General features: G+C 69.7%; 57 protein-coding genes and 3 pseudogenes (2 of these 60 cut by a window edge). 37 read left to right on the top strand and 23 right to left on the bottom strand.

The features are described from left to right. The 5 genes from RV986_RS20185 to RV986_RS20165 all read left to right on the top strand — a co-directional run. Positions 1 to 1,456, top strand: the 3' portion of a protein-coding gene (locus tag RV986_RS20185; protein WP_475918757.1) for a hypothetical protein. 1,205 nt of this gene lie to the left of the window's left edge; the window shows 1,456 of its 2,661 coding nt (coding positions 1,206-2,661); its start codon lies off the left edge, out of view; it ends in the stop codon at positions 1,454 to 1,456. Positions 1,457 to 1,822: 366 nt separating this feature from the next. Then, entirely contained in the window at positions 1,823 to 3,826 is a 2,004-nt protein-coding gene (locus RV986_RS20180) for an Ig-like domain repeat protein (protein ID WP_475918756.1), read from the top strand. Positions 3,827 to 3,979: 153 nt separating this feature from the next. After that, positions 3,980 to 4,888, top strand: coding sequence for a sortase (locus RV986_RS20175; protein WP_475918755.1), 909 nt, complete (start codon positions 3,980 to 3,982; stop codon positions 4,886 to 4,888). A 143-nt stretch (positions 4,889 to 5,031) separates the two neighbouring features. Next, positions 5,032 to 5,850, top strand: a complete 819-nt coding sequence (pstB, locus tag RV986_RS20170; RefSeq protein ID WP_475924347.1) for a phosphate ABC transporter ATP-binding protein PstB — start codon at positions 5,032 to 5,034, stop codon at positions 5,848 to 5,850. Between the two features lie 14 nt (positions 5,851 to 5,864). After that, positions 5,865 to 6,695, top strand: a complete 831-nt coding sequence (locus RV986_RS20165) for a poly-gamma-glutamate hydrolase family protein (RefSeq protein WP_475918754.1) — start codon at positions 5,865 to 5,867, stop codon at positions 6,693 to 6,695. Here the strand turns inward: RV986_RS20165 and RV986_RS20160 are convergent. From RV986_RS20160 to RV986_RS20150, 3 genes are all read right to left on the bottom strand, one after another. After that, on the bottom strand, positions 6,628 to 6,882 hold the full coding sequence (locus tag RV986_RS20160; RefSeq protein WP_475918753.1) for a DUF397 domain-containing protein: 255 nt from the start codon (positions 6,880 to 6,882) through the stop codon (positions 6,628 to 6,630). The genes RV986_RS20165 and RV986_RS20160 overlap by 68 nt on opposite strands. Positions 6,883 to 6,896: 14 nt before the next feature. After that, positions 6,897 to 7,181: a Scr1 family TA system antitoxin-like transcriptional regulator gene (locus RV986_RS20155; RefSeq protein WP_475918752.1), complete on the bottom strand. Its 285-nt coding sequence runs from the start codon at positions 7,179 to 7,181 to the stop codon at positions 6,897 to 6,899. A 101-nt stretch (positions 7,182 to 7,282) separates the two neighbouring features. Continuing rightward, positions 7,283 to 7,861, bottom strand: a complete 579-nt coding sequence (locus RV986_RS20150) for a TetR/AcrR family transcriptional regulator (protein ID WP_475918751.1) — start codon at positions 7,859 to 7,861, stop codon at positions 7,283 to 7,285. A gap of 120 nt (positions 7,862 to 7,981) precedes the next feature. Here RV986_RS20150 and RV986_RS20145 point away from each other — a divergent pair, with 120 nt between their 5' ends. Both RV986_RS20145 and RV986_RS20140 read left to right on the top strand, forming a co-directional pair. Next, entirely contained in the window at positions 7,982 to 8,965 is a 984-nt protein-coding gene (locus tag RV986_RS20145; protein ID WP_475924346.1) for an aldo/keto reductase, read from the top strand. A 117-nt stretch (positions 8,966 to 9,082) separates the two neighbouring features. Next, positions 9,083 to 9,484: a VOC family protein gene (locus RV986_RS20140; protein WP_475918750.1), complete on the top strand. Its 402-nt coding sequence runs from the start codon at positions 9,083 to 9,085 to the stop codon at positions 9,482 to 9,484. Between the two features lie 117 nt (positions 9,485 to 9,601). Here RV986_RS20140 and RV986_RS20135 read toward each other — a convergent pair. Then, positions 9,602 to 10,302 (bottom strand): annotated as a pseudogene (locus RV986_RS20135) (DUF4158 domain-containing protein); the annotation flags it as partial. A 54-nt stretch (positions 10,303 to 10,356) separates the two neighbouring features. Here RV986_RS20135 and RV986_RS20130 point away from each other — a divergent pair. Further along, positions 10,357 to 10,797: pseudogene (locus RV986_RS20130) on the top strand (transposase); the annotation flags it as partial. Between the two features lie 36 nt (positions 10,798 to 10,833). Here RV986_RS20130 and RV986_RS20125 read toward each other — a convergent pair. From RV986_RS20125 to RV986_RS20115, 3 genes are all read right to left on the bottom strand, one after another. Next, complete coding sequence (locus RV986_RS20125) at positions 10,834 to 11,331, bottom strand: N-acetyltransferase family protein (protein WP_475918749.1); 498 nt, start codon at positions 11,329 to 11,331, stop codon at positions 10,834 to 10,836. Between the two features lie 211 nt (positions 11,332 to 11,542). Then, the gene (locus tag RV986_RS20120; protein WP_475918748.1) at positions 11,543 to 11,776 is read right to left on the bottom strand and encodes a hypothetical protein; all 234 of its coding nucleotides are present in this window, start codon (positions 11,774 to 11,776) and stop codon (positions 11,543 to 11,545) included. Between the two features lie 485 nt (positions 11,777 to 12,261). Beyond that, positions 12,262 to 12,450, bottom strand: coding sequence for a DUF397 domain-containing protein (locus RV986_RS20115; protein WP_475918747.1), 189 nt, complete (start codon positions 12,448 to 12,450; stop codon positions 12,262 to 12,264). 71 nt (positions 12,451 to 12,521) lie between these two features. On the opposite strand from RV986_RS20115, the gene RV986_RS20110 reads away from it, so the two are divergent. From RV986_RS20110 to RV986_RS20095, 4 genes and pseudogenes are all read left to right on the top strand, one after another. Next, on the top strand, positions 12,522 to 13,355 hold the full coding sequence (locus RV986_RS20110) for a helix-turn-helix domain-containing protein (protein WP_475918746.1): 834 nt from the start codon (positions 12,522 to 12,524) through the stop codon (positions 13,353 to 13,355). 39 nt (positions 13,356 to 13,394) lie between these two features. Continuing rightward, positions 13,395 to 13,496, top strand: a pseudogene (locus tag RV986_RS20105) (IS5/IS1182 family transposase); the annotation flags it as partial. Between the two features lie 15 nt (positions 13,497 to 13,511). Continuing rightward, positions 13,512 to 14,600, top strand: a complete 1,089-nt coding sequence (locus RV986_RS20100) for a recombinase family protein (protein ID WP_475924345.1) — start codon at positions 13,512 to 13,514, stop codon at positions 14,598 to 14,600. Between the two features lie 1,153 nt (positions 14,601 to 15,753). Then, entirely contained in the window at positions 15,754 to 17,004 is a 1,251-nt protein-coding gene (locus RV986_RS20095; protein ID WP_475918745.1) for a helix-turn-helix domain-containing protein, read from the top strand. A gap of 272 nt (positions 17,005 to 17,276) precedes the next feature. Here RV986_RS20095 and RV986_RS20090 read toward each other — a convergent pair whose 3' ends face one another. Next, complete coding sequence (locus RV986_RS20090; protein ID WP_475918744.1) at positions 17,277 to 17,417, bottom strand: hypothetical protein; 141 nt, start codon at positions 17,415 to 17,417, stop codon at positions 17,277 to 17,279. A gap of 20 nt (positions 17,418 to 17,437) precedes the next feature. Here RV986_RS20090 and RV986_RS20085 point away from each other — a divergent pair, with 20 nt between their 5' ends. The 7 genes from RV986_RS20085 (at position 17,438) to RV986_RS20055 (ending at position 23,860) form a co-directional block, all read left to right on the top strand. Next, positions 17,438 to 17,815, top strand: a complete 378-nt coding sequence (locus RV986_RS20085; RefSeq protein WP_475918743.1) for a hypothetical protein — start codon at positions 17,438 to 17,440, stop codon at positions 17,813 to 17,815. Then, a complete protein-coding gene (locus RV986_RS20080) occupies positions 17,812 to 18,075 on the top strand; it encodes a DUF7848 domain-containing protein (RefSeq protein ID WP_475918742.1) in 264 nt (87 codons plus the stop codon). Before RV986_RS20085 ends, RV986_RS20080 begins: the two co-directional genes overlap by 4 nt. A gap of 132 nt (positions 18,076 to 18,207) precedes the next feature. Further along, entirely contained in the window at positions 18,208 to 18,621 is a 414-nt protein-coding gene (locus RV986_RS20075; protein WP_475924344.1) for an ATP-binding protein, read from the top strand. Between the two features lie 25 nt (positions 18,622 to 18,646). Then, complete coding sequence (locus RV986_RS20070; RefSeq protein WP_475924343.1) at positions 18,647 to 19,300, top strand: Uma2 family endonuclease; 654 nt, start codon at positions 18,647 to 18,649, stop codon at positions 19,298 to 19,300. A gap of 450 nt (positions 19,301 to 19,750) precedes the next feature. Beyond that, complete coding sequence (locus tag RV986_RS20065) at positions 19,751 to 20,992, top strand: amidohydrolase (RefSeq protein WP_475918741.1); 1,242 nt, start codon at positions 19,751 to 19,753, stop codon at positions 20,990 to 20,992. 597 nt (positions 20,993 to 21,589) lie between these two features. Beyond that, on the top strand, positions 21,590 to 22,291 hold the full coding sequence (locus tag RV986_RS20060; RefSeq protein WP_475918740.1) for a DUF4232 domain-containing protein: 702 nt from the start codon (positions 21,590 to 21,592) through the stop codon (positions 22,289 to 22,291). Positions 22,292 to 22,816: 525 nt separating this feature from the next. Beyond that, complete coding sequence (locus tag RV986_RS20055) at positions 22,817 to 23,860, top strand: BMP family lipoprotein (protein ID WP_475918739.1); 1,044 nt, start codon at positions 22,817 to 22,819, stop codon at positions 23,858 to 23,860. Between the two features lie 155 nt (positions 23,861 to 24,015). Here the strand turns inward: RV986_RS20055 and RV986_RS20050 are convergent, their stop codons facing one another. After that, positions 24,016 to 24,171: a hypothetical protein gene (locus tag RV986_RS20050; protein WP_475918738.1), complete on the bottom strand. Its 156-nt coding sequence runs from the start codon at positions 24,169 to 24,171 to the stop codon at positions 24,016 to 24,018. A gap of 5 nt (positions 24,172 to 24,176) precedes the next feature. Beyond that, entirely contained in the window at positions 24,177 to 24,365 is a 189-nt protein-coding gene (locus RV986_RS20045; protein ID WP_475918737.1) for a hypothetical protein, read from the bottom strand. Between the two features lie 378 nt (positions 24,366 to 24,743). On the opposite strand from RV986_RS20045, the gene RV986_RS20040 reads away from it, so the two are divergent. From RV986_RS20040 to RV986_RS20005, 8 genes are all read left to right on the top strand, one after another. Continuing rightward, positions 24,744 to 25,793 (top strand): BMP family lipoprotein, encoded by a 1,050-nt coding sequence (locus RV986_RS20040; RefSeq protein WP_475918736.1) that lies wholly within the window; start codon positions 24,744 to 24,746, stop codon positions 25,791 to 25,793. A 258-nt stretch (positions 25,794 to 26,051) separates the two neighbouring features. Next, entirely contained in the window at positions 26,052 to 27,713 is a 1,662-nt protein-coding gene (locus RV986_RS20035; protein WP_475924342.1) for an ABC transporter ATP-binding protein, read from the top strand. After that, positions 27,710 to 28,837: an ABC transporter permease gene (locus RV986_RS20030; RefSeq protein WP_475918735.1), complete on the top strand. Its 1,128-nt coding sequence runs from the start codon at positions 27,710 to 27,712 to the stop codon at positions 28,835 to 28,837. Before RV986_RS20035 ends, RV986_RS20030 begins: the two co-directional genes overlap by 4 nt. Next, positions 28,834 to 30,096 carry an ABC transporter permease gene (locus RV986_RS20025; protein WP_475918734.1) on the top strand — a complete coding sequence of 421 codons (1,263 nt, stop codon included), beginning with the start codon at positions 28,834 to 28,836 and terminating at the stop codon, positions 30,094 to 30,096. The genes RV986_RS20030 and RV986_RS20025 overlap by 4 nt, the downstream gene beginning before the upstream one ends. Then, positions 30,093 to 30,497 (top strand): cytidine deaminase, encoded by a 405-nt coding sequence (locus RV986_RS20020; protein ID WP_475918733.1) that lies wholly within the window; start codon positions 30,093 to 30,095, stop codon positions 30,495 to 30,497. Before RV986_RS20025 ends, RV986_RS20020 begins: the two co-directional genes overlap by 4 nt. Positions 30,498 to 30,583: 86 nt before the next feature. Then, complete coding sequence (locus tag RV986_RS20015; protein WP_475918732.1) at positions 30,584 to 31,867, top strand: thymidine phosphorylase; 1,284 nt, start codon at positions 30,584 to 30,586, stop codon at positions 31,865 to 31,867. A gap of 95 nt (positions 31,868 to 31,962) precedes the next feature. Beyond that, positions 31,963 to 32,547, top strand: coding sequence for a Uma2 family endonuclease (locus tag RV986_RS20010; RefSeq protein WP_475918731.1), 585 nt, complete (start codon positions 31,963 to 31,965; stop codon positions 32,545 to 32,547). A gap of 98 nt (positions 32,548 to 32,645) precedes the next feature. After that, positions 32,646 to 32,990: an STAS domain-containing protein gene (locus RV986_RS20005; protein ID WP_475918730.1), complete on the top strand. Its 345-nt coding sequence runs from the start codon at positions 32,646 to 32,648 to the stop codon at positions 32,988 to 32,990. Here the strand turns inward: RV986_RS20005 and RV986_RS20000 are convergent. Then, entirely contained in the window at positions 32,892 to 33,887 is a 996-nt protein-coding gene (locus tag RV986_RS20000; protein WP_475918729.1) for a sigma-70 family RNA polymerase sigma factor, read from the bottom strand. The genes RV986_RS20005 and RV986_RS20000 overlap by 99 nt on opposite strands. A gap of 187 nt (positions 33,888 to 34,074) precedes the next feature. Further along, the gene (locus RV986_RS19995) at positions 34,075 to 35,376 is read right to left on the bottom strand and encodes an MFS transporter (protein ID WP_475918728.1); all 1,302 of its coding nucleotides are present in this window, start codon (positions 35,374 to 35,376) and stop codon (positions 34,075 to 34,077) included. Positions 35,377 to 35,438: 62 nt separating this feature from the next. Here RV986_RS19995 and RV986_RS19990 point away from each other — a divergent pair, with 62 nt between their 5' ends. Further along, on the top strand, positions 35,439 to 36,401 hold the full coding sequence (locus RV986_RS19990) for a LysR family transcriptional regulator (RefSeq protein WP_475918727.1): 963 nt from the start codon (positions 35,439 to 35,441) through the stop codon (positions 36,399 to 36,401). Between the two features lie 101 nt (positions 36,402 to 36,502). Here RV986_RS19990 and RV986_RS19985 read toward each other — a convergent pair whose 3' ends face one another. After that, positions 36,503 to 37,264: a prolyl oligopeptidase family serine peptidase gene (locus RV986_RS19985; protein ID WP_475918726.1), complete on the bottom strand. Its 762-nt coding sequence runs from the start codon at positions 37,262 to 37,264 to the stop codon at positions 36,503 to 36,505. 112 nt (positions 37,265 to 37,376) lie between these two features. Between RV986_RS19985 and RV986_RS19980 the strand changes: the two genes are divergently transcribed. Beyond that, positions 37,377 to 38,531, top strand: coding sequence for an adenosine deaminase (locus RV986_RS19980; protein ID WP_475918725.1), 1,155 nt, complete (start codon positions 37,377 to 37,379; stop codon positions 38,529 to 38,531). A gap of 141 nt (positions 38,532 to 38,672) precedes the next feature. Then, a complete protein-coding gene (locus RV986_RS19975) occupies positions 38,673 to 39,026 on the top strand; it encodes an ATP-binding protein (RefSeq protein WP_475918724.1) in 354 nt (117 codons plus the stop codon). Positions 39,027 to 39,113: 87 nt separating this feature from the next. On the opposite strand, the gene RV986_RS19970 is transcribed toward RV986_RS19975, so the two are convergent. The 5 genes from RV986_RS19970 to afsQ1 all read right to left on the bottom strand — a co-directional run bounded on the left by RV986_RS19970 (position 39,114) and on the right by afsQ1 (position 43,141). Further along, a complete protein-coding gene (locus tag RV986_RS19970) occupies positions 39,114 to 39,314 on the bottom strand; it encodes a PspC domain-containing protein (RefSeq protein ID WP_475918723.1) in 201 nt (66 codons plus the stop codon). 154 nt (positions 39,315 to 39,468) lie between these two features. After that, positions 39,469 to 40,020: a VanZ family protein gene (locus RV986_RS19965; RefSeq protein WP_475918722.1), complete on the bottom strand. Its 552-nt coding sequence runs from the start codon at positions 40,018 to 40,020 to the stop codon at positions 39,469 to 39,471. Between the two features lie 219 nt (positions 40,021 to 40,239). Next, the gene (locus tag RV986_RS19960) at positions 40,240 to 40,887 is read right to left on the bottom strand and encodes a hypothetical protein (protein WP_475918721.1); all 648 of its coding nucleotides are present in this window, start codon (positions 40,885 to 40,887) and stop codon (positions 40,240 to 40,242) included. Beyond that, the gene (locus tag RV986_RS19955) at positions 40,884 to 42,467 is read right to left on the bottom strand and encodes an ATP-binding protein (RefSeq protein ID WP_475918720.1); all 1,584 of its coding nucleotides are present in this window, start codon (positions 42,465 to 42,467) and stop codon (positions 40,884 to 40,886) included. The genes RV986_RS19960 and RV986_RS19955 overlap by 4 nt, the downstream gene beginning before the upstream one ends. Beyond that, a complete protein-coding gene (gene afsQ1 / locus RV986_RS19950; protein ID WP_475918719.1) occupies positions 42,464 to 43,141 on the bottom strand; it encodes a two-component system response regulator AfsQ1 in 678 nt (225 codons plus the stop codon). Before afsQ1 ends, RV986_RS19955 begins: the two co-directional genes overlap by 4 nt. A 309-nt stretch (positions 43,142 to 43,450) precedes the next feature. Between afsQ1 and RV986_RS19945 the strand changes: the two genes are divergently transcribed. Continuing rightward, a complete protein-coding gene (locus tag RV986_RS19945; RefSeq protein ID WP_475918718.1) occupies positions 43,451 to 44,242 on the top strand; it encodes a SigE family RNA polymerase sigma factor in 792 nt (263 codons plus the stop codon). Positions 44,243 to 44,540: 298 nt separating this feature from the next. Here the strand turns inward: RV986_RS19945 and RV986_RS19940 are convergent, their stop codons facing one another. After that, a complete protein-coding gene (locus RV986_RS19940) occupies positions 44,541 to 45,167 on the bottom strand; it encodes a uridine kinase family protein (protein WP_475918717.1) in 627 nt (208 codons plus the stop codon). A gap of 241 nt (positions 45,168 to 45,408) precedes the next feature. Between RV986_RS19940 and RV986_RS19935 the strand changes: the two genes are divergently transcribed. Further along, entirely contained in the window at positions 45,409 to 45,825 is a 417-nt protein-coding gene (locus RV986_RS19935) for a hypothetical protein (RefSeq protein ID WP_475918716.1), read from the top strand. Between the two features lie 72 nt (positions 45,826 to 45,897). On the opposite strand, the gene RV986_RS19930 is transcribed toward RV986_RS19935, so the two are convergent. From RV986_RS19930 to deoC, 3 genes are read right to left on the bottom strand one after another with little or no spacing between them, the layout of a single operon-like run. Then, positions 45,898 to 46,806 (bottom strand): aldehyde dehydrogenase family protein, encoded by a 909-nt coding sequence (locus RV986_RS19930; RefSeq protein WP_475918715.1) that lies wholly within the window; start codon positions 46,804 to 46,806, stop codon positions 45,898 to 45,900. Then, complete coding sequence (locus RV986_RS19925) at positions 46,799 to 48,277, bottom strand: aldehyde dehydrogenase family protein (RefSeq protein WP_475918714.1); 1,479 nt, start codon at positions 48,275 to 48,277, stop codon at positions 46,799 to 46,801. Before RV986_RS19925 ends, RV986_RS19930 begins: the two co-directional genes overlap by 8 nt. A 5-nt stretch (positions 48,278 to 48,282) precedes the next feature. Next, positions 48,283 to 49,242 carry a deoxyribose-phosphate aldolase gene (deoC, locus tag RV986_RS19920; RefSeq protein ID WP_475924341.1) on the bottom strand — a complete coding sequence of 320 codons (960 nt, stop codon included), beginning with the start codon at positions 49,240 to 49,242 and terminating at the stop codon, positions 48,283 to 48,285. A 666-nt stretch (positions 49,243 to 49,908) separates the two neighbouring features. Between deoC and RV986_RS19915 the strand changes: the two genes are divergently transcribed. Continuing rightward, positions 49,909 to 50,550, top strand: a complete 642-nt coding sequence (locus RV986_RS19915; RefSeq protein WP_475918713.1) for a PH domain-containing protein — start codon at positions 49,909 to 49,911, stop codon at positions 50,548 to 50,550. A 193-nt stretch (positions 50,551 to 50,743) separates the two neighbouring features. On the opposite strand, the gene RV986_RS19910 is transcribed toward RV986_RS19915, so the two are convergent. Then, positions 50,744 to 51,505 (bottom strand): DUF5707 domain-containing protein, encoded by a 762-nt coding sequence (locus tag RV986_RS19910; protein ID WP_475918712.1) that lies wholly within the window; start codon positions 51,503 to 51,505, stop codon positions 50,744 to 50,746. Between the two features lie 609 nt (positions 51,506 to 52,114). Between RV986_RS19910 and RV986_RS19905 the strand changes: the two genes are divergently transcribed. The 4 genes from RV986_RS19905 to pstS all read left to right on the top strand — a co-directional run. Continuing rightward, positions 52,115 to 52,387 carry a hypothetical protein gene (locus RV986_RS19905; protein ID WP_475918711.1) on the top strand — a complete coding sequence of 91 codons (273 nt, stop codon included), beginning with the start codon at positions 52,115 to 52,117 and terminating at the stop codon, positions 52,385 to 52,387. 260 nt (positions 52,388 to 52,647) lie between these two features. After that, positions 52,648 to 53,589 carry a phosphate ABC transporter permease subunit PstC gene (gene pstC, locus RV986_RS19900; RefSeq protein WP_475918710.1) on the top strand — a complete coding sequence of 314 codons (942 nt, stop codon included), beginning with the start codon at positions 52,648 to 52,650 and terminating at the stop codon, positions 53,587 to 53,589. A gap of 14 nt (positions 53,590 to 53,603) precedes the next feature. Next, the gene (gene pstA / locus RV986_RS19895; protein WP_475918709.1) at positions 53,604 to 54,920 is read left to right on the top strand and encodes a phosphate ABC transporter permease PstA; all 1,317 of its coding nucleotides are present in this window, start codon (positions 53,604 to 53,606) and stop codon (positions 54,918 to 54,920) included. Next, positions 54,917 to 56,055: the 5' portion of a phosphate ABC transporter substrate-binding protein PstS gene (gene pstS, locus RV986_RS19890; protein WP_475918708.1), read on the top strand. Its footprint extends 607 nt past the window's final position; 1,139 of the gene's 1,746 nt are visible here — the first part of the coding sequence; it begins with the start codon at positions 54,917 to 54,919; the stop codon falls past the right edge of the window. The genes pstA and pstS overlap by 4 nt, the downstream gene beginning before the upstream one ends.

Here is a 56,055-nt window from a genome sequence, read left to right as displayed (position 1 = left end):
CACGCCCCGGCTGGTCGCCAAGCTGCTCACCGAGTCCTACCGCAACTCCCCCTGGGGAGCCGTCCTCGGCTCCACCGTCGCCAAGGGCTACGACTGGGCGAAGAGCAACCCGGCGGGCCTCGCGAGCGACCCCGAGTTCCTCGCGCTCAACCCCGAGTTCGCGGAGCTGTCGGTCCCCGAGACCCCGGCCACCGACACCGACCTGCTGACCTCGCTCGGCCGTACCGACTCGGCCCGCGCCGTCTGGCAGTGGATCGTCTCCGACAAGGCGGCCCGCAACTTCCTCGCGGGTGTGTCCGACGACTGGGGCATGCGCGTCAACCCGTACTTCAGCACCAACGCGGACCTGAACCCGACCGGTTTCGTCTTCGACCCGGCGAGCACCGACACGTACCCCAAGAGCGACCCCTGGTGCACGATTCCGCCGAACTCCGGCGCCACCAAGGACAACCAGCAGTGCATGATCGACTTCCATCCGTATGTGACGGACATGCACGCCGGCGCCCTGCACACCCGGCGCGCCGACAGCCTGTGGAAGGCGACCTGGGACCCGCTGGCCAGCCCGCCCGCGTACAAGAGCCCCGGCCCGCAGACGGTGGGCTCCCGGTTCGTGATCACGGTCACGGACGCGGCCTCCGCCGCCCGCTACGGCCTGCAGACCGCGCGGCTGCGCAACACGGCGGGCACGTTCGTCGCGCCCACGACCGTGTCCCTCACCGCCGCCGCGGCCTCCGCGTCCGGTGCCCACGCCGCCGAGATCAGCCCGGCCAAGGCCACCGCGAAGGGCGCGTACCCGCTCGCGCAGCTGGTGTACGCGGCGGTGCGCCCGGCCGAGCTGGACGCGGCCGCCCGCAAGGACTACGCGGCACTGCTGACATACGCGGCCGGAAAAGGCCAGGTCAGCGGCGCGGACCCGGGCCGGCTCCCGGCCGGCTACGCCCCGCTGTCGACCGTGCAGCGCGCGAAGACGGACGCGGCCGCCGACGCCCTCGTCCACTACACCGGGCCGTCCGCCACCGGCGGCGGATCCTCCGGCGGGTCCTCCGCAGGAGCGAGCGGCGGTACGGGGGGCACGGGTGACTCCGGCGGTACGTCGACCGGGGGCGGCACCGGCGGTACCGGCGGTACCGGCGGCACGGCCGACTCCGGCGCTGCGGCGTCCGGCGGCGGGAGCGCGAGCCCCACGCCCAGCGGCGCGCCCTCGTACGACGGTGGCAAGGCCGTCGCGACCACCGCACAGGGCACCACACCGGCCGACCCCGCGAACGCGCTCCGCTACGCCGTACCGGTCGGCGCCGCGCTCGGTGCCGTGGCCGGGCTGGGCGCGCCCTTCGCGGGCGGCGGCAGGCTCCGCTTCCCGCTGCGCGTACCGCTCCCCGGCGGCCGCGTCCTGAGCATCCCCGCCCCCACCCTCCCGGAGCGGCTGCGCAGGCTGCTGCCTCCCGGCCGGGACTGACCCGGTGCCCCGCCCCCACCGCCCCGACACTCCCGCCACCCAAGACAGCCACCCCCACCCGGGGAGTCCGGTCCGCCGGGCTGAGGCTCTCGGCCAGGGAGTTCGGTCCGGGGGAGCGAGGTCCCGTAACGGGGTCCCGTAACGGGGTCCCGTAACGGGGTTCCGTAACGGGGTTCCGTAACGGAGTCCGGTCCGCCGGACCCGATGCCGCACGACGACGGAGCCAGGCCCGCCCGGGCCGGGGCTCCCCACAGACGGCCGTCCGCCCCGAAAGGCAGTCGGGGCGGACGGCCTGACCCCCCACCCTGCCAGATCCACCCACGCAGAACCGCCGTTCAACCGACGCACAACCACAGGAGAACCTCGATGCGCACAATGCGCCTCACCGCGGCCATGGTCGCCGCCGCCGTGGTGTCCGGCACGCTGGCTCTCGCGAGCCCGGCCTCCGCCGACCCCACCCCCGCCGGGACCTTCCGCCAGCTCGTCGGCGTGGGTTCCGACACCACCCAGGACGTCCTCAACGCCCTCGCCGGTGACATCGTCAACGGCAAGAGCTACGCCGACACCGCCGTGAAGGCGGGCGACGCGGGCATCGCCTCGTACGACGCGTTCGTACCCGGCGCCGCCACCTCCACCATCCAGACCCGCTCCGGCGGTCCGGCCTTCCTGCGCCCCAACGGCTCCGGCCCGGGCCGCGCCGCCCTCAGCATGTCGCTGACGGGTGACCAGTTCCCCAACCCCGCCACCGGTGTCGCCATCAAGGGCCAGGTCGACTTCGCCCGCTCCTCCGGCGGCCCGAGCACCTCCGGCACCACCCTCACCTACATCCCGTTCGCCCGGGACGCGGTGGGCGTCGCCGTTCGCGGCTCGGCCCTGGACACGCTGACGGTCGACCAGCTGCACGACATCTACACCTCCGGCGACAACCGCCTGAAGGAGCTGAACGGCCAGACCCTGCACCCCTTCCTCCCGCAGGCCGGCTCCGGCACCCGCAAGTTCTTCCTCGCGGTGATCGGCCTCACCGAGCTCACGGTCTCCCCGGAGATCCCGACCGTCCAGGAGAACCAGGCCAACGCCGCGCTCACCGAGGACGGCGCGCTCGTCCCGTTCTCCGTGGGCAGCTGGATCGCCCAGAACAACGGCATCGCCCCCGACTACAGCAAGACCGCGATCGCTGCGGGCGCCCACCTCGCGAGCGTGAAGCTGCCCGGCGACACCGGCGGCGCCACCAACCCCGTCACGACGGTGGACGGCCAGCTCACCCCGGTCAACCACTACTACGAGAACGTCACCTTCGGCCGCGACGTCTACAACGTCGTCCCGAGCCGCGCCATCGACCCCGCCGGCGTCTTCTTCGACAAGGCGCTGTACGACGTCTTCGTCACCAGCGGCACCCACGAGGCGGCCCTCGCCACCGACTCCGCCGAGAAGGTCATCGCCGACTTCGGCTTCCTGAACGAGTCGTACAACGGCTCGGTCAACCCCGCCCGGCACGCCAAGACCGGCGGCCTTGAGGTGTCGAGCATCGACATCAACACGCCCGCCGCGCCCGCCCTGAAGGCCACCACCGGTGACGCGAGCCTCAAGCTGAGCTGGACCGCCCCCAACCCGGCCCCCGCGCTCCCGGTCACCGACTACCGCGTCACGCTGACCGGTTCGGACGGCGCCGTCGTGGCCGTCAAGGACGTCTCGGCCACCACCCGGTCGTACAGCTTCACCGGCCTGGCCCTGGGCACCTACACGGCCACCGTCGCCGCCGCCAACCTCAACGGCAACGGCAAGGCGGCCTCCTGGACCGGCGCCGTCAAGTACACCAGCGCCGTGAAGGCCACCGCCGCCACGACCGCGTACGGCAGGACCCCGAAGGTCGCCGTCACCGTCACCGGTTCGCACGGCGTCGTCCCGAGCGGCAAGGTGACCGTCAAGGACGGCACCACCACGCTCGGCACGGGCACCCTGGACCGGTCCGGCAAGGTCACCATCGGCCTGTCCAACCACCTCAAGGTCGCCACGCACACGCTGTCGGTGTCGTTCGGGGGCAGCACCAAGCTCAACGCCGCCTCGACGACCGCCAAGCTGACGATCACCAAGGCGGCCCCGTCCATCGGCTCCACCGCGCCCGCCTCGGTCAGCCACAACAGCCGCGCCAAGGTCGGCGTGAAGGTCACCGCGACCGGCACCACGCCGACCGGCACGGTCCGCATCTACGAGGGCTCCCGCGTGATCGCCACCGGCACGCTCAGCGGCGGCAAGGTGACCCTCACCCTGCCCAAGCTGGGCCGTGGCAAGCACACCATGCACGCGACCTACATGGGCTCCACGACGGTGAACTCGAAGAACGGCGTCACCTTCACCATCAAGTCCACCTGATCCCTGGCGAGTCGACTTCCTGTCGGGGCGGCCGCCACCGCCCCGGCAGGAACCAGGCATCAGGAACCAGGCATCAGGAGCCGGTATCCGCAAGCCGGTATCCGCAAGCCGACGACCACATCCCGCATCCACGCCCGAAGGAGACGCGCCGCCGTGACGGTCGCCGTACAGACCAAGCTCGCAACCCCCGTGCCGCGGCTGGGCGTTCGCGGCGTCACCGCCGTCCGGCATCTCGCCCGGGGCGGCCTGCTCACCCTGGCCGCGCTGCTGCTCGGCCTGACCGTGCAGCTGCTGCTCGTCAGCGATCTCCAGGAGCGGGCCGCCCAGCACGCCGCGTACGACGCGCTGCGCACCCAACTGGCCCTCGGCACCGCCCCGGTGGCCCAGATCGACCAGACGGGCAAACTGCTCGCGCCCGGCACCCCGGTCGCGCTCATCGACATCCCCGCCGTCCACGTCCACCAGGTCGTCCTGGAGGGCACCGACTCCGCCGTCCTCACCGACGGACCCGGCCACCGCCGGGACACCCCGCTGCCCGGGCAGTCCGGCACCAGCGTGCTGATGGGCCGCGCGGCCGCGTACGGCGGTCCCTTCGGCCGCCTCGACGAGCTCGCCATGGGCGACACGTTCACCGTGACCACCGGCCAGGGCAAGGCGAGGTACCAGGTCCTCGGCGTACGACGGGCCGGCGACCCGGCGCCCGCCGCCGTGGCCTCCGGCAAGGGCCGCCTGGTGCTGGCCACGGCCACCGGCCCGGACTTCATGCCCGGCGGAATCCTGCGCGTCGACGCCGACCTGGTCTCCACGCCCGCCCAGACCCCGGCGGCCGTCATCCGCCCCGGCACGCTCCCGCAGTCCGAACAGCCGCTGGCCCGCCCCTCCGGCGTGCCGTGGCCGCTGGTGATGTGGCTCCAGGCGCTGGTGGCCGCCGCCGTCGCCGCGGTCTGGGCCTGGCACCGCTGGGGCCGCCACCAGACGTGGATCGTGTTCGCGCCGGTCGTCGCGGTCCTGGGCCTCCAGGTCGCCGTCCGCACCACCGAACTGCTGCCCAACCTGCTGTGAACCTCCCCGAGACCCACGATCACCACGAGGTGTGCGACGTGACCGAAGCGACCGCTTCCCCCGATACGGCGGTGACCACCGCCACGACCGCTACCGCTACCGCTACCGCTTCCGTCGGGACGGCGGTGGCCGACACCGCCGTCCTGCCGCCCGTCGCGGCGCTCGGGACCGCGCGGGGGACCGCCGCTCCCGCGACACTCGAAGCCCGTGCGGTCTCGGCCTGGTTCGGCAGCCACCAGGTGCTGGAGCAGGTCTCCCTCACCATGCCCGCGGGCCAGGTCACGGCGCTGATCGGCCCCTCCGGCTGCGGCAAGTCGACCTTCCTGCGCACGCTCAACCGGATGCACGAACTGATCCCCACGGCCGCGATGGGCGGCGAGGTGCTCTTCGACGGCGAGGACGTCTACGCCCCCCAGCGCCGTCTGACCGACGCCCGGCGCCGCATCGGCATGGTCTTCCAGAAGCCCAACCCGTTCCCCGCCATGTCGATCTACGACAACGTCGTGGCGGGCCTGCGCCTGACCGGTACGCGGGTGAACCGCCGCGAGAAGGACGAACTGGTCGAGGAGAGCCTGACCAGGGCCGGCCTGTGGAAGGAGGTGCGGGACCGGCTCCGCCAGCCCGGCGGTGCGCTCTCGGGTGGTCAGCAGCAGCGCCTGTGCATCGCCCGCGCCCTCGCCGTACGCCCCCGGGTGCTGCTGATGGACGAACCGTGCTCGGCGCTCGACCCCACGTCCACCCGCCGGGTCGAGGAGACCATCCACGAACTCGCGGGCCAGGTGACCGTCGTGATCGTCACCCACAACATGCAGCAGGCGGCCCGCGTCTCCCAGCAGTGCGCGTTCTTCCTCGCCGAACAGGGCACCCCCGGCGGCATCGTCGAGCACGGTGCCACCGAGCACATCTTCGGCACGCCCGAGGACCAGCGCACGGCGGACTATGTGGCGGGCCGCTTCGGCTGACATCCTCGGCTTCTGTGATCATCAGACGCCGTACTCTCCTCACCGCGCTCGCGACGGCGCCCGCCCTGGGCACCGTCTCGGCCGCCGTGACCGCCACGCCCGCGACGGCCGCCGAACCGGCCTCGAACACCGCCCTGTACGCCGACCCCACCTGGACCGAGGGCGTGGACTGGTGCCGCAGGTCCCGACGGCACCTCGTCGACGACCAGAGCCGGACCGGCCGCGCCCCCCTCGTCCGGACCACCGTCATCGCCCCGCACGGTGGCGGCATCGAAGGGGGTACCTCGGAGCTGTGCCTGGCGGTAGCCGGCTACGCCCCGTCCGACCTCTCGCCCGCGCCCGCCGCCGGCCCGGTGCACGACTTCTGGATGTTCGAGGGGCTGCTCGGCAACGGAAACGGCGCCCTGCACGTCACATCGACCCACTGCGACGACACGATCGCCCGCTCGCTGTGCGCCGGCAGCCTGAACGCGCTGTCCCTGCACGGCTGTTCCCCGGAGCAGGCGGGTCTGGAGTCCGGCGCACAGGCGGTCCTGATCGGCGGCCTCAACCCGGCCTTCCGGCAGTACCTGCTGGAGGAGTTCACCGCGGCCGGCATCCGCGCGGTGACCGCGTCCGGCGAGGAGGAGATCGCCGGCATCTCCCCGGACAACATCTGCAACCGCACCCTGCTCGGCATGGGCGCCCAGCTGGAGATCACCACGGCCCTGCGCGCCTCGATGTTCACCCCCGGGAAGAACACCGTGGCCGACCGGGCGACCAACCTGCTGGAGCCCTTCAGGACCTTCGTGACAGCGGCACGCAGGGCGATCGACCGGGTGGAGGCGGACCAGCCGGTGCGGTGAGGCCGCATACGCGGCCGTCCTTCACAGCGGCTATGAGCGTACCGAGCTGAGCGGGGGAGGCCGTGAGGACGACCTCCGGTTCGTCGCTCTCCCGGAGCCGGATCGATCCGTCGGCAACGGTGGCGACGTAGACGCAGGAGGAGGCCTCCGAGCTGTACGTGGACTTCTGCCAGGTGGGTTCCGCCATGGTGGCGTGGTCCTTCAGGTCTGGGCGGCGGCTGTGCGATGGATGAGGTCGCGGGAGGCGTCGGCGGAGAGCGCGAGCTTTTCGAGGCGGTCGAGGACCGTGACGTATCGCTCCAACTGCGCCGCGGCGTCGAGGAATTCGCTCCCATGGTCGGTGTCCAACTGCACGGTGTCGAGCTGCCGCTTTAGTTTCTGTCCGCCGGTCGACACCCGGGCGTACCCGATTTTGATCTCGGTGCGCACGAGCGGCTCGGCGACGAGCACGTCCGCGGCGTCCGCCGGCTCCTGAGCGGTCATCATGGCCCCGGAGCACGTCAGAAAACGGCAGTCCGGGGCACCCCCGCGGCGGGCAGCTCCGCCCACGAGTTCGGGCAACCGGCTTGAGTGATCCGCTGCTTGCTCTATCCGCGTGGTGTGGTGATCTGCCGTACGGCGTGGACGACGGCGGCGCGGTGCTGGATCAGTCGCTGCGCCGGCCACGGGGCGCTTCCGCTGGTCGGGCTCATGCCGCCTGTGAGGCTGAACCAGGTTTGGGCCAGCGCCAGCACGAAAGCCACCAGGTCCTCCGGGCCGAGCTCCGGATCGACTCGGCCCTGCTCCTGGGCCGCCGCCACGGCTGTGGTCTTTGCGGTGTAGGTGGCGGCCTCCTGGTCGGTGGCGCCGGGGCGCTCCAGCAGTTTCCAGAAGAGCAGCCGCATCAGGTGGGGGTGGGCGACCAGGTCGTCGAAGATCTGTCCCGCGACTTCGGGGAGGTCCTCGGCGTCGAAGGGCACGGTTTCCGTGCCCACGGCCAGCACCCGCTCGATCACCGCGTCGAACAGCTGCTCCTTGTTGCCGAAGTAGGCGTAGATCCTTTGCTTGTTCGCATGGGCAGCCTCGGCGATGCGGTCCACCCGGGCGCCGGCCAGGCCGTGCGCGGCGAACTCGGCGGAGGCGGCGTCCAGAAGGCGTGCCTTGGTCGCGGCGGAGTCTCGGGCCATGCCGCCATTCTAGCAAGTAACCATCCAGTTAGTTTGACACCTGTGAAGGCGTGCTCCACCATAGAAACCATCCAGTTGGTTGCCACGGCTTGGGTGACCTCGACACAAGGAAGATCAATGATGGAACTCCGCACGCTCGGCAGCCAGGGCCTCACCGTCTCCGTCCAGGGACTCGGCCTCATGGGGATGAGCGCCTTCTACGGCGGCACCGACGAGGCCGAATCGCTGGCCACCATCGACCGTGCCCTGGAACTGGGCGTGACCCTGTTCGACACTGCCGAGATCTACGGCCCCTTCACCAACGAGCAGCTCCTCGGCAAGGCGCTCACCGGCCGCCGCGAGCAGGCCGTGATCGCCACCAAGACCGGAATCGAGATCGGCGACGACGGTGCGGTGACCGGCCTCAACGGGCGCCCCGAGTACATCCGCCGCGCCTTGGACCGCTCCCTGCGCCACCTGGACACCGACCACGTCGATCTCTACTACCTGCACAGGGTCGACCCGCAGGTGCCGATCGAGGAGACCGTCGGCGCCATGGGTGAGCTGGTGGACGCCGGCAAGGTCCGCCACATCGGCCTGTCCGAAGCCTCGCCGGGGACCATCCGCCGCGCCCACCGCATCCACCCGCTGACCGCGGTCCAGACCGAGTACTCGCTCTTCGAGCGCGGCATCGAGCAGGACGGGGTCATGGCCACCCTGAACGAGCTCGGGATCGGCCTGGTCGCCTACGCGCCGCTGGGGCGCGGCTTCCTCTCCGGCGCGATCACCAGCCCGGACGACTTCGCCGCCGACGACTACCGCCGCATCGACCCCCGCTTCCAGGGCGAGAACTTCCGGCGCAACCTGGCCGTGGTCGACGAGGTCCGCCGGATCGCCGCAGCCAAGAAGGTCACACCCTCCCAGCTGGCCCTCGCCTGGGTCCTGCACCAGGGCGCGGTCGCCATCCCTGGCACCAAGCGCCGCCGCTACCTGGAAGAGAACAGCGCCGCTGCCGCCGTAACCATCACCGCGCAAGAGATGGCCGCCATCGATGCGGTCGCCCCGCACGGGATCGTCGCCGGCGACCGCTACACCCCCGACCAGATGCAGCTTCTCAACGGGTGAGTACGGGGCCTCCCGGCAGGCGGCCCGCCACGGCTCGGCCTCCCGGGAGGCCGAGATGCAGCAATCCAACCAGTCCTGGACGCTTGTGTAGGCGGCGTCCTCGGCCTCCGGAAAGAGATGAGCACAATGATCGACCATGTCTTCCTGACGGTGAGCGACAGGGAACGCTCAGTCGAGTTCTACAGCCAGGTGCTGAAGCCGCTGGGCATGCGCCACGTGTTCGACTTCGACGGCTCAACCGCCCCGGAGTGGGTCGGCGACCTCGCAGGGTTCGGCACCGACACGGCCTTCACGTTCTGGCTGCGCGAAGGCGACAGCCAGGGACACGCCGCGCACGTCGGCTTCACCGCACCCTCGAGAGAGGTCGTCGACGCGGCGTACGCGGCGGCCATGGCAGCGGGGGCGACCGACAACGGTGCACCTGGGGAGCGCCCCTACTTCGCTCCCGGATACTACGCGGCCAACGTCCTCGACCCCGATGGGTACAGCCTGGAGTTCACCTACCACGGGCAGCCCTGACCTGGAGGTTTTCCGCAGGCCTGGGCGGACGGCGATGGTCCGGCCTGCCCCCGCTTCACGGCGACGGCACCAGCACTGGCGGGAGAAGGCCGACGACTCGCCGGTGACGGCGTTCGGGGGCGCCTTGCTCAACTGCCCGTGCCGGGCCGGCGCGGAGAGCCGGTTCACCGGCGCCCGCGACAGGTTCACCCGCCCCAGCGCGAACGCGGAGATCTCCTCCACCCGTTCCATGGCCCGCACCATCGCGGTGCCCGTCGTCTTCACTGGCGGCGTACGCAGCCGCTCCAGCTCCGGGACCCGTCTGCCCCCCGGTACTTCGAGCAGCTGAGCCGGCGCCGGCGCGAGCGCGGGATCGGCCCGCCGGGTCGCCCGGGCCACCGCCTCGTACAGGCGCCGCTCGGCCGCCGTACGGGCCTCGGACACCTGCCGGGCCGGCACCGACACCCCGGGCAGCAGCACCCGGTTCTTGCGCAGCCACGTCACCGCGTGGTTGAACAGCGCCACCGGCCCCTCGGCGTGCGTCCACGCCCGCCCGTACTCACACATGACGTGTCCTCGATGCCTAGCTGCCCGGCCAGGTACTCCACGACCTCCCACGGCACCGCCGGCGGATCACCGGCCAGGAACCGACCGAGGTAGCGGACCGTGCAGATCTGCAAGGCCATGCCCAAGCGGTGCGTGTCCGTACGCCGCAGCGCGATCAGATCGCGGTCGTCATCGTCGAGGAAGAAGAACCGCTCCAGCTCCGGGCGCGTAGGCGCCGCGGTGAACGTCCCGTACGCCTCGGCCTTTATCTGTACGCAGGCCAGAAGTGTCAGGGACGTTCGCCACGAGGGATCGGCGAAGTCGCGCATTCTCGTGGCTGACAGTTGGTCGGCGACGACACCCTGTGGGGCGTCAACAGACGCCGCAAGGGCATCGGCCCGACTTGGGCCGCGCTCAAGAGCATCCGCGCGGCCCGCCCGGACGGCGCCCCGGTCTATGTGATCCTGGACAATCTCTCCGCCCACAAGAACGGGCGTATGCGCCGCTGGGCGACGAGCAACAAGGTCGAGCTGTGCTTCACCCCGACGAACGCGTCGTGGGCCAACCCGATCGAGGCACACTTCGGGCCGCTGCGGCAGTTCACCCTCGCCAACTCCCACCACCCCAACCACACCGTCCAGACCCGCCAGTTGCACCGCTATCTGCGCCGGCGCAACCAGAACCCCCGCCGCCCCGACGTCCTGGCGGCACAGCGTCGCGAACGCGCCCGCATCCGCTGCGAGAAGGGCATTCGCTGGGGCGGACGCCCCCTCTCCGCCGCAGCCTGACCAAGTGAGGGATCCCGCCGTGCCCGGATGTGGAGATCAGACAGCGGCCAGGCTCTTCGCCATGACCCGCTCCCTGCCAACGCCATCGGGCAGAAGATCGCCGGGCTCACCCGTGTCCGTGAAACCGTGCCGCTCATAGAGCGCGGTCGCCTTGCGGTTGTCCGGCATGACGGACAACCGCAGGGTCGTGGCGCCGCGCTCCGCCCCCCACCGCTCGACCGCCTGGATCAGGTAGTCGCCCACGCCCTTGCCCCGAGCCGTTGGGTTGACCCACATCGAGATCAACTCCACGTTCTGTGCTCCCTCGCCCGGCACTCCGCTGGCGATGCCCACCGGAAGGCCGTCGAGGAGCGCGACGAGATCGTGCGCGCCAGGAATCGACAGACGGGCACGCCAGCGTTCCTCTCGGTCGCCGGAGCCCTGCCACTGGGCCAGCGTCGATCCGAACGCGTAGGGCGCCTCAGCAAGCGCGGCCAGTCGCAACTCCCGCCAAAGGGGCCAGTCGTCTGATTCCAAAGTGCGTAGTTCAAGCATGATCCAGACCCTGCCCGCCCGGCGGGGCGGACAGCAAGTTGATTACAACCATGCAAACGAGGTCGCTCAGCCCTGCGACCGGGGAGCAGCGGTGACTCACGCACCCGCAGACCACGAGACCTCGGTGAACCTGTCCGGTCACGGCACTGGTGATGCAATTGCCCTTCCGGGCCGATGAGTTGGCGTCAACTGTCGATCGGGCCGGTGACCGTTACAGGTCCGATGCGTCGATCCAGCAAATCGTCGCCACCAGATCTGGAGCCTTGTCGGTTGCTTCGGCTGCCGGCAAAGCCCAGTCCCGGCAGTCAGCCACGATCCGATCCCGGCAGTCAGCCACGATCCGAGCCCAGGGCAGCCGGCGGTCAACCTCCCAGTCGATGCCCGGACCATGGCCTCCGAAGGCCTCGTCACCGGGCTTGACCTGCCAAACCTGGAAATAGAGCACCGCCTGACCGTGAGCAGCAAGCTGCTCAAAGGTCGTCCTGGGCCTCGGTGAGCGCGGACTGCAGGCCGTCCCGTTCCGCTTCGGCGCGGACCGGCTTGATGCCCAGTTCCTGGTTGGCCGCGGTGAGTTCGTTGATGCGGGAGACGAGTTCAGCATGGCCTGCTTGTCCGACTTGCTGTCCAAGGCCGCGCTGAACGGCGGCCTTGAGCCGGTCCTGCTCCTCCCGCAGGGCCCGGAGCCAGGCGCGAGCCAGTTCCAGGTCGGTCGCTATTCGCCGGGCCGGCGAGGGCGCCGGTCTTGCGCTCCCGAACCTTGTCCCCGGTTCGGGCCTTGCGCGCGGCCTCGATGTGCTCGTCCACGCCCTCGGCGTGGACGAGCCAATTCGACACCTGGGCGGCCTCGGCGACGCCGAGCAACGTGGCGCTTGGCGATCACGCCCAGGCCTCGTCGGCAGGGCGGCCGACGGGCATGGGCAGGGCGACCGGCTACCCGAGCACGCGGCCGTCCTTGACGGCGGCTATGAGCGTGCCGAGCTGAGCGGGGGAGGCCGTGAGGACGACCTCCGGTTCGTCGCTCTCCCGGAGCCGGATCGTTCCGTCGGCAACGGTGGCGACGTAGACGCAGGAGGAGGCCTCCTGGCTGTACGTCGACTTCTGCCAGTCGAGTTCGGGCATGGCGGGGGCTTCCTAGAGGTCGTGGACGAGCTGGGCGATGAAGGACGACACCCGGAACCGGACTGGGCGCGATGATCCGCACATGGCGGGACGGGCTGCCCCCGTCGGCCGCTGGGCTGCCGGTGGCCCGCGGGCGCCGGGCGGCCGGTCTGCGGCGCGAAGAACTGGCTGACCTGGCCGGGGTATCGGTCGACTACATCGTGCGCCTGGAACAGGGGCGGGCCACGACACCCTCAGCGTCGGTGGTGGCGTCCCTGGCGCGCGCCCTGCAGCTGTCCACCGCCGAGCGGGACCACTTGTACCGGCTGGCCCAGCTTGTACCGCCGGTGGACGGCGCGATCTCTGACCATCTCCCGCCCGGCGTGCAGCGGGTGCTCGCCCGCCTCGGGGACGTGGCGGTTGCCGTGTTCGCGGCGGACTGGCAACTGGTGTGGTGGAATCGTGGGTGGGCCGCCCTGCTGGGCGACCCCTCCGCCTCGCCGTCGCGGCTGCGCAACTTCGCGCGCGACAGGTTCCCGGTGGACGCCAGCCCCGCCCAGCTCGCGCTGTGGCAAGTGACCGAGGCGGACCGCGACGCCACCGACGCCGCCGTCGTCTCCGACCTGCGCCGCGCCACCGGCCGCTTCCCCCGGGACAGCCGCTTGGCCGCGCTGATCCGCGATCTGAACGCGGGCAACAGGAGGTTCGCCGAGCTATGGGCTACCGGAGAGGTGTCCGCGCACCGTGAGGACCACAAGACGATCAACCACCCGTCGGTGGGCCCGGTCACGGTGGACTGTGACGTCCTGACCGACGGCGACTCCGAGCTCAAGATCGTCATCATGACCGCCGCGCCCGGCAGCGAGGACGAGACCAAGTTCCGGCTCACCGCCATCGCCGGCCCACCGGCCACCACGCACAACTGATCCGACCTGCGCGTCGATCGACCGGCTGCATGTGCGTGGCGAGTGTTGAATCACGATGCCGACCTCTACGAGGAGAGGAACACCGTCGAGCACGTCATCAACAAGCTCAAGGCCCGGCGAGGCGTCGCCACCCGATACGACTGTGAGGATGTTCGGGTGCCGCCCAACCGGGCTTTCGGGTGGGAGGGGGACCGCCTCACCCGCAGGCCGAAGGAGGCCGCCTTGATCCGTAAAGGGGTCCTGGGGTTCACGGCCGGGGAGAACTGGTCGAGTATCACGCGGATGTTCATCGAGTCCGATATCTCTCCGGTGAGCGCGAAGGCGTGGTATCTGACCACGATCCGGAACATGCTGCTCTCGCCAAGGGTGGCAGGGATCGTGACCTACTGGGGGCGGGACGGATCGCCTCAGTCTGAGGACGATTACGGGTCTGACGATTCCAAGCGGAGGGCGCGTATCAACACGGCACCCCGTGATCTGGCCCTGCGGGACGCGGACGGAAAGTACGTGCGTGGGAAGTGGGAGCGGATTGTCACCGTGGAGCAGTGGGAGGCCTTCATCGCGGAGTATGAGCGCCGCAGGGAGGGCAAGGAATTCACGTCCGGCCGGACGAAGAAATACCTGCTGTCCGGGCTGTTGCGGTGCGCGCGGCCGAAGGACGACGGCACGCCGTGCGGCCGGGCAATGGTCGGCATTTCTGGCAAGCACCCGAAGACGCGGAAACCGAGGAAGTACTACAAATGCCCGTCGAAGAATATGGGCGGGTGCGGCAGCAGTCAGCGGGAAATGACGCAACTCGACCAGCTGATAGAGGACTTGCTGTTCCTGCACCTGGAGACCAACCAGCCCGAGGAGACAGGCCAGGCCCCGGACAAGACGCAGGCGGAGCACCCTGACGCGGCGAAACTCGCCGACGTGCAGGCTCGGTTGAAAGCCATGCGGGAAGGCATGCGGGACGGGAAGGTCAGCCCGGAATCGTTCTTCGCAGTCGTACCCGGCCTGGAGACCCAGGAGAAGCGGCTGATCGCCAGCCTGAGCAAGGCCCGCCGCGCTCAGGTGGACCGCGACCAGCGGCGCAAGAGCCCGGAGAAGGTACGCGCCGAGCGGGAGGCCGCTACCGTCCCTGGCAAGCGCGCCATCCTGGGGCAGTACTTGCAGGCCGTCATGGTGCACCCGGCACGGCCCATGGGGCGCGGGTTCGACCACGAGGCGTACGTACCGGTGTGGAAGCCCCTGCCGCAGTAACACCGGCCCCAGAAACAACTGAGCCCCGATGGCCGTAACGGTCACCGGGGCTCAGCCCTATTCAAGCTCTGCGATATCTCGTTGTCGCAGTATCGCACGGGTCTTGCGCCACTGCTCCGGCGTTGTCTTCGGAGCCCGCGCTACGTGCTTGGAAAGCCACTGCTCGCGAGTCAGGCGCTGAGCGCGGGACGGCTGGTCTTGAGTTCCTCGCTCATGGTCCACTTCTGAGCGAGCCTGCAGACGTTCTTTGCGTGCCAGTGCGGCGAAACGACCGACCGGAATGGGCGACGCGGCGGACCGGCGGATTGTGTGTGTGGTGCTTTTGCCGGAATCGGCAGACATGGCGTGGCCTCCAGAGCCTCAAATTGGGAAGTAGGTAGCGAGTATTCATGACTTCTCTCCTTTGCTCTCACGGGGCGCTTGTCCTGTATGCGCCCTGAGTGGACGCAGTCAACTTCCTTCAAATTATACGAGTTGCCGCTTACGGAAGCCCGTGCTTTTCCGTGGCATGCCACTCAATGAATCACCTGGGATAGCGAGAAATGCTGTACCGGAATCGGTCGGAAGAAGCTCAAATCGTTGGAACAGGGAGAAGGCAGAGCAGCCGCGCGACTGGCAACGGCGATCGGTCGAATCCGTCTTCACTTCCTCAAGGGCGCGCCTTCGGCGCGCCGGGCGGCTCTGGTCGCCTCGGCCCGGCGTGCGGCCTTCGGCCGGTCCGGTCCGGACGGCCACCGCCCGGCCACCAGTCGCGCCAGAGTCGTACGACGTTCCTCAGACCGGATGGGTCGAACTCTTCTTCTCTGTTCTTGAAGGCGGCGGCCGTGGCGTGTCCGGTCACGGGATGTGGCTGGGGCCGACGGCCTACGAGGCTTGAGGCAGCCACCATGGGGCGAGCCTCGAAGATCATGGCCCCAACGTCGTGCTTTACCGGGCAGCTTCACAGACTGCCCGACGCGCGGGAAGCTTACGGGGCCATGATCACTCGCCCCATGGCAGCTCCCGCCCCAAGCCTCTACGGCCGGCGGCGTGATCACGCGCACCACCCAGGCACCAAGCCGCAGACGGGGAGGAGACTTCCGCAAGGGATCAACAGGTGCGGCCCTACCCCCGTACCCTGACAATGTCGAGCTGTGCAGAGAGGGGCAAGGCCGTGTCTCCCGTTGCTTCCCCGAACCCGTTCATTGAGTCGATTGCCTTTGGCCAGCGCATGCAGATTCTTCGGACCCGTCGTGGCATGAGCCGCAGTGTCCTGGCTGGCCTGCTGGGCAAGTCTCCGAGTTGGGTCAAGCAGGTTGAGGGGGGGCGGCTGCAGATGCCGAAGCTCCCAATGGTTTTGCGTATCGCGGAAGCTCTCAGGGTGCGTGACCTCTCCGACCTCACCGGTGATCAGTCCGTGGGAGTTGGATTGTTCACGGGCCCCGGGCACGTGCGTCTGCCGCAGGTGCGGACGGCGATCAACGCGTATCCCTTGACCACGCAGCGAGAGGCGCCAGCACCAGCGCACCTACGGCAACGACTCGTTCGCGCGTGGGACGCCCGGCATTCAGCGCCGAATCACCGGGATGTGATCGGGGCCCTCTTGCCCGACCTCATCCGTGACGCACAACATTCTGTGATGCAGGCCGATTCGGCGAATGAGCGGCGCCAGGCGCAAGCGCTCCTTTCGGAGGTCTACAGCCTGAGTCAGTTCTTCATCGCATACCAGCCCGATGCGTCGTTGCTTTGGCGGGTCGTTGAGCGCGGGTTGATCGCCGCGCAGGAGTCCGAAGATCCGCACACCATTGGTGTCTCCGCATGGCTGGCCGCGCAGGCTCACCGCGACAGCGGGCCCGCGCACTTTGATGCCGCCGACGCGGTGAACCTGGAGACAATTCGCTACCTGGAACCGCTCTTGCCGGAGGCGGATGACAACGTGCTCGCTATTGCCGGGGCGCTGCAATTCGAGGCCGGGTATACGGCAGCGCGTAGGGGAGACACGGGAACCGCCTGGCGCTACTGGGACACGGCTCGTGCCATGGCCGAGCGGCTGCCTGCTGCCTACTACCATCCCGTGACCTCGTTCTCGCAAGCCATCATGGGCGCGCATGCGGTGACAATCGCCGTCGAACTGCACGCCGGGGCGGAAAGCGTCCGGCAGGCTACCGCTGCGGATATCGCGACCATTCCGTCCCGCCCGCGCCGAGCCCGGCACCGCATTGAAGAGGCGCGCGGGTACCAACTCGACGGGCAGACCGAGGTAGCCCTAGCGACCCTCGACAAGGCGTACGAGGCCGCGCCCGAAACGATCCGCTACAACGGATACGCCCGCCGCATCGTCTTGGAAGAAGCGGAGTCGAAGAACCTGGCTCAACGACGGCGGGCAAGTGAACTCGCCGTCAAGATCGGTATATTGGCAGCATGAACCAAGGGGCACAGAGTGTGCCCCTCCTTCCTTCTCAGGGGTTCTACGGTCAGTTGTCTCCGACAGACGGAGACCCCCGCGACCGTGGTGGACGGTCCGGGGGCATGGCCAACCTGAGAAAGCAGGTCGACATGCCGCACTGTATCGCCCGCATCTTCGAGCCGCTGTTGCGGTTGTTACTCCCGACACAGGGGCGGCATCGGAGCGCTGAGGGAACCCCCGCTGCGCCGACCGTGGACGTGCCGACGGCCCTTCTCCCGCGCGTCCCCGTGCTACGGGGTGAGGACATCGGCCTTGTCCGCCCCTATCTCGTCGCACACGAACGGCGACAGGAGGAACGACGGCAGCGGGTACGACGGCGTGCGCTGGTGCTCGCCACGTACGGCATCGACATCGGCCCGCGTCGAATTCATGGTGTGGAGGTGACGGCCTGATGAGCTACGGCCGGAACACCGTTTCCGCGCCACCTCCGGGCTTGCGGTTGCTGCCGTGGGAGACGGACACCGGCAAGCCCTGCTTCCTGTCCACGAACGGCACCCCGGGCACACTGGCCCGTATCGCGGACGAGATCGAGGCGGACCAGTTGCGCGACGGCGCCGATGTCGTCCAAGGCGCCCAAGCCGTCTTGGACGACCGCAAGGCCGGGGAGTACGCGCTACGCCTCGCGCTGCGGGCGGCCACGCAGGCTCTCGGCGACGTGTTGCGCATCGCCGACAGCCGGGGCGCCCGCCTGCCCGTGCCCGACGACGAACACGACGCCGACGACCAGGACGACGGCGCCGCGCAGTATCCGGCCGAGGCGTTCGGATGAGCACGGGCAACGGGATCACGCGCGGCCGGTACCGGTTCGCGGAATGGACGCTGACGGCCATGCTGACCATGGCCGTGCGCCACTTCGGCAAGTGCCTCACGTGCGGTGAACGCTCTGCGGACACGGCCGATGCGGACGACGCACAGGTGTGGTGTCTCAAGCATGCGGGCCTGACGCACCACAGTGGCTACGAACTGTCGGCGTTTCAGTACTTCAACGCCGCCATGACCGACCCCGGCGAGGCGCCGCACGCGACTTAGGCCGAGGTGAGGCAGGCAAGACCAGGGCCCCGATTCTTGCCCCCGGAGAGTCGGGGCCCTCCCATGTCCAGGCCGAGAGAAACCCCTCCGACCAGCAGCGACTAGGACGTACTTTCGCAAGTAGCTTGCGAACTGGTCACCAACGCCTACCGCCACACCCGAGGGCCCGCCGCCTTCCGCCTGCGCGCTCTCGACCACGAAGACACCCGCGGTGTGCGGGTGAGCGTGTGGGACACCGACCCGTACATCCCCGAACCCTTCGCCGGGCGCTCGGGCCGACGCGGCCCCCTGTGCCCGGTCCCGGCCCCGGACGAGTCGGACGGCGGGCGCGGGCTGGTCCTCGTACGACAGTGGGCGGACGACTGGGGCGGCTTTCCGCTCGGGGACGACCTGTTCGGGCGGGGTGGAAAGGTGCTGTGGTTCGAGCTGAGGCCTGCGCGGGCCCGGGGCGGTCACGGTGAGTTCCCTCGTCGAGGCGGACGGAGGTCCGGGCCGGGCCGGTGTCACCGTCCGACGCTACCGTGGAGGCAGCGATACGCTCTGTAATCAGCGGAGGACCGCGGTGACCAGCATGATCGAACGGCCGATGGCCATGGAGCCGACACCGACGGCCGGAGCGTTCGAGGACCTGCTCCGAATCGTCGAGCAGCTGGACACACCTGACGGCTACAAGGCCGAGCTCATCCGGGGGAAGATCGTCGTGTCACCGTGGTCGAAGCTGCGCCACAAGAGGGCGATGAAGTCGCTGCGCCGACAGCTGGAGCCCCACGCACCCGAAGGGCACGACGTCGACGTGGCGCCGTTCCTCTTCGTCTTCCCCGGCGCGGAGCGGGGCTTCGGCCCCGACCTGCACGTCGCCGACGAAGCGGCCTTCGACGCCGAAGGCCGTCACGCCGACGGCGAGGCTCTCTCCTTGGTCGCCGAGCTGACCTCCAAGTCGACCAAGGACGTCGACTGGCTCGACAAGCTGGACACGTACGGGCGCTTGGTCCCCGTCCACCTCGTCCTCGACATGCAGGCCGAGGACGTCACCGCCTTCTGGGACCCGTCCGCGAAGGGGTACCGCTCCCGCACCACAGTCCCGTTCGGGCACCCGCTCCACGTGCCGGCCCCCTTCGACTTCGACCTGGACACCTCAGGGTTCGTCGCGCCCGCGAAGGAAGGGGAACAGAAGGAAGGGGAGCAGAAGGAAGGGGAACAGGGGGAGACGGACGAGGCCCGTTGAGCAGCCTCTCTCGTCAGCTGATCGATCCCATGTCGAGGGCCCACCGGCTCGGTCCTCGCCCATCTGGACCAGAAGCACGAAGTGCTCGCCGTCACTACCGGTCACCAGGCACCCACGGCCTCCCCACGTGACGGCTTGAGGGGCGCTTGGGGCGCGGTGGTGTGTGGGGAGCCATACACCGGATCCGGGCGCGATCTGTGGGACCGTGGAGGGCGGGAACGGGCTCGGTGACCCCGAGTGTTTCCCGATGGGGCTCCGCCGGTATCAAGATCCACACGTGCGGGCCCGTCACGAGGATCCACTCACCCGGAAAGACGGGCGAGTGTACCCATCCCTCCTGATGTCCATGCGTCGTGCGGCCAGGTTTCGTCCCCTGACGGGTTGAACTTTTGTTGATCGTGGGGCAGTTGGCCGTCCCGTCGCCCTACCCTTCAAAGGGTGAACCAATTGATGTCCCGAGAGTCCGAGGCCGATCTCCCCGGGGAGGCGCCGCTCCCCGGCAAGCTGCCCGAAGCGCTGCGTGCCGAGCTGATCGCGTTCCGTCGCGATATGCACATGCACCCTGAGCTGGGCAATCAGGAGTTCCGCAGCACCGCGGCGCTCAAGGCGCGCCTGGAGCGGGCGGGCCTGAAGCCGCGTGTGCTCGACATCGGGACCGGACTCATGTGCGACATCGGGCTCGACGGCGGTGACAGGAGTACGGATGACGGCGGCCCCGGCATGCTCGCGCTGCGCGCCGACATCGACGGGCTCCCCATCCCGGACACGAAGAGCGACTGCGCGTACCGCTCGACGGTGCCCGACCGCGCCCACGCCTGCGGCCACGACGTGCATACGACCGTCGTTCTCGGCGCCGGGCTCCTCCTCGCCGAGCTGCACCGCGAGGGGCTGCTGCCGCGTCCCGTGCGGCTGATCTTCCAGCCTGCCGAAGAGGTACTGCCCGGCGGCGCCCCGGACGCCATCGAGTCCGGAGTACTGGACGGTGTGGGGCGGATCATCGGCGTGCACTGCGACCCGAAGGTCGACGCCGGGCGGATCGGACTGCGGCACGGCCCCATCACCTCCGCCTGCGACCGGCTCGAAGTCTCACTCGACGGCGCCGGCGGTCACACCGCGCGCCCCCACCTCACCACCGACCTTGTGACCGCCGCCGCGCGCGTCGTCACCGACGTACCGGCCCTCGTCGCCCGCCGCGTGGACGCGCGCAGCGGACTCGCGGTGACCTGGGGACGGATCGAGTCCGGGCACGCCTGCAACGTCATCCCGCAGCACGCCGAGCTGTCCGGGACCGTACGCTGCCTCGATCTCGACGCCTGGCGGCAGGCACCCGACCTGGTGCACGCGGCCATCGACGAGATCGCGAACCTGTATCGAGCCAAGTCCGCGATCAACTACATCCGGGGCGTCCCGCCGGTCGTCAACGACCCGGTGGTCACGGAACTCCTCCGCGACGCGATGAGCGCCCGGCGCGGCCCGCACTCCATCGAGGACACCGAGCAGAGCCTCGGCGGCGAGGACTTCTCCTGGTACCTGGAGCAGGTGCCCGGCGCCATGGCCCGCCTCGGCGTCCGTACGCCGGGCGACCGCACCGCCCGCGACCTGCACCGCGGCGACTTCGACGTGGACGAGTCGGCCATCACGGTCGGCGTGGAGCTCTTCACGGCGGCGGCCCTGCTGGGCGCCGTCCGCTAGGGCCTGTTCCGGGTTTCTCGTCTGCGCCACGACGCGCGGCACGATGAAGATCTTGTGCTTGGAGGCTGTCCGGCCGTGGGCCGGGCGGCCTCTGTCGTTGTGCGCCGACCGGCGCGTTCGACGGGTGGCCGCCGACGGCGGTGGTCGGTGGCGGCTTGGCGGGGACATCCGGTGCGGAGGCTCCCGAGGGCGGCTTCGAGCTGACGGATTGCCCGTGTCGCTACGGGCACAGCCGACCCGCAAGTTGTCAGGTGAGTTCAATGGCCGATCAGTAACGGAACTGTCCCGACGGTCGACGGTTGTGGTGAGAGGTGCGGAAACCGACGGTCCGGCGAGCGGCGACGCCCAGGGAGGCGGCGCTTCCCATGGCACGCGGGCCCCCATACCCGGGCCGAACAGCGGTGCGAGGCGGGGGCGCACCGCCGGGCTCCGGTGGTGCGCCCCCCCCCGATGATCGCGCTCCCCGCTCCGTCCAGTCTGTAACAGGCATGTCCAGGGAAGCGGTCGGGCGGAACGCGCGACAGGCCAAGCGGGTCCTGGTGATCAGTAACGCTCGCTCGTACCGAGCAGACGGCACCGACGCCAAAGGAAGAAACGATGCGCGCTCAGAAGATCACCCTCGCCGCCCTTGCCCTCGCCGCGGGACTCTCGCTGACCGCTTGCCAGGGCAACGAGAACTCCGCCGCGGGCACGAAGGACTCCGCGTCCTCCTCGCCTTCCTCCTCTTCCTCCTCTTCCTCTTCCTCCTCGTCCTCGTCCTCGGACGGGACCTCCGGCGGCAGCAGCGCATCCGACGGGAATGCCACGGACACCAGCGACGACTCGGCCGCCTCGTCCACCGGCGGCTCCTCGACCGCCGCGAAGTCCCCCCAGGGCAGCGGCAACGGGCAGATCACCACCGGCCTCTGCAAGACCGCGAACCTCGACTTCAGCACGGCCCACGGCATGGGCGAGGGCCAGCTCATAGTCACCCTCAAGAACATCGGCGGCGACGCCTGCTCGCTCAAGGGCTTCCCCGGAGTCGACCTCCGGTCCCAGGACGCCTCGGAGGCCCTCAGCGCCCAGCGCAGCAACCTCGCCGCTCCGGCCGTCGCCCTCGGCCACGGCGAGGCGACCCGCTTCACCCTCCACTACCCGCCGAACAACACCGGCGGCACCGGCGTGTACGTCAGCGCCATCGTCGTCACCCCGCCCAACGAGACCCACTCCAAGGCCCTGGCGGTCGACTTCGACATCCCGATCACGGCCGGCGCCGACCAGAAGGTCGTGGTGGACCCCGTCGGCACCGGCAAGCAGTAACCGCCTTCGGGATGCGAACCCGAGACCTGATGCTGTTGGCGAATCCACGGCCGGGGCCGCCCTCCTCGGAAGCCGTGAGCACTAAACCGTTTTAGTGCTCACGGCTTCCGGCGCACATGCTGAGGAACCGACAGGACCGACCGGATTCGCCAACAGCATCAGACCTACGCATTGCGAGAACACCATGGTCGGCGCGAGAGTGGACTGGCGCATTAGCGACGTAGGGGCGTCCCGATCGTCAGACCGGTCGGTATGATCGCCGGCCAAGGAGATGCCCCGGTCGGCACCCCTTCGTCCGCTTGCGTCACCCGGCCGTAATGGTCGGCGCGCAAACGTAACCCGGTGGCGGCACGGTTCGATAACGGCCACGATAAACCCCGTTCCCCTGCCCTTCTACGCGCGTTACTGTGCGCCGAACCGCTGCGGTGGCGGCGTGTTGGGGAAGCGGACCGGCGACGGCCGTGGGGATGAAGGGTGCTTGCTGTGCGTCTGATCTCTCGGAGGACCAGGTTCTCCCAAGCAGCGGTGACCATCTCGGTCATCGCCCTCGCGGCCGTAGGGTGCGGCAAGTCCAGCACCGACTCGTCGAGCAGCGGCAGCTCGGACAAGAGCTCGTCGGGTTACACCGGCAAGGGCATCGGTCTCGCGTACGACATCGGCGGCAAGGGCGACCAGTCCTTCAACGACGCCGCGTACGCGGGCTTCGAGAAGGCCACGTCGGAGTTCAAGATGGGCGCAGGCCGGGACGTCGAACCGCAGGACAACGAGTCCGACGCGGACAAGGTGCAGCGGCTGGAGCAGCTGGCCAAGGCCGGCTACAACCCGATCATCGGCGTCGGGTTCGTGTACGCGCCGGCCGTCAAGGAGGTCGCGGCGAAGTACCCGAAGATCACCTTCGGCATCATCGACGACGAGCAGGACAAGGCGGCCAACATCGCCGACCTGGTCTTCCACGAGGAGCAGTCCTCCTACCTGGCGGGCGTGGCCGCGGCCAAGGCCACCAAGAAGGACCACATCGGCTTCATCGGCGGCGTGGACATCCCGCTCATCCACAAGTTCGAGGCGGGCTTCGACCAGGGCGCGAAGTCGGTCAACCCGAGCATCAAGATCGAGTCGCAGTATCTGACGCAGACCCCCCAGGAGGGTGGCTTCTCCAGCCCCGACAAGGGCAAGGACGCGGCGGCCGGCCAGATCGAGAAGGGCGCCGACGTGCTCTACCACGCGGCCGGCCTGTCCGGTCAGGGCGTGATCTCCGAGGCCGCCTCCAAGAAGGTGTGGGCGATCGGCGTCGACTCCGACCAGTACGCGCAGTCGGCCCTCGTCAAGTACAAGGACTACATCCTCGGCTCGGCGCTGAAGAACGTCGGTGGCGCGGTCTACGACCTGGCCAAGTCGGTCTACGAGGGCAAGCCCCTCTCGGGTGTCGTGCGTGGCGACCTGAAGTCCGGCGGCGTCGGCTTCGCGGACACCAACCCGAAGTACAAGGCCCTGACGGACGTCGCCGCGGCGGTCGACAAGGCCAAGCAGGACATCATCGACGGCAAGGTCACCGTCAAGACCACCCAGTGAGTCGCCCCCGCGGTCACTGAGCACTGCTGAGCACTGCTGATCACTGAAGGGGGAGCCCCCCGGCCCGATGTGCGGGCCGGGGGGCTCCCTCGTGCCGGGAACCGGCCGACCAGACCCGACTGGACCCGACCCGACCAAGGATCCGAGACGAGCCACTAGACCGGCTCCTCCGTCTCGACGGTGATCCCGTACACCCCGACGCCGGACGCCTTCGGGTCGGTGGTGCAGACAGCCTTCGACGTCTCGCCCCTGCGGGTGCTGACCCACTTGCCGTACACGCTGGACGTGGTGCCGCGGGGCCCGATGCACACCACCTTCACGTGGTGCTCGCTGAAGCGGGTCGGGTGTTCCCCCCGGTGCACTTGGCGTAGCCGGTGGAGCGGTCCGCCGATATCGAGGTGCTGCAGGTCGACGCGGCCATGGCGGGCGTCGCGACACCGATCACGGTGCCCGACAGAACAACGCCGACGCCGACCGCGGTGGCGGCGAACTTGTTGAGTTTCACGTTCCTCGTTGAAGTTCCCCGTTGAATTCGAAGAGATACCGCAGGCTGGTCGGGCCTGCGGAGATGCGCATCTCGGCCATGGACTCTTCCCGTGGGCACCCGGCGGAAAGATCCAACCTGGGAATGATCTTGGAAGGCGTGGCGGTCTGGTACGCCGGCGGCCGTCTGGTGCATGACACCGCACGGGCCGGGGCCGGGGCCCGTGCGGTCGGCGGAGTTTGCCGAGTGGATGCCTTTTGTGTTCGGCGATTGTTCGCCGAGGGTTCAAAACGGTCGGATAACGCTTCTGGCCGAGTGGGTTCTCTGCTATGTCTACGCGCGTTACGCTGCGGCGGAATCAGCGCCTGGTTTGGGCGCCTGCACTAAGGAGTCACGTTCATGCGCCGGGTGTCCCGAATCGCGGTTGCGGGCGTTGCAACCGCATCCCTCGCCGTTGTCCTCTCCGCCTGTGGCGGCTCGTCCACCGAAGCCTCGAGCGGCAGCTCGGCCAAGGGCAAGGGCATCGGTCTCGCGTACGACATCGGTGGCAAGGGTGACCAGTCCTTCAATGATGCCGCGTACGCCGGTTTCCAGAAGGCCGAGACGGACCTCAAGATCGGCGGCCGGGACATCGAGCCGCAGGACGGCGAGTCCGACGCGGACAAGGTGCAGCGCCTGGAGCAGCTGGCCAAGTCGGGCTACAACCCGGTGATCGGCGTCGGCTTCGTGTACGCGCCGGCCGTCAAGGAGGTCGCGGCGAAGTACCCGAAGATCACCTTCGGCATCATCGACGACGAGCAGGACAAGGCGGCGAACGTCGCCGACATGGTCTTCCACGAGGAGCAGGCCTCCTACCTCGCGGGTGTCGCGGCGGCGAAGGCCACCAAGAAGGACCACATCGGCTTCGTCGGCGGCGTGGACATCCCGCTGATCCACAAGTTCGAGGCCGGATACGTCCAGGGCGCCCAGTCGGTCAACCCGAAGATCAAGATCGAGAAGCAGTACCTGACCCAGACGCCGCAGGAGGGTGGCTTCGCCAGCCCCGACAAGGGCAAGGACGCGGCCGAGGGTCAGATCGAGGCGGGCGCCGACGTGATCTACGCCGCCGCGGGCCTGTCGGGTCAGGGCGTCATCCAGTCCGCCGCCGCGCACAAGGTGTGGGCCATCGGTGTCGACTCCGACCAGTACAAGCAGGACGCACTGGCCAAGTACAAGGACTCCATCCTGACCTCGGCCACCAAGGACGTCGCCGGGGCGGTCTACAACCTCGCGAAGTCGGTGCAGGACGGCACGCCGCAGACCGGCGTCGTCCGTGCGAGCCTCGCCACCGGCGGTGTGGGCCTGGCCGACTCGAACCCGGTGTTCAAGAACGACGCCGACCTGCAGGCCGCGCTGAAGAAGGCCGAAGCGGGCATCAAGGACGGCTCGATCACGGTCAAGACCTCCTGACCCGAGCCCTGATTCCGGCCCAGGTCACGACGTCATCACCGGACGCCGAAACCATGGCCAAGGCAACGCTGTAATGGCAGCGTTACGGCCACGGAACGGGGTGTGGGGAGGATGACCTTCCCGCGCCCCGTCCGCGCGGCAGAATGCTCGGATCGGAACGGCCCGAACCAGTTCAAAATCAGTCAGGTCGGTCCGGGCACTAAGTAAAGCAGGGGCGCTACGCGCGTAGATAGGCCCCTTTTCCAAGGAGAGTGCGCCATCGACGCGTCCAGCAGCCCTCCGCTCACCGCGCAGTCGACCGCGGTCGAGCTGGCGGGGATCACCAAGCGTTTCCCCGGTGTGGTGGCCAACCACGACATCCACCTGACGGTCCGCAAGGGCACGGTCCACGCCCTCGTCGGCGAGAACGGTGCCGGCAAGTCGACGCTGATGAAGATCCTCTACGGCATGCAGAAGCCGGACGAGGGCACGATCGCCGTCGAAGGCGAGCAGGTCACCTTCCACAGCCCCGCCGACGCCATCGCGCGCGGCATCGGCATGGTCCACCAGCACTTCATGCTCGCCGACAACCTCACCGTCCTGGAGAACGTCGTCCTGGGCAGCGAGAAGCTGTACGGCATCGGCGGCGGCGCCCGTAAGAAGATCAAGGAGATCTCCGACCGGTACGGGCTGAACGTCCGCCCGGACGTCCTGGTCGAGGACCTCGGTGTCGCCGAGCGCCAGCGGGTGGAGATCCTCAAGGTCCTCTACCGCGGCGCCCGCACCCTGATCCTGGACGAGCCCACCGCCGTACTGGTGCCGCAGGAGGTCGACGCACTCTTCGACAACCTGCGCGAGCTCAAGTCCGAGGGCCTGGCCGTCATCTTCATCTCGCACAAGCTGGGCGAGGTCCTGTCGGTCGCCGACGAGATCACGGTGATCCGGCGCGGCACGACGGTCGGCACGGCCGTCCCGTCCGAGACGACCCCCCGCCAGCTCGCCGAGATGATGGTCGGCAGCGAACTGCCCACCCCGGAGACCGCCGAGTCCACCGTCACGGACAAGCCGGTCATCCAGGTCGAGGGCCTCACGGCCTTCGCCGGCGGCGGCGTCTCCCTCGGTGAACTCGCCGAGCCGTCCGCCACCGGTCTGCTCACGGAGGGCACGGCCGAGACCGCAAGCGGCGTACGGCGCGTCCTCGACGACATCACCTTCACCATCCACGCGGGTGAGGTGATGGGCATCGCCGGTGTCGAGGGCAACGGCCAGACCGAACTCATCGACGCGCTGATCGGCCTCAAGCAGGCGGACTCGGGATCCATCCGGTTCCTCGGCGACGAGATCACGCAGTGGGCCACCCGTAAGCGCCGCGAGCAGGGCATCGGTTACATCCCCGAGGACCGCCACCGGCACGGCCTGCTGCTGGAGTCCCCGCTGTGGGAGAACCGCATCCTCGGGCATGTCACCGAGCGCCCCAACGCCAAGGGCTTCTGGCTCGACATCAAGGGCGCCCAGGAGGACACCAAGCGGATCGTCGAGGAGTACGACGTCCGCACCCCCGGCATCGACGTCACCGCCGCCTCGCTCTCCGGCGGCAACCAGCAGAAGCTGATCGTCGGCCGCGAGATGAGCCACAAGCCGCGCTTCCTGATCGCCGCCCACCCCACCCGCGGTGTGGACGTCGGCGCACAGGCCGCGATCTGGGACCAGATCCGCGAGGCCCGCCGCGAGGGCCTGGCCGTGCTCCTGATCTCGGCCGACCTGGACGAGCTGATCGGCCTGTCGGACACCCTCCGGGTGATCTACAACGGCAGGCTCGTGGCGGACGCCGACCCGGCGACCGTCACCCCGGAGGAACTCGGCTCGGCCATGACCGGCGCCGCCTCCGGACACCTGGAGCACGTAGCGGAAAGCGCCGCCCCGGAGGACGAGGCCCGATGAAGAAGTTCGACAAGGAGCGCGTGCTCCTCGCGGTGGCCGGCCCGGTCATCGCGCTCGTCGCGGCGGTCGCCCTGACGTCGATCGTGCTGCTCGCCTCGGGCAAGAGCCCGTTCGAGCCGTACTCCCTGATGCTCGAACAGGCGACGTACTCCGACGTTCAGGTGCTGATCGTCAACCAGGCGTCGCTGTACTACCTGGCGGCGCTCGCGGTGGCCATCGGCTTCCGCATGAACCTGTTCAACATCGGTGTCGACGGCCAGTACCGCCTCGCCGCGATGATGACCGCCGTCGTCGGCGCGCACATCGCGCTGCCCGGCATCCTGCAGATCCCGGTGCTGCTGCTGGTCGGCATGCTGACCGGCGCCTTCTGGGCCGGCATCGCGGGTGTTCTGAAGGTCACCCGGGGGGTGAGCGAGGTCGTCTCGACGATCATGCTCAACGCGATCGCCACCAGCCTCATCGGCTACCTCACCCTCGACAACATCTGGGGCGTGCAGGTCGGCAACAACAACACGACCGGCGTCATGAAGGACTCCGGCTGGGTCTCCGGCATCGATCTCGGCTCGGACGTCGGCGAGATCTACGGCCTGGTCTTCCTCGCGGTCCTGATGGGCGTCCTGTACTGGGTCGTCCTCAACCGCACCCGCTTCGGCTTCGACCTGCGCGCCACCGGCGCCTCCGAGACCGCCGCCGCGGCCTCCGGCGTCGACGCCAAGAAGATGGTGCTCACCGCGATGCTGATCTCCGGCGCGGTCGCGGGCCTCTCCGGCCTGCCGCTGCTGCTCGGCGACGCCCACACCTACAGCCTGAGCTTCCCGACCGGACTCGGCTTCACCGGCATCACCATCGCCCTGCTCGGCCGCAACAGCCCCGTCGGCATCGCCTTCGCCGCCCTGCTGATCGCCTTCCTCGACAAGGCGTCCCCGGCGCTCGACTACGCGACCCCGGTGGCGTACGAGAAGGAGATCGCCACGATCATGCAGGGCCTGATCGTCTTCGCGGTCGTCATCTCGTACGAGGCCGTACGCGTCTGGGGCCTGCGTCGCCAGCAGAAGCGGGTCGGTGAGGAACTGGCCGCGGCCGCCGCCAACAACAACTCCCCGAAGGAGGTGGCTGCCCGATGAGCACCGCGACCGTCGCCAAGCCGCAGGCGCAGCAGCCCGGCAAGGGCAGCCGCCGATTCTCGCTCCCCGTACTCCTGCTGATCATCGCGGGTGTACTGATCCTGACCTCCGTCGTCCGCCTGATCACCGGCGCGGACGGCATCACCTCGACCGGACAGATGTCCACGGCGCTGCGCCTCGCGGTGCCGATCGGCCTCGCGGGCCTCGGCGGTCTGTGGGCCGAGCGCGCGGGCGTCGTCAACATCGGCCTCGAAGGCATGATGATCCTCGGCACCTGGTTCGGCGCCTGGGCGGGCTACCAGTGGGGCCCGTGGACCGGTGTCGCCTTCGGCATCATCGGCGGTGTGCTCGGCGGCATCCTGCACGCCATCGCCACCGTGACCTTCAACGTCAACCACATCGTCTCCGGTGTGGCCATCAACATCCTGGCGCTCGGCACCACCCGTTACCTCTCCAAGTTCACCTTCGAGGACGCCCCGCAGGGCTCGTCCAAGCAGTCCCCGCCCATCGACTCGCTCGGCACCTTCGACATTCCGGGGCTGTCCAGCGGCCTGGACACGCTCAACGGGAAGCACTGGTTCCTGATCTCGGACATCGCGGGCCTGCTCGGCGGGCTGGTCACGGACCTGTCGCCGCTCACGGTCATCGCGGTGGCCCTCGTACCCGTGACCTGGTGGGTGCTGTGGCGTACGGCCTTCGGACTGCGGCTGCGCTCCTGCGGCGAGAACCCGGTGGCCGCCGAGTCCCTCGGCGTCAACGTCTACAAGTACAAGTACCTCGCCGTGATCATCTCGGGCGGCTTCGCGGGCCTCGGCGGCGCCTTCCTGTCCATCGTGGCGTCCAACGTGTACCTGGACGGTCAGACGGCCGGCCGCGGCTACATCGGTCTCGCCGCGATGATCTTCGGCAACTGGATGCCGGGCGGTCTCGCCCTCGGCGCGGGTCTGTTCGGTTACACCGACAGCCTCAACCTGCGCGGCGGCACCACCAACGTGCACGCCCTGATCCTGCTGCTCGCGATCCTGCTGGTCTTCGGCGCGGCGTACCTGGCGTGGAAGAAGAAGTACGCCCCGGCGGTGATCACCGCCGTGATCTCGGCCCTGATGTTCGTCTGGTACACCTCCACCGACGACGTGCCCAAGCAGGTCGTGACCGCGACCCCGTACATCGTGACGCTGCTCGTGCTCTCGCTGTCCGCGCAGCATCTGCGGATGCCGAAGGCGGACGGCCTGCCGTACCGGAGAGGACAGGGCAAGTGACGTCCGCCGCGGCGGCCGTCGACTGGGAGAGTCTGCGGGAACGCGCGCGGGACGCCATGTCCCGTGCGTACGCCCCCTACTCGGGCTATCCGGTCGGCGTGGCGGCCCTGGTCGACGACGGCCGGACCGTCACCGGCTGCAATGTCGAGAACGCCTCGTACGGGATCGGGCTGTGCGCCGAGTGCGGTCTGGTCTCCCAGTTGCAGAACACCGGGGGCGGCCGTCTGACGCACTTCACCTGCGTCGACGGGCGGGGCGAGATCCTCGTCCCGTGCGGGCGCTGCCGCCAGCTGCTGTACGAGTTCGGCGGGCCCGACCTGCTCCTGGAGACCCCGGCCGGAATCCTGCCGCTCTCCGAGATGCTGCCGCAGGCCTTCGGGCCGGAGAACCTCACCAAGTAACGCCTGTGCGGCCCCTCCCGACGACCGGACGATGGACGACCGATCGGGAGGGGCCGCGGATTTTCGAAGTCTTCGGAAGGAAAGCCATGGCCATGGACGCCGTCTCCGTCATCCGCACCAAGCGGGACCGCGGTGAGCTCAGCGACCCGCAGATCGACTGGGTCATCGACGCGTACACCCGCGGCGAGGTCGCCGACTACCAGATGGCCGCCCTCAACATGGCGATCCTGCTCAACGGCATGAACCGCCGTGAGATCGCCCGCTGGACCGCCGCGATGATCGCGTCCGGCGAACGCATGGAGTTCTCCTCCCTCTCCCGCCCGACCGCCGACAAGCACTCCACGGGCGGCGTCGGCGACAAGATCACCCTCCCGCTGGCGCCGCTGGTGGCCGCCTGTGGCGCGGCGGTCCCGCAGCTGTCCGGGCGCGGCCTCGGCCACACCGGCGGCACGCTGGACAAGCTGGAGTCGATTCCGGGCTGGCGGGCCCTCCTGTCCAACGAGGAGATGCTGCACGTCCTCGACACGACCGGTGCGGTGATCTGCGCGGCGGGCGACGGCCTCGCCCCGGCCGACAAGAAGCTGTACGCGCTCCGCGACGTGACCGGCACGGTCGAGGCGATCCCCCTGATCGCCTCCTCCATCATGTCCAAGAAGATCGCGGAGGGCACGGGCTCGCTGGTCCTGGACGTGAAGGTGGGCACGGGCGCCTTCATGAAGACCATCGAGGACGCCCGCGAACTGGCCTCCACGATGGTCGGCCTCGGCACCGACCACGGGGTGAAGACGGTCGCGCTCCTCACCGACATGTCGACCCCGCTGGGCCTGACGGCGGGCAACGCCCTTGAGGTCCGGGAGTCGGTGGAGGTCCTCGCCGGCGGTGGCCCGGCCGACGTCGTCGACCTGACCATCGCCCTGGCGCGCGAGATGCTGGCCGCGGCGGGCATCAAGGACGCCGACCCGGCGAAGGCCCTCGCCGACGGCTCGGCGATGGACGTCTGGCGCCGGATGATCGCGGCCCAGGGCGGCGACCCGGACGCCGATTTGCCCACCTCCCGCGAACAGCACGTGGTGACGGCCCCGTCCTCCGGTGTCCTGACCCGCCTGGACGCGTACGACATCGGCATCGCCGCCTGGCGCCTGGGTGCGGGGCGCGCCCGCAAGGAGGACCCGGTGCAGGCCGCCGCGGGCGTCGAACTGCACGCCAAGCCCGGCGACACCGTCACCGCGGGCCAGCCCCTGCTGACCCTCCACACCGACACCCCGGAGCGCTTCGCGTACGCCCTGGAGTCGGTCGAGGGTTCGTACGACATCGCGGCCGCGGGTACGGCCTTCGAGCCCGCGCCGGTGGTGCTGGAGCGTATTGCCTGACCTGTACTTTTCCCTTTCGGGTGAACGGGATCGGTGGACCCCCACCGGTCCCGTTCGGCGTGCTGGACTCGGTGACGCACCGATAGGAGAAGGCCATGAGCGCACTCACCGTCAGCCACGACCCCGAGCAGAGCTGGGACGGTCTCGTCCGGTTCTGGGAGGAGATGGAATGGCCTGAGGGCAGCAAGGTGGAGATCGTCGAGGGGATCATCACCGTGTCACCTGCTCCCGCGTGCCGCCACCACGTGATCGCGGCACGTATCCAGCGCCGCCTCTACTCCGTGATCCCCGAGAACTGGGGGGTCTTCCAGACACTGGCCATCGCCGTGCCGTCGCGTCTGGGCATGCTCGTCCCGGACGTCGTGGTGGCCCCTGTGCGGGAGGGCACGGCCTCGGACACCCACATTCCGGCCGCCCTGGCCGAACTCGTCGTCGAGGTCACCTCCAGGTCCAACGCCCGCCACGACCGCATCAGCAAACCCGCCGCCTACGCCACCGCAGGCATCCCGCTCTACCTTCTCGTCGACCGCTGGGCCCCCGAAGGCCCGACGGCGACGCTCTACGGAGAACCGAAGGGTGACGTCTACCGCCCCCTGAGCACCGCCAAGTTCGGCGAGGCCATCAAGCTCCCCGCTCCCTTCGACCTCTCCATCGATACGGGCGAATTCCCGGTCGACTGAGGTACGCGGCGGCGCCTCCCTCCTGTTCGCCCCGACGCGTCGTGACCCCCGGCGCGATGAGTTCCGTGCCTCCCGCCGGTCTACTGACCGTGGACCCCATGACACCCCCCGTACTCGTGCTGCCCGGCCCCGTCACCCGTGCCGAGGTGGCGCGGCTCTGCGACGAGGTGCGCGCGCGGCTGGTGGCCACCGGGGCCGGGGTGGTGGTCTGCGATGTCGCGGGGCTCGGTCCGCCCGGCCTGGCCACCGTCGACGCACTGGCCAGGATGCAGCTCGCCGCCCGCCGGGCCGGGGGCCGCATCCGGCTGCGCGCCCCGGCCCCGCCTCTCCTCCTGCTCCTCGATCTAGTCGGACTCCGCTTCGAGCTGGAGGGGGAGGCCGAAGAGCGGGAACCAGCGCTTGGTGTCGAGGAAGCAGTGGAACCCGGTGATGCGGCCGTCTGAGATCTCCAGGGCCTGGATCGCCCAGGCGCTGAAGCCGCCCTCCTCCGGATCGGGCTTGTAGTGCGCGAAGCCGGGCAGACCGTTCACGGCGACCGGCAGCAGGCGTGAACCCGCGCAGGAGGCACCGAGGGTCGTCATGAAGCCGGTGATGTCGGCCGTGCCACGCAGCCACAGGTCGAACGGCGGCATCGTCATGATCGCGTCCTCGTGGAGCAGCGCCGTCAGCGCCGCCATGTCGTACCCCTCGAACGCGGCGACATAGCGCTCCAGGAGCTTCTGCTGCTCCTCGTCGAGCGGGTCGGAGACGGCGGCGGCCTCGGCGCCCTCGCCGTCCGCGAGGGTCGCGCGGGCCCGCTGGAGCGCGCTGTTGACCGAGGCGACCGTCGTCCCGAGCAGTTCGGCGACCTCACTCGCCTTCCACGCGAGGACCTCGCGCAGGATGAGCACGGCCCGCTGCTTGGGCGGGAGCTGCTGGAGGGCGGCCATGAAGGCGAGCCGCACCGACTCCTTGGCCACCGCCGCCTCCGCCGGGTCACTGACCATGGGCAGCACGCGGGCGTCGGGCATCGGCTCCAGCCAGGTGTTGTCGGGGCGGGGGGTGAGCGCCGCCTGGGCCAGCGACGAGGGACCGCTCAGATCCATCGGACGAGCTCTCCGGTTGCCCGCGTTCAGCATGTCCAGGCACACGTTGGTGGCGATCCGGTACAGCCAGGACCGCATCGAGGAGCGGCCTTCGAACTTGTCGTAGCTCCGCCAGGCGCGGACCATCGTGTCCTGCACCGCGTCCTCGGCCTCGAAGGAGGAGCCGAGCATCCGATAGCAGTACCCGGTCAGCTCGACCCGGTGCTTCTCCAGCCGGACGTCCAGATCTGTCGTCGTCGCCGTACCGTCGCTCATGGCCAACCCACCCCTGTGGCTGTTCCCCTCGCACCGCCGCCTCTTTGCGCCAGCACTCCGGAAGCTACCGCAGCCCACTGACAATGGCTCCTGGTGTGGAAAAAAGCGCAGCTCAGACCGGTTGGTTCACGGACGTGACCAGATGCGGGTGCGCATCGCCCACTTCACGCGGCGGCGGTGGGAACGCTCAGTGGGCCAGTGCCGGCCCGCGCCGGGCCTGCGCGCGCGCCGCGTGGGAGCCGAAGACCGTGATCGTGACGACGCCGAGGACCGCGAGCAGTCCGAGCGTGACGGTCCCGCCCCAGCCGCCCGCGTGGAAGGCGACCGCGCCGAGCGTGCTGCCCGCGCTGGAGCCGATGTAGTACGCGGACTGGTAGAGGGCGGACGCCTGGGCGCGGCCCCGCTGGGCGGTGTGGCTGACGGAGGAGGAGGCCACCGCGTGGCCCGCGAAGAAGCCCGCGGTGATCAGCACCAGACCGAGCAGGACGAGCGGGAGGGAGTCGGCGAGGGAGAGGAAGAGGCCGGAGGCGGTCGTGCCGCCCGCCAGGTAGAGCGAGCCGCGCCGGCCCAGCCGGGCCGCGAGCCTGCCCGCCGTGGACGCCGACACCGTACCGACCAGGTACACCAGGAAGATCGAGCCGACGATGCCCTGGGGGAGGGAGAACGGGGCGTCGGTCAGGCGGTAGCCGATCACCGTGTAGACCCCGCCGAAGACCATCATGAACAGCGCGCCGATCGCGTACAGCCGGCACAGCAACGGGTTCGCGAGGTGGTCACGGACGGTACGGACCAGCACCCGCGGCCGCAGCGAGCCGGGCGTGAAGTGCTTCGGCGCCGGCAGGAGCAGACGGAAGGCCACCGCGCAGGCCACCGCGATGATCCCGATCGTGGCGACGGCCACCCGCCAGCCCCACTCCTGCGCGACCCAGCCGGTGATGACCCGGCCGCTCATCCCGCCGACGCTGTTGCCCGCCACGAACAGGCCGATCGCCGTGATCAGGGCCTTGGGCCGGACCTCCTCCGCCAGATAGGCCGTCGCGGAGGCCGGAAGGCCCGCCAGCGCCGCGCCCTGCACCGCCCGCAGCGCGACCAGCGCGCCGATCGACGGCGCGAAGGGGACCAGAAGCCCGACCGCCACCGCGACCGCCAGCGACGCCGTCATCAACGTACGCCGTCCGAACCGCTCCGACAGCGCGCTCATGGGCAGCACGAACAGCGCCAGTGCGCCCGTCGCCGCCGACACCGTCCAGCTCGCCTCGCTCGCGCTGACCCCGAAGTCGGAGGAGACCAGCGGGAGGAGGGCCTGGGTGGAGTAGAGGAGCGCGAAGGTCGCGACACCCGCGAGGAAGAGGGCGAAGCTCATCCGGCGGTAACCGGGCCCGCCCGGGGCCATACGGGAGTCGACGACGGGGACGCAGGACGTGACGGAGGATGTGACGGACGAGGTGGCGCCCACGGTGGTGGACGCCCCGGTACTGGCGGAAGGCATACTTCGAACCTAAAGAGCCGCCGCTCATCCGTCCAATGCATGGAATCGCCATAATCGTTCCCATGGTGCATCAGCAGAGGTCAGGAACTCACCTGTCGCCGTCCAGTGACACAGAAGACAGTGCGGGCATGTCGAGGTTGCTCGCCCCACGCCTCGCGTACTTCGCCGGGGTCGCCCGCACCGAGCACGTCACGCGGGCCGCGCAGGAGATGCGGGTCCCGCAGTCCACCCTGTCGCGGGCCATGGTCCGGCTCGAACAGGACCTGGGGGTCGCCCTCTTCGCGCGCCGCGGCCGTACGGTCTCCCTCACCCCCGCGGGCCGTACGTTCCTCTCCTCCGTCGAACGGGCCCTCGCCGAGATCGAGCGCGCCGCCGACGAGGTGCGCGCGGATGCCGACCCGGCCGGCGGCAAGGTCGCGTTCGGCTTCCTGCACACCATGGGCTCGGAGACCGTGCCCGGCCTGATCCGCGCCTTCCGCGCGGACCATCCCCGGGTCCGCTTCAGCCTCGTCCAGAACTACGGCGAGGCGATGCTGGAGGGGCTGCGCTCGGGCGAACTGGACCTGTGCCTCACCTCGCCGGTGCCGGACGCGCCGGACCTGGTGGGCCGCCGCCTCGACGAGCAGAAGCTGCGGCTGGTCGTCCCGGCCGACCACCGCCTCGCCGCCCGCAGACGCATCCGCCTCGCCGAGGCCGCCGACGAGACCTTCGTGACCCTCGAACCCGGCTACGGTATGCGCCGCATCACCGACGACCTCTGCCAGGAGGCCGGCTTCAAGCCCCGTATCGCCTTCGAGGGCGAGGAGACCGAGACCCTGCGCGGCCTCGTCGCCGCCGGCCTCGGAGTCGCCCTCCTGCCGCCGCCGGCCGTGGCCCGCCCGGGGGTGGTCGAACTGACGGTCACGGCCCCGCGCGCGGTCCGCGAGATCGGGGTGGCCTGGCGGGACGGCCACCCGGACACCCCACCGGTGGCGGCCTTCAAGAAGTTCCTGCTGTCGAGGAGGGGCCACTTGCTACCGGACTGAGCGACAGCCGCGCCCCGCTTTCAGGGGCGCCGGGCTCTGACATATGCGGCTCCGCCGCGTGGGCGCGACCAGCCCCCACGCGCCCGCGGACAACAAACAACCTAACGACGCAACGCCCGCCCGAAGCCGGAGGCAAGCGGCATCCGCAGCCCCAACGGCGGCGGCGCGGCCAACGCATCCTCCAAAGGACGCGACACCCCGCGCCCGAACAGCGCCCCCATCACGAAGTCCTCCGCCAGCGCGTGGACTTCGGCCCGGTACTGGTGCAGCCCGTGCCCGTCGGAGTGGACCTCGAACCGGCAGATGTCCCGGTTGGACTTCTTCGCGCGCGCCGCGAGCCGGAAGGACAACTCCGGATCGGTGCGCTCGTCATTGGTGCCGTGCACGATCAGCACGCGCCGCCCGGCGAGCTGTTTCACCGGTTCGGGTGGCGCCGCCACGTCGTCCTCGGGCAGCCAGGGGGCGAGCGCCAGAACGGAGTTGACGGCGGTGTGACCGGCCGCGCGCAGCGCCGCCCGGGCTCCCATACCCACACCGGCCAGGCACACCGGCACGTCCCCGTAGCGGCGTACGACCTCGTCGGCGGCCCAGGACGCGTCGCTCGCGAGATGCGCCTCGCTGCCGTTCCAGCCGCGGTACCGGTAGTGCACGACATGGGTGGCCAGGCCTTCCGTGCGTCCCGCGCGCATGAGACGGCGGCCGAGCGCGCGTACGGAGGCGGTCGCCAACATGTGGGACGGCCTGCGCCCGGATACCTCGTCGCCGCCGGGGAGCAGCAGAACCACTCCGCTGACCGCCGTCGGCTCCGGGCCGAGCGCCCTTCCCAGCCGGGCCCTGCGAACCGGCATCGCTTGCTGTGCCATGACAGAACAGTGTCAGAAGTGACGGTGCACGCCACCCGTCCGCCGGGTCACCGTTACGTATCGACGGACGGTGCGACAGGAGATCTATGCGCGTAGAGGCTAGAGTGCGAAAATGACGAGCCAGATCCGGAACACCCCGAGCTCGGAGCAGATCCGCCGGGCGCCCAAGGTCCTGCTGCACGATCACCTCGACGGGGGCCTGCGCCCCGGGACGATCGTCGAACTCGCCCGGGAGAGCGGTTACTCGGGGCTTCCCGAGAGCGATCCCGACAAACTCGGCGTCTGGTTCCGCGAGGCCGCCGACTCCGGGTCCCTGGAGCGGTACCTGGAGACCTTCGCCCACACCTGTGCCGTCATGCAGACCCGCGAGGCGCTGGTGCGGGTCGCCGCCGAGTGCGCCCAGGATCTCGCCGAGGACGGGGTCGTATACGCCGAGGTGCGTTATGCGCCCGAACAGCACCTGGAGGCCGGACTCACCCTCGAAGAGGTCGTCGAGGCGGTCAACGAGGGCTTCCGGGAAGGGGAGCGGCGTGCGCGGGAGGGCGGCCACCGCATCCGGGTGGGCGCGCTGCTGACCGCCATGCGGCACGCGGCCCGTGCCCTGGAGATCGCCGAACTGGCCAACCGCTACCGGGACCTGGGCGTGGTGGGCTTCGACATCGCGGGCGCCGAGGCCGGCTTCCCGCCCACCCGTCACCTCGACGCCTTCGAGTACCTCAAGCGCGAGAACAACCACTTCACCATCCACGCCGGCGAGGCCTTCGGGCTTCCGTCCATCTGGCAGGCGCTCCAGTGGTGCGGCGCCGACCGGCTCGGCCACGGCGTGCGGATCATCGACGACATCGAGGTCGCGGCGGACGGCTCCGTGAAGCTCGGCCGGCTGGCGTCCTACGTCCGCGACAAGCGCATCCCGCTGGAGCTGTGCCCCAGCTCCAACCTCCAGACCGGCGCCGCCGACTCCTACGCCGAGCACCCGATCGGTCTGCTGCGCCGCCTGCACTTCCGGGCTACCGTCAACACGGACAACCGGCTCATGTCCGGGACGAGCATGAGCCGCGAATTCGAGCACCTTGTCGAGGTGTTCGGTTATTCGCTCGACGACATGCAGTGGTTCTCGGTCAATGCTATGAAGTCAGCATTCATTCCTTTCGATGAACGACTGGCGATGATCAATGACGTGATCAAGCCCGGATATGCCGAGCTCAAGTCCGAATGGCTGTTCCAGCAGACCGCTTCGACCAGCGGTTCTTTGGGGGATTCGGCCTGATCGGAGGGGCGGACGGCGGCCGGGTCTTCACTTCTTCTCCATGACTCGGCCGCTTTTCGATGTTTGCGGAGGGTGGCTCTGCGTGTTTACGTTTTTGGACCGCTCACATCCCCGTCACACGGATCCAAGGACGCATTCAATATGAAGCAGTCTGCTGCCAAGACCCTCGGTGTCGCCGCCCTCGGTGCTGCCTTCGCCGCCGTCGGCGCCGGTGCCGCGAACGCGGCGCCGGCCGTGCCGGACGCCTCCCAGGCGCTGGACACCGTCACTCGGACGCTGCCCGCGCAGAATGTCGCGGCGGCGCTCCCGGGTGCGGGCGAGGCGCTCACCCAGGGGCAGGGCGCGCTCGGCGCGGGGGTGGCCGCGGCTCAGCCCGCCATCGCGAAGGTGCTCGCCGACGGGCCGACCGCGCCGGTCGCCGGGCTGCTCGGTGGGCTGCCGCTGCAGGGCCTGCCGACGCACGGCCTGCCGATCAACGGGCTGCCGCTCGGCTGACGCCTTTTCCCTTGGCCGGACCTTTTGCCTGTACGAACGCCGGTGGGGCGCACCCTGGTTGGGGGGTGCGCCCCACCGCCGTGTCGGCTACCAGGCGGTGCGGGCCTTGTCCTCGGACGGGAACAGGATCCACAGCGCTATGTAGAGCAGGAACTGCGGGCCCGGGAGCAGGCAGGAGAGTACGAAGATCACGCGCATCGTGGTCGCGGAGGTGCCGAAGCGCCGTGCCAGCGCTGCGCACACTCCGCCGATCATGCGGCCGTCGGTGGGGCGGGCAATGGCGGTCATGAGGGGCTCCTTCGTGAACCGGGGCGGGACACCGGGCACTTGGACTTCCGGCCGGACCGGCGGGATGTCCGCGTCGACGTCCTCAGCGATGTCTTGATCGATGTCTTCATCGATGTCTTCAACGCTACGGTGACGAAGCGGGCGAAGCGTCGCTCTATGGGGCGATGCCGACCCTGGGAATCGTCGGGGTCCGACCCTGAGCCGTGTCCTCCCGGGGGAGGGTCGCGCGCCGCCGGGTCTCCGCCCGGCGGCGGAGCCCCGCCCGGGCGGCGGGCACGATCGCGAGGTGGGCCAGGGCGACGCCGACCGTGTTGAGCAGCAGGCAGTCGACGTCCACGACCTGACCCGGGACGCCGGTCTGCAGGAGTTCTATCCCCAGTGACAGCAGGGCGCCCGCGGCGACCGTGCGGACGAGGGAGCCGAGGGGCGACGCGGTGAGCTTGCCGCCCGCCATCGGGAGCAGGACGCCGAGCGGGGCGAGCAGGCCGAGGCCCTCGCCGATACGGCGGGCCGCCTCCGCCGGGCCGAGCGCGAGGTCGGCCCTGATGCCGGCGAAGGGGCGCAGGTTGGCGGGGCTCACCCAGGGGACGTTCAGGGGGCGCAGCGTGATCCAGGCGACGAACGCGAGGTGCGCGACGAGGAGGAGAGCTCCTGCCGCACGGACGCGGATCACGGCGCTTCCGCCGCCTTCGCCTTGACGTTGCACGCCTCCCAAGACGCGGGCGTCGGCGGGATCGGTTCCGGGTTGTTGGGGAGCTTGGGGCTGAGGGGTGAGGGATGCGCCACATGTGCGGGGCGGACCGGCCTGCTTCTCCCGGGCCCTGAACGCCCCTTCAGGGGCGCGAAGAACCGCGCGACCGACCCCCACCGGCCCGCGGTCGCAAGGCTTCGGGCGGCAGGGGTGCGGGAAACGGTCGTCGTACGTTCAGGTACTCGCGACCACCGTGGACGGCGGAGACGTCCTCGTGGGGTCGGAGCGCGCCTCGGTGGTGCACTCGTAGCGGCGCAGCGGAGCGGCGTCGGGTCCGCCGAGGACCACCGAGCCGTCGTCCTGGGCGGCGGCGGAGTCGGAGAAGGTGCAGATGATCTGGGCCAGGGCGGCGGAGGTCAGATCCTGCGGCGGGGTGCTGAGGCGGAGCGTGTCCTCGGGGTCCTTGGGACGCGCCCCGCTCACGGTCATCCCACCGCGCACGGCCGTCGTGTAACCCGCCTGCTGCTCGGGTGTGGAGGGCTGCTCGGCGAGCTCGTCGAGCAGCCCCTGCGCCACCAGCACCCGCCGCGCCCCCTCCGCCGTACCGTCGGGAATCCGCACGGACCGGTCGACCGTCACCAGTTGCCCGGAGCAGAGCAGGAAGACCTGGACCGGGATGCCACGGGAGGCCTGGGTGGAGAGGTCGGGGCCGGACAGGGCGCACGGCACCCGTGACGGCGCCGGGCCGAAGTCCGTCGGGACCTGGGTGGAGCGGATGCCGCAGCCCGTGAGCAGCACGGCGAGCACGGGGACGGCGAGGAGCAGCGGGGCGGCCGGCCACCGGCGCGCACTTCGACCTCGTACAGCTGTCTCGGTCGTCATCCGACGCCGCCCTCCGTGCCATTCCCGTTCATGGTGCGCTCGCGCTCTCGCTCGTCGTCGGCGAGCAGCTCCGACGCGTCCTGCGGGAGCCGCAGTGTGAAGACCGCGCCTCCCTTGGGCGCGTTGGCCGCGGTGATCTCGCCGCCGTGGATGTGCGCGTTCTCCAGGGCGATGGACAGGCCGAGACCGCTGCCCTCGGAGCGGGGGCGGGAGGCGCTCGCCTTGTAGAAGCGGTCGAAGACGTGCGGGAGGACGTCCTCGGGGATGCCGGGCCCGTGGTCCTGGACCTCGATGAGCAGGTCGTCGGCCGCTGCGCGGACCGAGACACGGACCGGGCTGCCGCCGTGCTTGAGCGCGTTGCCGATCAGGTTCGCCAGGATCACGTCCAGGCGGCGCGGGTCGAGGCGCGCCATGATGCCGCGTTCGGCGTCCAGGTCGACGGCGTCCAGCCAGGCGCGCGCGTCGATGCACGCGGTGATCTGGTCGGCGATGTCCACGTCGTCCAGGACCAGTCGGGCGGTGCCCGCGTCGAAGCGGGTGACCTCCATGAGGTTCTCGACGAGGTCGTTGAGGCGGCGGGTCTCGCTGACGACCAGCCGGACGGCCGGTTCGATCATCGGGTCGACGCTGCCGGTCTCCGCGTCCAGTTCCTCTTCCAGGATCTCCGTCACGGCGGTGATCGCGGTGAGCGGCGTACGGAGTTCGTGGGACATGTCCGCGACGAATCGACGGGAGGCCTCTTCGCGGGCGCTCATGTCGTCCACGCGCTTTTCGAGGGACTCCGCCGCGTGGTTGAACGTACGGGAGAGGTCCGCGAGTTCGTCCGTACCCGAGACGCGCAGCCGGGTGTCGAACTTGCCCTCGCCGAGGCGGCGGGCGGCGATGCCCAGGCGGTGCACGGGCTTGAGGACCGTCGTCGCGGCGGCCTGGGCGAGCAGTGCCGAGCCGATCAGGGCGAGTCCGGTGGCGATGCCGAGCGACCAGGCCAGGGAGTTGAGGTCCTTGGCCTCCGGCTCCAGGGACTTGAGCATGTACCCGGTCGTCGTACCGCCGATGACCTTCGCGCCGCCCACGAGGTACGGCTTGTCGTGGTCGGTGATGCGTTGCCAGTACAGGTGATAGGCGGACTTGTTGTTCGAGGAGAGGGGCTGCTCCTTGTTCACCGCCTTCTGGAGGGACTTGGGCACGTCCTCCAGGGTGAAGGTGTCCAGCGCGGAGTTCCCGACGACCTTGCTGCCGTTCGCGTCCTCGGCCACCAGCAGGACGCTGAAGCGCTGGCTGCTGTTCGCCATCTGCCCGGCCGTGCGCTGCAGTTCGTCCTGCGCCGGGTGCACGGGCAGCATGCTCGCGTGATTGCGCATCTCCTGCTGGAAGTCGCGCAGCACCGCGTCCTGCGTACGGGTCAGCACGGCCTCGCGGTTGAGCCAGTACGCGATGCCCGACGCCGAGACGGCCGCCGTGAGCGCGACGAGTCCGAACACCACGACCAGACGCAGCCTCAGACTGGTGAAGCGCAGCCCTGCCAGTATCGCCTTGCGCGCCGCGGCCCAGCCGTGGAGCTTGTCCTGCGGTTTGGTCACTGAGGACTGTCCAGTCGATAGCCGACACCGCGGACCGTACGGATGAGCGTGGGCGAGGACGGCACGTCCTCGATCTTCGCGCGCAGCCGCTGGACACACGCGTCCACCAGCCGCGAGTCGCCCAGGTAGTCGTGCTCCCAGACCAGCCGCAGCAACTGCTGCCGGGACAAGGCCTGTCCGGGCCGCCGGCTCAGCTCCAGGAGCAGCCGCAGCTCGGTGGGTGTCAGCTGCAGATCCTCGCCGTTCTTGGTGACCGTCATGGCCGCCCGGTCGATGACGAGGGAACCGAACGTCGCCGAGTCGTTGGCCTCGCGCTCACCGCGCCGCAGGACGGCCCTGATACGGGCGTCGAGCACCCGCCCCTGCACGGGTTTGACGACATAGTCGTCGGCGCCGGACTCCAGTCCGACCACGACGTCGATGTCGTCGCTGCGCGCGGTCAGCAGAATGATCGGCAGCTGGTCCGTGCGCCGGATGCGCCGGCACACCTCGAACCCGTCGATGCCGGGCAGCATCACGTCCAGCACGATCAGATCCGGCCGCTGTTCACGCAGCAGTTTCAGACCGTCCTCGCCAGTGGCAGCGGTGGCCACTCGGTGTCCCTGGCGCGTCAAAGAGAGCTCCAGGGCCGTACGGATGGCGTCGTCGTCCTCGATCAGCAACAGGGAAGGCACGGACGTCATTCTGGCCCATGGCGAGGGGGTTCTTCGACAGTTGGAGCGCTCCCACCCATCTCCCGCACAGAAGGGGGTGATTCTCGCGTGCGGAAGGGAGCGGTCGAGGGGCGTCCGCGCAGGCGTACCGCTCTTCTCTGTCATCGGGCTGTGATCGTGCCGTGACGCGCCTGCGGGCGGGCCCTGTGACAGGTCTGTGACAGTCGGCGGACACGGCCATGAAGTGGCCCGGGCAAGATTTTCGACACAAGCAAGAAAGCACGGCGGAACGAAACGAAGAACCGGTAACTCCACGACGGGGGGCGCGAGATGGACACGCTGCACAGCACCAGCACTAGCGCAGTTGTCACGCGGCTCCACGACGTCAGGGGTTCGGAGAGGTCCGGTGCGGATGGGGGTACCTCCCTGCTCGAGCGTAGTCGAGAGCTTGGGGGAGGGCGGGGGTGCGCTCGCGGCACCGGGCGTCAGCACACCGGGTACATGACGGTGGTTGACGCGTTCACGGGGGAGAGCGGCGGTAACGGGGGAGCTCACGGGGGAGCCGCGTACAGGGAGGCCACGGGGGAACGTCGCTCGGTGTCGGAGGCGGAGTTCACCGCCTACGTCCAGGAGCGCCGCGCCTCCCTGTACGCAACCGCCTTCCACCTGACCGGGGACCGCTTCGAGGCCGAGGACCTGCTGCAGAGCGCGCTGTTCTCGACGTACCGGGCCTGGGACCGGATCAGTGACAAGGCCGCGGTCGGGGGCTACCTCCGCCGCACCATGACCAATCTGCACATCAGCGCGTGGCGCCGCCGCAAGCTGAACGAGTACCCGACCGAGGAACTGCCGGAGACCGCCGGTGACACGGACGCGATGCGCGGCACCGAGCTGCGCGCCGTGCTGTGGCAGGCGCTGGCCCGGCTGCCCGAACTCCAGCGCACCATGCTGGTCCTTCGTTACTACGAGGGCCGCACGGACCCGGAGATCGCGGAGATCCTCGACATCAGTGTCGGCACGGTGAAGTCGAGCATCTGGCGGTCGTTGCGCCGGATGCGTGAGGACGAGGTTCTCAGCTTCGGCCGTGACGAGGAGGAGTCCTTCGGGGAGCTTGTCGCCTGAAGGTCTGTGGGGGGAAGTAGTAACAGGTAGTACGGGGGAGCAGTACCGGGGGAAATCCAACGGGGTCGGGGGACCCCTGCGGAGCATGGGGGGGAACACGGGGGAACACGGGGGAACACGGGGGATCACGGGGGAACACGGGGGATCACGGGGGAAACGAAAAAGGTCCGGGCGGACGGAGGGTCCGCCTGGGCCTCTTTTCGTGTGGGCGCGTTCGCATGTCTGCGCGTTTGCATGTCTGCGTGTGTGCTCGTCCGCGTGTGTGCGTGGTGCGTGCCTTCGCGTGGGGGAGCGGCGGTTACGCCGGTGTCGCGCAGCGTCCCGCGGCCGCCGCGGCCAGTCGGCCCAGGGCCTCGGCCTTGCCGCAGGGGTGGGCGCCCAGCGCCGTCTGGCGGGTCACGATCGAGCGTTCGGCGCGCATCAGGCGCCAGCCGCGGCGGAGCAGGAACGGGACCGACTTGCGGCCCTCCCGCAGATCGCGCAGGAAACGGCGGCGGAACGTGGTCACCGGGCCCCGGGACAGACACAGCGCGTCGGCCAGTACGCCCAGTTCCCGGCAGCGTTCGACGATCTCGGCGGCGAAGATGCCCTCCGCGATGAACAGCGGGGTCCGCTCGATGTGCAGCGCCTCCGCGCCGGTACGGGCGCTCAGGGCGATGTCGTAGACGGGAACGGTCGTACGGCCCGTACGGCACAGCTCCTCGATCGCCGCGACGGCGATGTCCGCGTCCCACGACCCCGGATGGTCCCAGTCGATGTCGGAGCTGTCCTCGACCTGGGGGAGCGTCGGGTCGGTGCCCTCTTTGTAGAAGTCGTCGAGACGGAGCACGGGGAGCCCGGAGTCGGCCGCGAGAAGGGACTTCCCGGAGCCGGAGGGGCCGCAGAGCAGCACCACACGGGTGGGTATCGGGGGATGGGAACCCAATTCTCTGTACCTTCTGTGACTCGACCTGGCCTCGCCGTGCTTCGGCACGCCTCAAGCCATTATCCCTGGCGTATCCCTGACGCGTGGACCGGCTCCGTCCCGATTATCTGGCTTGCGCCCGTATGTCTGTTGACCCGCGCAGGGGAATCGGTCGCCATTGCCGCGCACGGGGATGCCGGGTCAACTACTCTGCGTGCGAATCCTGTTGCTTTCCGCTCACGTTCACCGAAGAGGAAACCCGATGGCGCGACACGCAGTCCAGCAGACCACCGCGGCCCGCACGGCCGCGCGCATCGCCGCCGTGATCGGCGTGGTCGCTGCCGGTGCGGCCGCCGCGGCCGGCCCGGCCGTCGCGGACACGGCCCCCGCCGTGGACCCGATGCGCACCCAGCCCACCTCGCTGGGCAACCTCGACCCGCAGGCGGGTCTGGGGGCGCTGACCGGCACAGTGGGATACGTCACCGGCCCGGTCGCGGGCCTCAAGCCCAACCCGCTCGCGGGCACCGGGGTCGACCCGCTCGACAACGGGGTCGGCACCCGGCTCGCCGACTTCAAGCCGCTGACCTCGCAGACCCTGACGAGGCCGCTGGCGCAGGCGCCGTCGGTGGGGAGCGTGCCGGTGGTGGGGCAGGTGCTGGGGATGTTGGGAGGTTCGTGAGCTTCCCCGCGCCCGAAACGGGGCGCGGGGAACCACTCGGTAGCGGGGAACCACTCAGTAGGGGCGAACCGCTCAGTAGGACGAGCCGGAGGCGCCGAGCGCGCCCGTCGGGTGCCAGACCGTCTTCGTCTCCAGGAAGGCCGTCAGGCGCTCGATGCCGGGGGTCCGTGAATAATCCACAGGCTGTGGACGGACGACTCGCTTCAGATTGTCGGCCGCCGCGATCTCCAGCTCCTTCGCCAGTACGTCGTCCGCGCCCGCGAGGTCGATCGCGTTGACGTCCTGGTGGGAGGCGAGGGGCGCCGCGATCTCCGCCGTCTTTCCGGAGAGGACGTTGACGACACCGCCCGGAAGGTCGGAGGTCGCCAGCACCTCGCCCAGTGACAGCGCCGGGAGCGGGGACTTCTCGCTCGCGATCACGATCACCGTGTTGCCGGTCGCGATCACCGGGGCGATCACCGAGACCAGACCCAGGAAGGACGAGTCCTGGGGGGCGAGGACGGTGACGACGCCGGTCGGCTCCGGGGTGGAGAGGTTGAAGAACGGGCCCGCGACCGGGTTGCCGCCGCCCACCACCTGGGCGATCTTGTCGGTCCAGCCCGCGTACCAGACCCAGCGGTCGATCGCCGCGTCCACGACGGCCGCCGCCTTCGACTTCGACAGGCCCTCCGCGTCCGCGACCTCGCGCACGAACTGGTCCTTGCGGCCCTCCAGCATCTCGGCGACGCGGTAGAGGATCTGACCGCGGTTGTACGCCGTCGCGCCGGACCAGCCGCCGAACGCCTTACGGGCGGCGACCACCGCGTCGCGGGCGTCCTTGCGGGAGGAGAGGGGCGCGTTGGCCAGCCACTTGCCCTTGGAGTCCGTCACCTCGTACACCCGGCCGCTCTCGGAACGCGGGAACTTCCCGCCCACGTACAGCTTGTAGGTCTTGAAGACGCTCAGTCGCTGCTGCTCGCTCTTGTCGGTCTTCTCAGACATCGAGGTACGCCTCCAGGCCGTGACGGCCGCCCTCGCGGCCGAAGCCCGACTCCTTGTAACCGCCGAACGGCGAGGTCGGGTCGAACTTGTTGAACGTGTTGGACCAGATGACGCCCGCGCGCAGTTTGCTCGCGACGGCCAGGATCCGGGAGCCCTTCTCGGTCCAGATGCCGGCGGAGAGGCCGTACTGGGAGTTGTTGGCCTTGGCGACGGCCTCGTCGGGGGTCCGGAACGTGAGAACGGACAGGACCGGGCCGAAGATCTCGTCGCGGGCGATGGTGTGCGCCTGGGTGACGTTCGTGAAGAGCGTCGGGGCGAACCAGTAGCCGGCGGAGGGGAGTTCGCAGGCCGGGGACCAGCGCTCGGCGCCCTCGGCCTCGCCCTGCTCGACGAGCGAGGTGATACGGGACAGCTGCTCGGCGGAGTTGATCGCGCCGATGTCCGTGTTCTTGTCCAGGGGATCGCCGAGGCGGAGGGTGGACAGGCGGCGCTTGAGCGAGTCCAGCAGCTCGTCGTGGATCGACTCCTGGACGAGGAGACGGGAGCCCGCGCAGCAGACCTGGCCCTGGTTGAAGAAGATGCCGGTGACGACGCCTTCGACGGCCTGGTCGATGGGGGCGTCGTCGAAGACGATGTTCGCGCCCTTGCCGCCGAGTTCGAGGGTGAGCTTCTTGTGGGAGCCCGCGACGGTGCGCGCGATCTCCTTGCCGACGGCCGTGGAGCCGGTGAAGGCGACCTTGTTGACGTCCGGGTGCGCGATGAGCGCGGCGCCCGCGTCGCCGTACCCCGGAAGGATGTTGACGACACCCTTGGGCAGGCCCGCCTGGCGGCAGATGTCCGCGAAGAACAGGGCGGAGAGGGGGGTCGTCTCGGCGGGCTTGAGGACGACCGTGTTGCCGGTGGCGAGCGCCGGGGCGATCTTCCACGCCAGCATCAGGAGGGGGAAGTTCCAGGGGATGACCTGGCCCGCGACGCCCAGCGGCCGTGGGTCGGCGCCGAAGCCGGCGTGGTCGAGCTTGTCGGCCCAGCCCGCGTAGTAGAAGAAGTGCGCGGCTACGAGGGGGAGGTCGGCGTCCCTCGTCTCCTTGATGGGCTTGCCGTTGTCCAGGGTTTCCAGGACGGCCAGTTCGCGGCTGCGTTCCTGGATGATCCGGGCGATGCGGAACAGGTACTTGGCGCGCTCGGAGCCGGGCAGCGCCGACCACTTCTCGAAGGCCTTGCGGGCGGCCTTCACCGCGCGCTCGACGTCCGCCTCGCCCGCCTGGGCGATCTCGGACAGGACCTCTTCGGTGGAGGGGGAGACGGTCTTGAAGACCTTGCCGTCCGCCGCCTCGGTGAACTCGCCGTCGATGAACAGGCCGTAGGAGGGCGCGATGTCGACGACGGAGCGGGACTCGGGCGCCGGCGCGTACGCGAAAGCGGACGCGGCTGCAGATGCGGCTGTGGATGCGGCTGTGGATGCGGATGCCATGGTGATCAGTCCACCGTCACGTAGTCGGGGCCGGAGTAGCGGCCGGTGGCCAGCTTCTGACGCTGCATCAGCAGGTCGTTCAGGAGCGAGGACGCGCCGAAGCGGAACCAGTGGTTGTCCAGCCAGTCCGCGCCCGCCGTCTCGTTCACCACTACCAGGAATTTGATGGCGTCCTTGGTGGTGCGGATGCCGCCGGCGGGCTTCACGCCGACCTGGACGCCGGTCTGGGCGCGGAAGTCGCGGACCGCCTCCAGCATGAGGAGCGTGTTGGCCGGGGTCGCGTTGACGGCGACCTTGCCGGTCGAGGTCTTGATGAAGTCCGCGCCGGCCAGCATGCCGAGCCAGCTCGCGCGGCGGATGTTGTCGTACGTCGACAGCTCGCCGGTCTCGAAGATGACCTTCAGGCGGGCGCTGGTCCCGCAGGCCTCCTTCACGGCGGTGATCTCGTCGTACACCTTCAGGTACTTGCCCGCGAGGAACGCTCCGCGGTCGATGACCATGTCGATCTCGTCGGCGCCCGCGGAGACCGCTTCGCGTACGTCGGCGAGCTTCACGTCGAGCGCGGCACGGCCGGCCGGGAAGGCGGTCGCGACCGAGGCGACCTTCACGCCGGAGCCGGTGACGGCTTCCCTGGCGGTGGCCACCATGTCGGGGTACACGCAGACGGCCGCGGTGGTGGGCGTCGTACGGTCCGTGGGGTCGGGGTGGACCGCCTTGGCGCCGAGCGCCCGGACCTTGCCCGGGGTGTCCGCGCCTTCCAGCGTCGTCAGGTCGACCATCGAGATGGCGAGGTCGATGGCGTACGCCTTCGCGGTGGTCTTGATGGAACGAGTGCCGAGCGAGGCGGCGCGCGCCTCCAGGCCGACCGTGTCGACGCCGGGCAGCCCGTGGAGGAAGCGGCGCAGCGTGCTGTCGGACGCGGTCACGTCCGTGAGCGAGTGTGCAGCGGGTGAAGTGGTGGGCATGGTCACCAGCCGAGCATATCTACGCGCGTAGCGGCTGTACAGCCCCGGGGGTGGGTGTGGGGGGTGGGTGTGTGTGGGGGAGCGCGGGCCGGGATTTTCGCCCCCGCCGCCCCTACCCTCCCCCAAGCTCTCGGCTTCGCTCGAGCAGGGGGGACCCCCATCATCCTGTACCTGGGGGCTCCGCCCCCAGACCCCCGTTCGGCCTGAACGGCCTCGTCCTCAAACGCCGGACGGGCTGAGTGGCGCGTGCCGGGGGCGCGGGGAACTGCGCGACAAGCCCCCACCGGCGGTCAGCCGAACGTCTCCGGGTGGGCGGGGAGTCCGGGGCGCAGCTCCGGCCTCAGGGGCGCGGGGAACTGCGCGACAAGCCCCCACCGGCGGGCAGCCGAACGTATTCGGGTGGGTGGGGGATCCGGGGCGCAGCTCCGGCCTTAGGGGCGCGGGGAACTGCGCGACAAGCCCCCACCGGTCCGCGGTCAAAGAAACTGGGGCGGGCGGGGCATTCGGGGCGCAGCCCCGGCCTCAGGGGCGGGGGGGGGGGGGGGGGGGGGGGGGGGGGGAACTGTGCGACCAGTACCCGCTCACGCGTAGTCGAACAATCCAGGGCGGGTGGGGAGCGGCGGGGGTGAAAGAAGTGTTCAGGGGGCGTCGGGCAGAATCGGGGGCATGACGACCCCGGATCACCAGCCACCCGTGCCGGACGCCTCGCGACCCGAGTCGAAGGACCGGATCTACCGGTCACCCGCCGGCATCGCGGGCGGCGTCCTGCTGCTCGCCATCACCGGCTGGCTCGGCATCGACGCGCTGGTCTCGGGACACGGCCGCACCCCCTGGCTGGCCCTCGCCGCAATGATCCTCGTGGTCCCGCTGGTGGGCGCCTTCACCCTGCGCCCCGCCGTCTACGCGAACGAGGACCGGCTGCGCATCCGTAACCCGTTCCGCGTCATCGTGCTGCCCTGGAGCACGGTCGCCTCCCTGCGCTCCGGGTACTCCAACGAGGTCGTCACCAAGGACGGCACCAAGTTCCAGCTCTGGGCGATCCCGGTCTCCCTGCGCGCCCGCAAGCGCGTGGCCAAGCGGTCGGCCCGGGGCCCGGCGGCCGACAGCGGCAGGCGTACGCCCGCGGTGACGACCCAGCCCTCGCGTGCCCAGTACGACCAGATTATGGACGACCTGCGTGAACTCGCCGAGGCTCGGGCCGCCGCGGAGGGCGCGCAGGGCGAGGTGAGCGTGCGCTGGGCGTACGAGGTCATGGGTCCCGCGCTCGCCGGGGCCGTGGTCCTGGCGATCCTGCTGGCGGTGGGGTGACGCCAGGGCGGTACGGCGGGGAGCCGCCCGTGTTCACCGTCCTGTACGGCGGGGAGCCGCCCGTGTTCACCGTTCCGTACGGCGGGGAGCCGCCCGTGCTCACCGTCCCGCGCGGCGGGAGGCCGCTCGCGTGCGGCGGGCCGTTCGGCGCCGGGGTGCCCGTGAGGGGTGCCCGGCGCCGCTCGCTCGGAGGTCAGCCCACCACGTTGACGAAGGCGCCCGCGGAGACCGCGGCCGCGGTGCCGGCCGTGCCGGCGTAGGACCAGCGGTAGTAGCCGTCGGAGTACGCGCGGACGGCGGTGGAGAGGGTGCCGTCGGCAGCGGTCCGCACGGTCTTGAGCGTGCAGTACGTGCTGCTGCCCCGCGGGCGGAACTGCAGGCTCACCGGCTGGCCGGCCTCGGCGCCGACGGACGCGCCGGTCGCCCAGTCCGCGTTCCGTACGCCGCCCGTGACGGTGAGGACGTGGCCCCACTTCACCGGCTTGGGGGTGGTGTCGACGGTCACCTGGCTGTCGCGCAGCACGCTGACGGTGGCCGCGCTGTCGAGGAACACGGCGTCGCTGTCGGGAGCGATCGCGTAGGCGCTGAGGTTCCAGCTGCCGGCCAGCGAGTCGTTGGCCGGGGCGGTGCCGGGGGTCAGGGTGAAGGTCAGGGTGCAGGTGGTCGTGGTGTCGGTCGTCGGGCCGCAGGCCGCCGCCGAGGCCACGGTGCTGTCCGGGGCGCTGAAGGAACCGTGGTAAAGCGTGGCGTTGACCTGCTGGAGGCCGGACGGGTCGGTCGCGGTGACCTTGACGGTCACGGTTCTCGCACCGGTGCCGACGACGACGGGGTTGCCGTCGTTGACGACCACGCCGGTGATGTCGGTGTCGCCGTACCTCTCGTCCGCGTGCGCGGCCGGAACGGTGAGGGCGGACAGGGCGACGACGCCACACGCAGCGGCGACAGCTGAGCTCATACGCATGCGAATTCCCCAATGTAAATGCCGCGGCCGGTCAATTTCTCACCGGCAGGCTTGAATTGACGTGTGCAGCGTACTCGTTGCCGCGAGATTTCGGAACGTTTCCGCATGAGGGCGAAACGGGCCCAGATTTCCTGGCGAAGGGAATGCGTGCGAATATCGGGTGCGCCGATTCCGTGGAAAACCGAAGGGGAAATTCGATTCAAATTTCAGCGGACCTGGCGGCCACCTACGTGTACCGCCCCTCTTCGTGGCGGGCCGGGAGGGCGGGCGTCCCGGGGGTGGTACCCCGCCGACGCGTCGGGGAGTTCGCCCACTCTTGAGGTGACCTGATGGTCTGTCGCGTGAACGAGGGGCAACCTTCACGTGAAATGTGATCCATATGTGGATCAAGTTTCTCTTTGGCCTCACTAATCTGCGTGTGCCGCATGACCGACGAATCCGCGCCGACTCGTGCGGTTTCCTGATGTGGGGAAACAGGAGTGGGGATGGATGGCGGCAAGAATGGGGGGCGCGGCCGTACCGGGCACGCGCTGCCAAATAGACATAGGTGCAGATGGCACTTACTCGTGGCGGCTCACCGCCACGAACGGGCGGGTGATCGCCGTGGCCGCAAGGACGTACCGGAACTACGGCGAGTGCCGTGCCGCGTTCGAGCGGCTGTGCGCCGACATCGCGAAATTACCTGGCGCGGTGCACCACACCGCGGAAGGCAGTGGATGGGTCTGGCGGCTGCGTGACAGCGCCGGCGGCGTCGTGGCCGTGTCCTCGCGTGCCTACGAGCGGCACTCGACATGCCAGGCCGCCTATGAACGTTTCCGGGCCCTCCTGGCCGGGCTCGGATCAGATGGGTTGATTCCGTGGGACGACGTCGAATGAGCGGACCGGGCTGACGGCTCGACCGTGCACGTGAGGGGCTGGGGTCCGCCACATCGGTGGACTCCAGCCCCTCACGCGTTCTCCTGTCGCCGCGTTCACGTCAACACCGGAAGTTGCCCCTCGGGGGCGTCTCGTTCACGTTCGTGTGTGCGTCCGTCCATCACGCGTCAGGAGTGTCGTCCCATGTGACAACGCGAATGTTTGAGCGATCCGCGGCACCGGCGGACGACCCTCCGAGACGCCTGCATCCCGATCAGGGTGTGCCCGACCGCGTCTTCAGGGGCATCCTGCGCGGCGGCGGCGGCCTGGTCCTCTCGATCATGCTGCTCGTCGGCGGCTTCCTCACCTACCGGGCCTGGCAGGCGCTGTCGATCGCGAAATGGGACTTCGTCACCACCGAGGACTGGGACCCCGAGGGCGGCCACTTCGGCATCGCCGCGGTCCTCGTCGGAACGGTGCTGATCGCCGCGGTCGCCATCGTGTGCGCCGTACCGCTGGCACTCGGCACCGCGCTGTACATCTCCGAGTACGCGCCGCCGCGGATCCGCCAGACCCTCATCAGCATCGTGGACCTGATGGCGGCCGTGCCGTCGGTCGTCTACGGCCTGTGGGGCCTGTTCTTCTTCCAGGGGCACGTGGTCACCCTGTCCCGCTGGATCTCGACCTACTTCGGCTGGATCCCCCTCTTCAAGGTCGACGGCGCCGATCCGAACGACCCGCTCGCCACCGCGACGGTCTACACCTCCTCCACCTTCATCGCGGGCATCGTCGTGTCCCTGATGGTCGCGCCGATCATCTGCTCGGTGGTGCGGGAGGTGTTCTCGCAGGCTCCGGTCGGCGAGCGGGAGGGGGCGTACGCGCTCGGTGCCAACCGCTGGGGCATGATCCGCAGTGTCGTCCTGCCCTTCGGCAAGGGCGGCATGATCGGCGGCACCATGCTGGGCCTGGGCCGGGCGCTCGGTGAGACCATCGCCGTATTCATGATCATCTCGCCGGTGTTCGTGATCCAGCCGCACATCCTGCAGAACGGCACCAGCTCGGTCTCGTCCCTGATCGCCCTGCGTTACGGCGAGGCGAGCCCCATGGGCATGTCGGCGCTGATGGCCGCCGGCCTCGCGCTCTTCCTGATGACCCTCGTGGTCAACTTCGCCGCTTCGTCGATCGTCGCCCGCAGCCGTTCCGGCGCGACGAGCGACTCCTGAGGAGACCGAGCCCGATGACCGTCACCGCTCCACAGAGCCCGCCCGGCGACCAGGGGCCGGAGGCCGAGCCGAGCCCCGCGGGTCCCCCGAAGACGCCGGACCCGGCCCCGGCCACCCACCTGCCCGGACGCCGGCCAGGCGGCAGTTCAACGCGCGGAGACTCGCGCCGCAACCTCTCCACGCTGCGCGCCACCGACGTGTACGCCATGCTCGGCGCCGGCGCCGCGTCCCTCGCCGTCACCTGGCTGATGTTCGACCGGCTGCTGCCCTTCAACGGCACGCTGGGCTTCCTCGTCATCGCCTACGTGCTCTTCATCGGCGTGTACGCGCTGCTGGTCTCCTTCGACGAGGACGGACCCGCGGTCCGCGACCGCGTGGCCGCGGTGATCGTCCAGAGCCTCGGTCTGGTGATGCTGACCGCGCTGGGCTTCGTGGTCGTCTACACCCTCTACGAGGGCCGTGACGCGCTGCCGCACCTGAACTTCTACACCCAGTCGATGGCCGACGCGGGCCCGGTCGAACCCCTCAGCGTCGGCGGCATCCTGCACGCGATCGTCGGCACGCTGTGGCAGATCTCCATCGCGCTGCTGATCTGCATACCGACCGGGCTGGTGTGCGCGGTCTTCCTCAACGAGATCCCGGGCGCCTTCAGCCGGTTCGTGCGCACCATCGTCGAGGCGATGACAGCGTTGCCGTCCATCGTGGCGGGCCTGTTCATCTACGCGACCATCATCCTGAGCCTCGGCTCCGGCCAGAACGGCCTCGCCGCCGGGCTCGCGATCTCCGTGATGATGCTGCCGATCATCATCCGCGCGTCGGACGTGGTGATCCGGCTGGTCCCCGGCACGCTGCGCGAGGCGTCCTACGCGCTCGGCACCTCGCGGTGGCGCACGGTCTGGCACGTGGTCCTCCCGACCTCCCGGTCCGGGCTGACCACGGCGGTCATCCTGGGCACCGCACGCGGGGTGGGCGAGACCTCGCCGGTCCTGCTGACCGCCGGTTTCACCGCGGAGCTCAACACCAATCCGCTGCACGACCCGATGGTGTCGCTGCCGCTGGAGGCCTTCGAACTCGTCAAGTCCCCCGAGCCCACCTACATCGCCCGCGGCTTCGGCGCCGCGGCGGTGCTCCTGGTGCTGGTGCTCGTCCTGTTCGTCGCGGCCCGCATCGTCGGCGGCCGCGGACCGGGCAAGCTGACCCGCCGCCAGGAACACCGCCGGGTGAGGGCATCCCGCCGTGACGCGCAGCGCTTCGCCGCGTACGCACCCGCCGACCGGCCGCCGGCCGGTCCCGCCTCGACCAGTCCCGCATCGACGAGGAGCACCCCGTGATATCCGCACCCGTCCGTCGTCCACGCAGCGTGCGTGTGTACCAGGCGCTGGCGCTGGTCGTCGCACTGGTCTGCGCGCTCATGGCCATCCATCCGCCAGGTGCCTTCGCGGTCACCTACGTGAAGATCAGTGGCTCCGGCTCGACCTGGAGCGCCAACGCCATCGAGCAGTGGCGCCGCAACGTGCGCCAGCAGGGCATGACCGTGAACTACGCGTCGGTGGGCTCGTCGGTCGGCCGTACCCAGTTCGCGAACGGCACCTCCGACTTCGGTGTGTCCGAGATCCCGTACGGCCTCAAGGAGTTCGGCACGACGGACACTCCGCCGCAGCGGAAGTACGCCTACATGCCGATCGTGGCAGGCGGTACGTCGTTCATGTACAACTTGAAGATCGGCGGCAACAGGGTCACCAACCTCCGGCTGTCCGGGGACGTCCTCGCCAAGATCTTCACCGGCAAGCTCACGATGTGGAACGCACCGGAGATCAAGGCGGACAACCCCAAGCTGGCCCTCCCCGCCCGCCGGATCGTCCCGGTCATCCGCTCCGACGGCTCGGGTACGACCGCGCAGTTCACCCTGTGGATGTCCAACCAGCACAGCTCGCTGTGGAACGACTACTGCCGCCGGGCGGGCAAGCCCACGCCCTGCGGTCTGACGTCGTACTTCCCGAACATCGCCGGCTCCGGCTTCGTCGCCCAGTCCGGCTCGCTCGGCGTCGCGGGCTACACCAAGCAGCCCCAGGCCGAGGGCGCCATCACCTACGTCGAGTACTCGTACGCCAGGAACGCGGGCTTCCCGGTGGTCAAGGTCCTCAACTCGGCGGGCTACTACGTCGAGCCGACCGCCTCCAGCGTGGCCGTCGCCCTGACCCGGGCACAGATCAACAACGACTCGCGCTCGGCGGACTACCTCACCCAGAAGCTGGACGGGGTCTACACGTACGGGGACGACCGCACCTACCCCCTGTCCAGCTACAGCTACATGATCGTCCCGACCAAGGAGGAGATGGGCTTCACCAAGGCCAAGGGCGCCACGCTGAGCGCGTTCAACAACTACTTCCTCTGCGAGGGCCAGCAGCTGGCCGACCGGCTCGGTTACTCGCCGCTGCCGATCAACCTGGTGACGGCGGCCATGGA

The sequence above is a fragment of the Streptomyces sp. RLA012 genome (genome assembly GCF_056270325.1).
Note: the sequence above shows the minus strand (reverse complement) of the source record. Positions and strands in the feature narration are given on the sequence as shown.

Bases quoted from the DNA above. Each gene is read 5' to 3' on its own strand.
- RV986_RS20180 (WP_475918756.1), top strand. From the start codon at position 1,823: ATGCGCACAATGCGCCTCACCGCGGCCATGGTCGCCGCCGCCGTGGTG.
- RV986_RS20160 (WP_475918753.1), bottom strand. From the start codon at position 6,882: ATGGCGGAACCCACCTGGCAGAAGTCCACGTACAGCTCGGAGGCCTCC.
- RV986_RS20155 (WP_475918752.1), bottom strand. From the start codon at position 7,181: ATGATGACCGCTCAGGAGCCGGCGGACGCCGCGGACGTGCTCGTCGCC.
- RV986_RS20150 (WP_475918751.1), bottom strand. From the start codon at position 7,861: ATGGCCCGAGACTCCGCCGCGACCAAGGCACGCCTTCTGGACGCCGCC.
- RV986_RS20145 (WP_475924346.1), top strand. From the start codon at position 7,982: ATGGAACTCCGCACGCTCGGCAGCCAGGGCCTCACCGTCTCCGTCCAG.
- RV986_RS20140 (WP_475918750.1), top strand. From the start codon at position 9,083: ATGAGCACAATGATCGACCATGTCTTCCTGACGGTGAGCGACAGGGAA.
- RV986_RS20125 (WP_475918749.1), bottom strand. From the start codon at position 11,331: ATGCTTGAACTACGCACTTTGGAATCAGACGACTGGCCCCTTTGGCGG.
- RV986_RS20115 (WP_475918747.1), bottom strand. From the start codon at position 12,450: ATGCCCGAACTCGACTGGCAGAAGTCGACGTACAGCCAGGAGGCCTCC.
- RV986_RS20110 (WP_475918746.1), top strand. From the start codon at position 12,522: ATGATCCGCACATGGCGGGACGGGCTGCCCCCGTCGGCCGCTGGGCTG.
- RV986_RS20090 (WP_475918744.1), bottom strand. From the start codon at position 17,417: ATGAATTCGACGCGGGCCGATGTCGATGCCGTACGTGGCGAGCACCAG.
- RV986_RS20085 (WP_475918743.1), top strand. From the start codon at position 17,438: ATGAGCTACGGCCGGAACACCGTTTCCGCGCCACCTCCGGGCTTGCGG.
- RV986_RS20080 (WP_475918742.1), top strand. From the start codon at position 17,812: ATGAGCACGGGCAACGGGATCACGCGCGGCCGGTACCGGTTCGCGGAA.
- RV986_RS20070 (WP_475924343.1), top strand. From the start codon at position 18,647: ATGATCGAACGGCCGATGGCCATGGAGCCGACACCGACGGCCGGAGCG.
- RV986_RS20065 (WP_475918741.1), top strand. From the start codon at position 19,751: ATGTCCCGAGAGTCCGAGGCCGATCTCCCCGGGGAGGCGCCGCTCCCC.
- RV986_RS20060 (WP_475918740.1), top strand. From the start codon at position 21,590: ATGCGCGCTCAGAAGATCACCCTCGCCGCCCTTGCCCTCGCCGCGGGA.
- RV986_RS20040 (WP_475918736.1), top strand. From the start codon at position 24,744: ATGCGCCGGGTGTCCCGAATCGCGGTTGCGGGCGTTGCAACCGCATCC.
- RV986_RS20030 (WP_475918735.1), top strand. From the start codon at position 27,710: ATGAAGAAGTTCGACAAGGAGCGCGTGCTCCTCGCGGTGGCCGGCCCG.
- RV986_RS20025 (WP_475918734.1), top strand. From the start codon at position 28,834: ATGAGCACCGCGACCGTCGCCAAGCCGCAGGCGCAGCAGCCCGGCAAG.
- RV986_RS20015 (WP_475918732.1), top strand. From the start codon at position 30,584: ATGGCCATGGACGCCGTCTCCGTCATCCGCACCAAGCGGGACCGCGGT.
- RV986_RS20010 (WP_475918731.1), top strand. From the start codon at position 31,963: ATGAGCGCACTCACCGTCAGCCACGACCCCGAGCAGAGCTGGGACGGT.
- RV986_RS20005 (WP_475918730.1), top strand. From the start codon at position 32,646: ATGACACCCCCCGTACTCGTGCTGCCCGGCCCCGTCACCCGTGCCGAG.
- RV986_RS20000 (WP_475918729.1), bottom strand. From the start codon at position 33,887: ATGAGCGACGGTACGGCGACGACGACAGATCTGGACGTCCGGCTGGAG.
- RV986_RS19995 (WP_475918728.1), bottom strand. From the start codon at position 35,376: ATGCCTTCCGCCAGTACCGGGGCGTCCACCACCGTGGGCGCCACCTCG.
- RV986_RS19990 (WP_475918727.1), top strand. From the start codon at position 35,439: ATGGTGCATCAGCAGAGGTCAGGAACTCACCTGTCGCCGTCCAGTGAC.
- RV986_RS19985 (WP_475918726.1), bottom strand. From the start codon at position 37,264: ATGGCACAGCAAGCGATGCCGGTTCGCAGGGCCCGGCTGGGAAGGGCG.
- RV986_RS19980 (WP_475918725.1), top strand. From the start codon at position 37,377: ATGACGAGCCAGATCCGGAACACCCCGAGCTCGGAGCAGATCCGCCGG.
- RV986_RS19975 (WP_475918724.1), top strand. From the start codon at position 38,673: ATGAAGCAGTCTGCTGCCAAGACCCTCGGTGTCGCCGCCCTCGGTGCT.
- RV986_RS19970 (WP_475918723.1), bottom strand. From the start codon at position 39,314: ATGACCGCCATTGCCCGCCCCACCGACGGCCGCATGATCGGCGGAGTG.
- RV986_RS19960 (WP_475918721.1), bottom strand. From the start codon at position 40,887: ATGACGACCGAGACAGCTGTACGAGGTCGAAGTGCGCGCCGGTGGCCG.
- RV986_RS19945 (WP_475918718.1), top strand. From the start codon at position 43,451: ATGGACACGCTGCACAGCACCAGCACTAGCGCAGTTGTCACGCGGCTC.
- RV986_RS19935 (WP_475918716.1), top strand. From the start codon at position 45,409: ATGGCGCGACACGCAGTCCAGCAGACCACCGCGGCCCGCACGGCCGCG.
- RV986_RS19930 (WP_475918715.1), bottom strand. From the start codon at position 46,806: ATGTCTGAGAAGACCGACAAGAGCGAGCAGCAGCGACTGAGCGTCTTC.
- RV986_RS19925 (WP_475918714.1), bottom strand. From the start codon at position 48,277: ATGGCATCCGCATCCACAGCCGCATCCACAGCCGCATCTGCAGCCGCG.
- deoC (WP_475924341.1), bottom strand. From the start codon at position 49,242: ATGCCCACCACTTCACCCGCTGCACACTCGCTCACGGACGTGACCGCG.
- RV986_RS19915 (WP_475918713.1), top strand. From the start codon at position 49,909: ATGACGACCCCGGATCACCAGCCACCCGTGCCGGACGCCTCGCGACCC.
- RV986_RS19910 (WP_475918712.1), bottom strand. From the start codon at position 51,505: ATGAGCTCAGCTGTCGCCGCTGCGTGTGGCGTCGTCGCCCTGTCCGCC.
- pstA (WP_475918709.1), top strand. From the start codon at position 53,604: ATGACCGTCACCGCTCCACAGAGCCCGCCCGGCGACCAGGGGCCGGAG.